The organism is Rhizobium halophilum (assembly GCF_021648825.1).
In the GTDB taxonomy this organism is placed as follows: Bacteria; Pseudomonadota; Alphaproteobacteria; order Rhizobiales; family Rhizobiaceae; genus Neorhizobium; species Neorhizobium halophilum.
This window is the reverse complement of record NZ_JAKJHS010000001.1, coordinates 55,166-110,455: the sequence shown is the minus strand read 5'-3', so window position 1 is coordinate 110,455 and position 55,290 is coordinate 55,166. Positions and strand designations below refer to the sequence as shown.

The 55,290-nt window shown below is 60.7% G+C and carries 58 protein-coding genes, 1 tRNA gene and 2 pseudogenes (2 of these 61 only partly in view); 26 read left to right on the top strand and 35 right to left on the bottom strand.

The features are described 5' to 3' along the window. Positions 1–142 carry the 3' end of a DNA primase gene (dnaG, locus tag LXM96_RS00600; protein WP_239996289.1) on the top strand. It extends 1,847 nt beyond the left edge of the window, so 142 of the gene's 1,989 nt are visible here — the last part of the coding sequence; the start codon falls outside the window, past its left edge; its stop codon occupies positions 140–142. A 441-nt stretch (positions 143–583) separates the two neighbouring features. Beyond that, complete coding sequence (gene rpoD / locus LXM96_RS00595) at positions 584–2,638, top strand: RNA polymerase sigma factor RpoD (protein WP_239996288.1); 2,055 nt, start codon at positions 584–586, stop codon at positions 2,636–2,638. Positions 2,639–2,689: 51 nt separating this feature from the next. On the opposite strand, the gene LXM96_RS00590 is transcribed toward rpoD, so the two are convergent. Beyond that, positions 2,690–3,079 (bottom strand): DMT family transporter, encoded by a 390-nt coding sequence (locus LXM96_RS00590; protein WP_262913471.1) that lies wholly within the window; start codon positions 3,077–3,079, stop codon positions 2,690–2,692. A 56-nt stretch (positions 3,080–3,135) separates the two neighbouring features. On the opposite strand from LXM96_RS00590, the gene LXM96_RS00585 reads away from it, so the two are divergent. Further along, on the top strand, positions 3,136–4,053 hold the full coding sequence (locus LXM96_RS00585) for a DUF930 domain-containing protein (RefSeq protein WP_239996286.1): 918 nt from the start codon (positions 3,136–3,138) through the stop codon (positions 4,051–4,053). Between the two features lie 2 nt (positions 4,054–4,055). Here LXM96_RS00585 and uvsE read toward each other — a convergent pair whose 3' ends face one another. Further along, on the bottom strand, positions 4,056–5,099 hold the full coding sequence (gene uvsE / locus LXM96_RS00580; protein ID WP_239996285.1) for a UV DNA damage repair endonuclease UvsE: 1,044 nt from the start codon (positions 5,097–5,099) through the stop codon (positions 4,056–4,058). 145 nt (positions 5,100–5,244) lie between these two features. On the opposite strand from uvsE, the gene LXM96_RS00575 reads away from it, so the two are divergent. The 4 genes from LXM96_RS00575 (at position 5,245) to LXM96_RS00560 (ending at position 7,686) form a co-directional block, all read left to right on the top strand. Beyond that, complete coding sequence (locus LXM96_RS00575) at positions 5,245–6,285, top strand: zinc-dependent alcohol dehydrogenase family protein (protein WP_239996284.1); 1,041 nt, start codon at positions 5,245–5,247, stop codon at positions 6,283–6,285. Positions 6,286–6,374: 89 nt separating this feature from the next. Continuing rightward, entirely contained in the window at positions 6,375–6,728 is a 354-nt protein-coding gene (locus LXM96_RS00570; protein ID WP_239996283.1) for a DUF1428 domain-containing protein, read from the top strand. 56 nt (positions 6,729–6,784) lie between these two features. Further along, positions 6,785–7,207 carry a secondary thiamine-phosphate synthase enzyme YjbQ gene (locus LXM96_RS00565; RefSeq protein ID WP_239996282.1) on the top strand — a complete coding sequence of 141 codons (423 nt, stop codon included), beginning with the start codon at positions 6,785–6,787 and terminating at the stop codon, positions 7,205–7,207. A 128-nt stretch (positions 7,208–7,335) separates the two neighbouring features. After that, a complete protein-coding gene (locus LXM96_RS00560) occupies positions 7,336–7,686 on the top strand; it encodes a hypothetical protein (RefSeq protein WP_239996281.1) in 351 nt (116 codons plus the stop codon). Between the two features lie 75 nt (positions 7,687–7,761). Here the strand turns inward: LXM96_RS00560 and LXM96_RS00555 are convergent, their stop codons facing one another. After that, the gene (locus LXM96_RS00555; RefSeq protein ID WP_239996280.1) at positions 7,762–8,517 is read right to left on the bottom strand and encodes an SIMPL domain-containing protein; all 756 of its coding nucleotides are present in this window, start codon (positions 8,515–8,517) and stop codon (positions 7,762–7,764) included. Between the two features lie 148 nt (positions 8,518–8,665). Here LXM96_RS00555 and LXM96_RS00550 point away from each other — a divergent pair. Beyond that, positions 8,666–8,741, top strand: a tRNA-Ile gene (locus LXM96_RS00550). A 228-nt stretch (positions 8,742–8,969) separates the two neighbouring features. Here LXM96_RS00550 and LXM96_RS00545 read toward each other — a convergent pair. From LXM96_RS00545 to LXM96_RS00510, 8 genes are all read right to left on the bottom strand, one after another. Then, the gene (locus LXM96_RS00545; protein WP_239996279.1) at positions 8,970–9,884 is read right to left on the bottom strand and encodes a TIM barrel protein; all 915 of its coding nucleotides are present in this window, start codon (positions 9,882–9,884) and stop codon (positions 8,970–8,972) included. A gap of 35 nt (positions 9,885–9,919) precedes the next feature. Then, positions 9,920–10,669: a glycerophosphodiester phosphodiesterase family protein gene (locus LXM96_RS00540; RefSeq protein ID WP_239996278.1), complete on the bottom strand. Its 750-nt coding sequence runs from the start codon at positions 10,667–10,669 to the stop codon at positions 9,920–9,922. Between the two features lie 28 nt (positions 10,670–10,697). Then, positions 10,698–11,579 (bottom strand): ABC transporter permease, encoded by an 882-nt coding sequence (locus LXM96_RS00535; RefSeq protein ID WP_239996277.1) that lies wholly within the window; start codon positions 11,577–11,579, stop codon positions 10,698–10,700. Positions 11,580–11,589: 10 nt separating this feature from the next. After that, positions 11,590–12,516, bottom strand: coding sequence for an ABC transporter permease (locus LXM96_RS00530; RefSeq protein ID WP_239996276.1), 927 nt, complete (start codon positions 12,514–12,516; stop codon positions 11,590–11,592). 10 nt (positions 12,517–12,526) lie between these two features. Continuing rightward, a complete protein-coding gene (locus LXM96_RS00525; RefSeq protein WP_239997163.1) occupies positions 12,527–13,465 on the bottom strand; it encodes an ABC transporter ATP-binding protein in 939 nt (312 codons plus the stop codon). 48 nt (positions 13,466–13,513) lie between these two features. Then, on the bottom strand, positions 13,514–14,512 hold the full coding sequence (locus LXM96_RS00520) for an ABC transporter ATP-binding protein (RefSeq protein ID WP_239996275.1): 999 nt from the start codon (positions 14,510–14,512) through the stop codon (positions 13,514–13,516). A gap of 106 nt (positions 14,513–14,618) precedes the next feature. After that, positions 14,619–16,253, bottom strand: coding sequence for an ABC transporter substrate-binding protein (locus LXM96_RS00515; RefSeq protein WP_239996274.1), 1,635 nt, complete (start codon positions 16,251–16,253; stop codon positions 14,619–14,621). A gap of 122 nt (positions 16,254–16,375) precedes the next feature. After that, positions 16,376–17,092, bottom strand: a complete 717-nt coding sequence (locus LXM96_RS00510) for an HAD family hydrolase (protein WP_239996273.1) — start codon at positions 17,090–17,092, stop codon at positions 16,376–16,378. A 157-nt stretch (positions 17,093–17,249) separates the two neighbouring features. Here LXM96_RS00510 and LXM96_RS00505 point away from each other — a divergent pair, with 157 nt between their 5' ends. Continuing rightward, positions 17,250–18,182 carry a sugar-binding transcriptional regulator gene (locus LXM96_RS00505; RefSeq protein ID WP_239996272.1) on the top strand — a complete coding sequence of 311 codons (933 nt, stop codon included), beginning with the start codon at positions 17,250–17,252 and terminating at the stop codon, positions 18,180–18,182. A 16-nt stretch (positions 18,183–18,198) separates the two neighbouring features. On the opposite strand, the gene LXM96_RS00500 is transcribed toward LXM96_RS00505, so the two are convergent. Then, positions 18,199–19,278, bottom strand: a complete 1,080-nt coding sequence (locus LXM96_RS00500; RefSeq protein ID WP_239996271.1) for an ABC transporter ATP-binding protein — start codon at positions 19,276–19,278, stop codon at positions 18,199–18,201. Between the two features lie 187 nt (positions 19,279–19,465). Between LXM96_RS00500 and LXM96_RS00495 the strand changes: the two genes are divergently transcribed. The 7 genes from LXM96_RS00495 (at position 19,466) to LXM96_RS00465 (ending at position 26,021) form a co-directional block, all read left to right on the top strand. Then, positions 19,466–20,062, top strand: coding sequence for a GntR family transcriptional regulator (locus LXM96_RS00495; protein ID WP_239996270.1), 597 nt, complete (start codon positions 19,466–19,468; stop codon positions 20,060–20,062). After that, the gene (locus tag LXM96_RS00490) at positions 20,059–21,033 is read left to right on the top strand and encodes an alpha/beta hydrolase fold domain-containing protein (RefSeq protein WP_239996269.1); all 975 of its coding nucleotides are present in this window, start codon (positions 20,059–20,061) and stop codon (positions 21,031–21,033) included. Before LXM96_RS00495 ends, LXM96_RS00490 begins: the two co-directional genes overlap by 4 nt. Before the next feature lie 30 nt (positions 21,034–21,063). Beyond that, a complete protein-coding gene (locus tag LXM96_RS00485) occupies positions 21,064–22,266 on the top strand; it encodes an ABC transporter substrate-binding protein (protein WP_239996268.1) in 1,203 nt (400 codons plus the stop codon). A gap of 105 nt (positions 22,267–22,371) precedes the next feature. After that, a complete protein-coding gene (locus LXM96_RS00480) occupies positions 22,372–23,295 on the top strand; it encodes a carbohydrate ABC transporter permease (protein ID WP_239996267.1) in 924 nt (307 codons plus the stop codon). Next, the gene (locus LXM96_RS00475) at positions 23,292–24,125 is read left to right on the top strand and encodes a carbohydrate ABC transporter permease (protein ID WP_239996266.1); all 834 of its coding nucleotides are present in this window, start codon (positions 23,292–23,294) and stop codon (positions 24,123–24,125) included. Before LXM96_RS00480 ends, LXM96_RS00475 begins: the two co-directional genes overlap by 4 nt. Before the next feature lie 22 nt (positions 24,126–24,147). Continuing rightward, on the top strand, positions 24,148–25,029 hold the full coding sequence (locus LXM96_RS00470) for a sugar phosphate isomerase/epimerase family protein (RefSeq protein ID WP_239996265.1): 882 nt from the start codon (positions 24,148–24,150) through the stop codon (positions 25,027–25,029). Next, complete coding sequence (locus LXM96_RS00465; RefSeq protein WP_239996264.1) at positions 25,026–26,021, top strand: Gfo/Idh/MocA family protein; 996 nt, start codon at positions 25,026–25,028, stop codon at positions 26,019–26,021. The genes LXM96_RS00470 and LXM96_RS00465 overlap by 4 nt, the downstream gene beginning before the upstream one ends. A gap of 341 nt (positions 26,022–26,362) precedes the next feature. Here LXM96_RS00465 and LXM96_RS00460 read toward each other — a convergent pair whose 3' ends face one another. Both LXM96_RS00460 and LXM96_RS00455 read right to left on the bottom strand, forming a co-directional pair. Further along, positions 26,363–26,692, bottom strand: coding sequence for a hypothetical protein (locus LXM96_RS00460; RefSeq protein ID WP_239996263.1), 330 nt, complete (start codon positions 26,690–26,692; stop codon positions 26,363–26,365). Continuing rightward, on the bottom strand, positions 26,689–27,228 hold the full coding sequence (locus tag LXM96_RS00455) for a GXWXG domain-containing protein (protein WP_239996262.1): 540 nt from the start codon (positions 27,226–27,228) through the stop codon (positions 26,689–26,691). The genes LXM96_RS00460 and LXM96_RS00455 overlap by 4 nt, the downstream gene beginning before the upstream one ends. A gap of 197 nt (positions 27,229–27,425) precedes the next feature. Between LXM96_RS00455 and LXM96_RS00450 the strand changes: the two genes are divergently transcribed. Together LXM96_RS00450 and LXM96_RS00445 are read left to right on the top strand one after the other, a co-directional pair. Beyond that, a complete protein-coding gene (locus LXM96_RS00450) occupies positions 27,426–27,605 on the top strand; it encodes a DUF3606 domain-containing protein (protein ID WP_239996261.1) in 180 nt (59 codons plus the stop codon). Beyond that, the gene (locus tag LXM96_RS00445; RefSeq protein ID WP_239996260.1) at positions 27,602–27,898 is read left to right on the top strand and encodes a hypothetical protein; all 297 of its coding nucleotides are present in this window, start codon (positions 27,602–27,604) and stop codon (positions 27,896–27,898) included. The genes LXM96_RS00450 and LXM96_RS00445 overlap by 4 nt, the downstream gene beginning before the upstream one ends. 150 nt (positions 27,899–28,048) lie before the next feature. Here LXM96_RS00445 and LXM96_RS00440 read toward each other — a convergent pair whose 3' ends face one another. The 3 genes and pseudogenes from LXM96_RS00440 to LXM96_RS00430 form a co-directional block, all read right to left on the bottom strand. After that, on the bottom strand, positions 28,049–28,237 hold the full coding sequence (locus tag LXM96_RS00440; RefSeq protein ID WP_239996259.1) for a hypothetical protein: 189 nt from the start codon (positions 28,235–28,237) through the stop codon (positions 28,049–28,051). Positions 28,238–28,428: 191 nt separating this feature from the next. Beyond that, positions 28,429–29,237 (bottom strand): annotated as a pseudogene (ku, locus tag LXM96_RS00435) (non-homologous end joining protein Ku). Positions 29,238–29,247: 10 nt separating this feature from the next. Continuing rightward, positions 29,248–29,806: pseudogene (locus tag LXM96_RS00430) on the bottom strand (Ku protein); the annotation flags it as partial. Between the two features lie 350 nt (positions 29,807–30,156). Between LXM96_RS00430 and LXM96_RS00425 the strand changes: the two are divergent. The 6 genes from LXM96_RS00425 to LXM96_RS00400 all read left to right on the top strand — a co-directional run bounded on the left by LXM96_RS00425 (position 30,157) and on the right by LXM96_RS00400 (position 36,397). Further along, positions 30,157–30,786, top strand: coding sequence for an alpha/beta hydrolase (locus LXM96_RS00425; RefSeq protein ID WP_239996258.1), 630 nt, complete (start codon positions 30,157–30,159; stop codon positions 30,784–30,786). Next, entirely contained in the window at positions 30,783–31,679 is an 897-nt protein-coding gene (locus LXM96_RS00420) for a hypothetical protein (protein WP_239996257.1), read from the top strand. Before LXM96_RS00425 ends, LXM96_RS00420 begins: the two co-directional genes overlap by 4 nt. A gap of 781 nt (positions 31,680–32,460) precedes the next feature. Further along, on the top strand, positions 32,461–33,876 hold the full coding sequence (gene argH, locus LXM96_RS00415) for an argininosuccinate lyase (RefSeq protein ID WP_239996256.1): 1,416 nt from the start codon (positions 32,461–32,463) through the stop codon (positions 33,874–33,876). Further along, the gene (locus LXM96_RS00410; RefSeq protein WP_239996255.1) at positions 33,873–34,745 is read left to right on the top strand and encodes an amino acid ABC transporter permease; all 873 of its coding nucleotides are present in this window, start codon (positions 33,873–33,875) and stop codon (positions 34,743–34,745) included. Before argH ends, LXM96_RS00410 begins: the two co-directional genes overlap by 4 nt. Beyond that, positions 34,742–35,530: an amino acid ABC transporter ATP-binding protein gene (locus LXM96_RS00405; RefSeq protein ID WP_239996254.1), complete on the top strand. Its 789-nt coding sequence runs from the start codon at positions 34,742–34,744 to the stop codon at positions 35,528–35,530. The genes LXM96_RS00410 and LXM96_RS00405 overlap by 4 nt, the downstream gene beginning before the upstream one ends. A gap of 30 nt (positions 35,531–35,560) precedes the next feature. Then, entirely contained in the window at positions 35,561–36,397 is an 837-nt protein-coding gene (locus tag LXM96_RS00400; protein WP_239996253.1) for an ABC transporter substrate-binding protein, read from the top strand. A gap of 56 nt (positions 36,398–36,453) precedes the next feature. Here the strand turns inward: LXM96_RS00400 and LXM96_RS00395 are convergent, their stop codons facing one another. Then, positions 36,454–37,347: a LysR substrate-binding domain-containing protein gene (locus LXM96_RS00395; protein ID WP_239996252.1), complete on the bottom strand. Its 894-nt coding sequence runs from the start codon at positions 37,345–37,347 to the stop codon at positions 36,454–36,456. A gap of 334 nt (positions 37,348–37,681) precedes the next feature. Between LXM96_RS00395 and LXM96_RS00390 the strand changes: the two genes are divergently transcribed. Further along, entirely contained in the window at positions 37,682–37,831 is a 150-nt protein-coding gene (locus LXM96_RS00390) for a hypothetical protein (protein WP_239996251.1), read from the top strand. Between the two features lie 27 nt (positions 37,832–37,858). On the opposite strand, the gene LXM96_RS00385 is transcribed toward LXM96_RS00390, so the two are convergent. Both LXM96_RS00385 and LXM96_RS00380 read right to left on the bottom strand, forming a co-directional pair. Then, positions 37,859–39,178 (bottom strand): MFS transporter, encoded by a 1,320-nt coding sequence (locus LXM96_RS00385; protein ID WP_239996250.1) that lies wholly within the window; start codon positions 39,176–39,178, stop codon positions 37,859–37,861. A gap of 10 nt (positions 39,179–39,188) precedes the next feature. Continuing rightward, positions 39,189–39,464 (bottom strand): metal-sensing transcriptional repressor, encoded by a 276-nt coding sequence (locus LXM96_RS00380; protein ID WP_239996249.1) that lies wholly within the window; start codon positions 39,462–39,464, stop codon positions 39,189–39,191. A 429-nt stretch (positions 39,465–39,893) separates the two neighbouring features. On the opposite strand from LXM96_RS00380, the gene LXM96_RS00375 reads away from it, so the two are divergent. After that, on the top strand, positions 39,894–41,135 hold the full coding sequence (locus LXM96_RS00375; RefSeq protein ID WP_239996248.1) for an alpha-hydroxy acid oxidase: 1,242 nt from the start codon (positions 39,894–39,896) through the stop codon (positions 41,133–41,135). Positions 41,136–41,184: 49 nt separating this feature from the next. Here LXM96_RS00375 and argE read toward each other — a convergent pair whose 3' ends face one another. From argE to LXM96_RS00300, 15 genes are all read right to left on the bottom strand, one after another. Then, positions 41,185–42,354: an acetylornithine deacetylase gene (gene argE / locus LXM96_RS00370; RefSeq protein ID WP_239996247.1), complete on the bottom strand. Its 1,170-nt coding sequence runs from the start codon at positions 42,352–42,354 to the stop codon at positions 41,185–41,187. Between the two features lie 72 nt (positions 42,355–42,426). Further along, positions 42,427–43,365: a LysR family transcriptional regulator gene (locus LXM96_RS00365; RefSeq protein ID WP_239996246.1), complete on the bottom strand. Its 939-nt coding sequence runs from the start codon at positions 43,363–43,365 to the stop codon at positions 42,427–42,429. 42 nt (positions 43,366–43,407) lie between these two features. Next, positions 43,408–44,082: a DUF1028 domain-containing protein gene (locus tag LXM96_RS00360; protein ID WP_239996245.1), complete on the bottom strand. Its 675-nt coding sequence runs from the start codon at positions 44,080–44,082 to the stop codon at positions 43,408–43,410. A 37-nt stretch (positions 44,083–44,119) separates the two neighbouring features. Further along, on the bottom strand, positions 44,120–44,533 hold the full coding sequence (locus tag LXM96_RS00355; RefSeq protein WP_239996244.1) for a RidA family protein: 414 nt from the start codon (positions 44,531–44,533) through the stop codon (positions 44,120–44,122). Positions 44,534–44,633: 100 nt separating this feature from the next. Continuing rightward, positions 44,634–45,260, bottom strand: a complete 627-nt coding sequence (locus tag LXM96_RS00350; RefSeq protein WP_394801878.1) for a glutathione S-transferase family protein — start codon at positions 45,258–45,260, stop codon at positions 44,634–44,636. 11 nt (positions 45,261–45,271) lie between these two features. Further along, the gene (locus tag LXM96_RS00345; RefSeq protein ID WP_239996242.1) at positions 45,272–46,291 is read right to left on the bottom strand and encodes an NAD(P)H-quinone oxidoreductase; all 1,020 of its coding nucleotides are present in this window, start codon (positions 46,289–46,291) and stop codon (positions 45,272–45,274) included. A 78-nt stretch (positions 46,292–46,369) separates the two neighbouring features. Further along, entirely contained in the window at positions 46,370–47,620 is a 1,251-nt protein-coding gene (locus LXM96_RS00340) for a flavin-containing monooxygenase (RefSeq protein WP_239996241.1), read from the bottom strand. Positions 47,621–47,923: 303 nt separating this feature from the next. Next, positions 47,924–49,204 (bottom strand): TRAP transporter large permease, encoded by a 1,281-nt coding sequence (locus tag LXM96_RS00335; RefSeq protein WP_239996240.1) that lies wholly within the window; start codon positions 49,202–49,204, stop codon positions 47,924–47,926. After that, positions 49,204–49,722 carry a TRAP transporter small permease gene (locus LXM96_RS00330; RefSeq protein ID WP_239996239.1) on the bottom strand — a complete coding sequence of 173 codons (519 nt, stop codon included), beginning with the start codon at positions 49,720–49,722 and terminating at the stop codon, positions 49,204–49,206. Before LXM96_RS00330 ends, LXM96_RS00335 begins: the two co-directional genes overlap by 1 nt. Next, the gene (locus LXM96_RS00325) at positions 49,722–50,525 is read right to left on the bottom strand and encodes a maleate cis-trans isomerase family protein (protein WP_239996238.1); all 804 of its coding nucleotides are present in this window, start codon (positions 50,523–50,525) and stop codon (positions 49,722–49,724) included. The genes LXM96_RS00330 and LXM96_RS00325 overlap by 1 nt, the downstream gene beginning before the upstream one ends. After that, positions 50,522–51,505: a TRAP transporter substrate-binding protein gene (locus LXM96_RS00320; RefSeq protein ID WP_239996237.1), complete on the bottom strand. Its 984-nt coding sequence runs from the start codon at positions 51,503–51,505 to the stop codon at positions 50,522–50,524. The genes LXM96_RS00325 and LXM96_RS00320 overlap by 4 nt, the downstream gene beginning before the upstream one ends. 578 nt (positions 51,506–52,083) lie before the next feature. Next, the gene (locus LXM96_RS00315) at positions 52,084–53,232 is read right to left on the bottom strand and encodes an ABC transporter ATP-binding protein (protein ID WP_239996236.1); all 1,149 of its coding nucleotides are present in this window, start codon (positions 53,230–53,232) and stop codon (positions 52,084–52,086) included. Beyond that, complete coding sequence (locus tag LXM96_RS00310) at positions 53,216–54,034, bottom strand: ABC transporter permease (protein WP_239996235.1); 819 nt, start codon at positions 54,032–54,034, stop codon at positions 53,216–53,218. Before LXM96_RS00310 ends, LXM96_RS00315 begins: the two co-directional genes overlap by 17 nt. A 1-nt stretch (position 54,035) precedes the next feature. Continuing rightward, positions 54,036–54,887, bottom strand: a complete 852-nt coding sequence (locus tag LXM96_RS00305) for an ABC transporter permease (RefSeq protein WP_239996234.1) — start codon at positions 54,885–54,887, stop codon at positions 54,036–54,038. A 67-nt stretch (positions 54,888–54,954) separates the two neighbouring features. After that, positions 54,955–55,290 carry the end of an ABC transporter substrate-binding protein gene (locus LXM96_RS00300; RefSeq protein WP_239996233.1) on the bottom strand. It continues 708 nt past the right edge of the window, so only the last 336 of its 1,044 coding nucleotides appear in the window; its start codon lies off the right edge, out of view; its stop codon occupies positions 54,955–54,957.

The following is a 55,290-nucleotide window of genomic DNA, read 5'->3' as shown; positions in this document are numbered from 1 at the left end:
GGAGGAGCGCGCTATTGCGCTGATGCGGGCCTTGGCGGAAGTGCAGCTTGAGATAGGCCGACTGGAAAATCAGGAGGCCATCATCGACGGCTTTGGCGTGATGTCTGGCAGGGTGAAGGGTGCTGCTGTTAGCCATGGCTAAAGTTCGCCGAATCGCCTTAGACTACTGACTCTCTCAGAAGAGGCCGAGCTTCATGTTCAGCAAAAATTTCATTTAAATGAGCAGGCACTTGTCACAAGGAAGCGACTGCCTACATATCCGGCAACCGTGTACATGTTTGACCCGCTGGCCTCATAACAACGGCTTTTTCCACTTTTCTCATGGCCATTGCCTCAGAAAAGCTTGACGGAGCGTTAATTTGTGGGAATCACCACATCAGGCAGAAAAGGTGGAGTGGGCCAAGCACGCCGGGCCACGATCGGCGACCTGCAATGCAGGGGCGTTAGCTATAAGCGACTGCCGTAGTGGTAATCCGGAATTAAAGATCATTCCGTACGTGTTGGACAGTGATTCGCGGCTGGAGCTTTGAGCTCGAGCCGACGGCCACCGCCGCGAGGTGGCGTTCAAGGAAAGCGAAGTTAGATGGCAACGAAAGTCAAAGAGAACGAAGAAGCCGAGACCGAGCGCGAAGGCACGCCGGACGGTCCGCTTCTCGATCTTTCCGATGACGCGGTCAAGAAGATGATCAAGGCTGCCAAGAAGCGCGGCTACGTCACAATGGATGAATTGAACTCGGTCCTGCCGTCGGAGGAAGTTACCTCGGAGCAGATCGAGGACACGATGTCGATGCTCTCCGATATGGGTATCAACGTCGTAGAGGACGAGGAGGCCGATGAAGCCTCCAACGACGACGACAGCTCCGACGATGGCGAGAGCGAGGGCGAGGGCGGTGAGATTGCGCCAAGCTCGGGTACCGCTTTGGCCACTGCCAAGAAGAAAGAGCCTACAGATCGTACCGATGATCCGGTACGAATGTACCTACGCGAGATGGGTTCGGTAGAGCTTCTGTCGCGCGAGGGCGAGATCGCGATAGCGAAGCGTATCGAAGCCGGCCGCGAGACAATGATCGCTGGTCTCTGCGAAAGTCCGCTGACCTTCCAGGCACTGATCATCTGGCGTGACGAGCTGAACGAAGGCACAACGCTGTTGCGCGAGATCATCGATCTCGAAACGACCTATTCCGGTCCCGAGGCAAAGGCTGCGCCGCAGTTCCAGAGCCCGGAGAAGATTGAAGCCGACCGCAAGGCTGCCGAGGAAAAGGAGAAGGCTCGCAAGATGCGGGTCGCGGCCAACGATGATGACGTTACGGCCGTTGGCGGCGAAGGCCTGCCTCCCGAGGAAGAAGAGGAAGACGACGACGAGTCGAGCTTGTCTCTTGCCGCCATGGAAGCTGAACTTCGCCCGCAGGTCATGGAGACCCTCGACACCATTGCGGACACCTATAAGAAGCTGCGCAAGCTTCAGGATCAGCAGGTCGAGGCACGTCTCTCCTGCACCGGCACCCTGTCGTCGGGCCAAGAGCGCCGTTACAAGGAGCTCAAGGACCAGCTAATCACGGCCGTCAAGTCTCTGTCGCTGAACCAAAACCGCATCGAGAGCCTCGTTGAGCAACTCTACGATATCTCCAAGCGACTGATGCAGAACGAAGGTCGTCTGCTTCGGCTGGCCGAATCATACGGTGTAAAGCGCGATTCCTTCCTAGAGCAGTACCAGGGTGCCGAACTCGATCCGAACTGGATGAAGTCGATCGCCAACCTGTCCGCTCGTGGCTGGAAGGACTTCGCCCGCGAAGAGAACCAGACTATCCGCGATATCCGCCAGGAGATCCAAAATCTGGCAACCGAAACTGGCATTTCGATCGCCGAGTTCCGTCGCATCGTCTCCATGGTGCAGAAGGGCGAGCGCGAAGCACGCATCGCTAAGAAGGAGATGGTCGAGGCGAACCTGCGTCTCGTTATTTCGATTGCCAAGAAGTACACAAACCGCGGCCTGCAGTTCCTCGACCTCATTCAGGAAGGCAATATCGGCCTGATGAAGGCGGTTGACAAGTTCGAGTATCGCCGCGGCTACAAGTTCTCGACCTATGCCACCTGGTGGATTCGGCAGGCGATCACCCGTTCGATCGCCGACCAGGCCCGCACGATCCGCATTCCGGTACATATGATCGAGACGATCAACAAGATCGTCCGCACCTCGCGCCAGATGCTGCACGAGATCGGCCGCGAGCCAACGCCGGAAGAACTGGCCGAAAAGCTCGCGATGCCGCTCGAGAAGGTCCGCAAGGTCCTGAAGATTGCCAAGGAGCCGATCTCGCTCGAAACCCCCGTGGGTGACGAAGAAGACAGCCACCTTGGCGATTTCATCGAGGACAAGAATGCCCTTCTGCCGATCGACGCGGCCATCCAGGCGAACCTGCGCGAAACGACGACCCGTGTCCTCGCTTCGCTCACGCCGCGCGAAGAGCGTGTCCTGCGCATGCGCTTCGGCATCGGCATGAACACCGACCATACGCTGGAAGAAGTCGGCCAGCAGTTCTCGGTGACGCGCGAGCGTATCCGCCAGATCGAGGCGAAGGCGCTGCGCAAGTTGAAGCATCCGAGCCGGTCGCGGAAACTCCGGAGCTTCCTGGACAGCTGATCGGGCATGTCGAAATATAAGAGCCCCGGTGCGGAAGCGTGCCGGGGCTTTTTAGTGGCTCACGGAAGAAGAGAACACATTCACCACCACGACGCCGACAATGATCAGCCCGATCCCAATGAGGGCAGGAAGGTCTAGCCTCTGGCCGAGGACAAAGAACCCGACGGCCGAGATCAACACGATCCCCAGGCCGCTCCAGATCGCATAAGCAATCCCGACCGGCATCGTCCGTAGCGCGAGCGACAGAAGGTAGAAGGCCGCTCCGTAGCAAAGCGCCATAAGCAGGGTTGGGAGCGGGCGCGTGAACTGCTGACTCTGCTGGAGGAAAGTGGTGCCGACGACCTCCAGGGCGATTGCGGCAGCGAGAGAGATGTAGGTCAGCAGAACGGGGTTCATCAGCGTGCTCTTTTCTTTTGATGCGTCGGGACTCGATCCGAGCATCATTTCATCTTACATCCCCTGCCATGACAGACGAGGTCGAAAAGCGGCGGAGAGACGTGAGGTGGGGGATTCCCGCCTCTATCCTCTTTCATGCTGTTCTCGCCGTCATCCTGATCTTCGGCCTTCCCCTAGAATTGCCGACGCCGCCCGAAGAAGAAGCGGTAACGGTGGAGATTGTCGAGCCGCCACCTGAACCGGCGCCTGAGCCTGAGCCGGAAGAGCCGGCAGAGGAGGAAGCGCTGGCGGAGGAGGAGTCTCCCGAGCCGCCACCGGCCGAGGAACAGCCGCCGGAGCCCCCGCCTTCGCCCGCACCTGAGATGCCTGCCGAAGAGGGGACCGCTGCGGCGCCTCCCATACCGACGCTACGTCCGGTCTTCGAATTCGGCGAAGAAACGACAGGCCCGAGGGTCGCTGTCGAGGGCAACTCCTCCACGGAAGCGGCCGAAACGCAATCTGACGCTGCCGAAAGCGCTCCTCCCGATGCGCCTGAGGCATTGGCTGCTGCAGGCCAGCCTGACGATTGGGCGGTGGACGAGGCAGCGACCGCACCGCCTGAAACGACGGAAAACGCTACCGAGGTTGCGGAACAGCCGAGCGAGGATCCGCTGGAGGAGCTGGCGGAGGCCAAGACGCTCTTTTCCCCCGACCTTACCGAGGACGCTGTTGCGCGCACTGCCATGGAAGACATACCGCGATCCATGCGGGCCACGCAGTTGTGCGAGACGGAGTTGACCGAACAGTTGCGCAACGCTTCGCCGCCACGCGATCCGGATTTCATTCCCCGCTCGCCGCTTTCGGAAGGGACGATCCTCGAACTGCGTCAGACCGCATTCCGCGCCCAAGGACAATGGTACAATCTGAGCTTTCGCTGCGAGATCAATGATGAGGCGACGAAAGTCGTCGGCTTCGGCTTCAATATCGGTGCGCCGGTTCCGCGCAGCCAATGGCGTCAGCGCGGCTTCCCCGGATCCTGAAGTCAGGCTCCTCCGGTTTCGCCACCCTCATCCATCACGGCGTCTGTTTCCTCTTCCAGTGTTTCCGCCTCTTCTGCCTGCAAGCCGAATTGGGCGGCAACGTCCGGTGCGTAACGGAGGAGGTCGGGACGCAGCCGTAGCAGCGCCAGATCCTTCGCCTTGGCCTCCAGCATCACGTCGAAGTTGAGACCGTCGGCCGTTCGCATGAAGGTTGCGAACTCGAAGGGGTTGCAGAAATCCGCATGTCCCGTGAATACCGGTGCCACATGCCTGATTGTCTTCTTGCGAGTCGTCGGGTCGACCCGCACCTGCTCGCGCAGTTCCGTCCTGGGCGAGGAGAAATGGATCTTTGGCTGTTGGTCATCCGGCCAACTGCGAAGGATCTTGGCCAGCGTCTCGCGCAGGTCGGAGCGCTCTGGATTGAGGCACCAAAAGTGCTGGTAATCGAAGATGAGGCGCACGCCGGTGTGCTCGTGGATCCAGAGAACATCGGCTGCCGAAAAGCGAAGATCGTCGTGCTCCAGCACGAGGCGTCGGCGGACCGGCTCCGGAAGGTTTTCCCAGGTGTCGACCCAGCGGGTGCGGCTTTCCTCGATGTTGCCATAGGTGCCACCCACATGAATCACCATCACTGCTTCAGGCCCAAGCTCCATGCGGTCCAGCATCTCTGCCTGACTTTGCAGGTCCCAGATACTTTTGCGAACGAGTTCCGGGTTTGGGCTGTTCAGGACGACGAATTGTGAAGGGTGGAAGGAGAGGCGGATGTCGAGCCGCTTCGCCTTCTCTCCTATCGCCTTCAGCTCCGCATCGCTTTCGGCGACCATCCCATGGAATTGCGGCATGTCAGGATGCGTCGCATAAGGCGCCAGGTCCGAGGATAGTCGGTACATGCGGACATCATGCCGGTCGAGATGATCGAGGATGCGATCGATATATTCCAGCGAGACCTTGAGGTGCGGATTGTTCGCCGACCGGCGGCTGTCATTGCTCTTGAGGTCATCACGCGCCATGACCTTCACGGGGAAGCCAAGCCTTCTTGGGCGCATTCGCTGTCCTATTATCACCTGCTTCTCGTCATGCTGATCCATCCCACACCTCCGATCTTCGGCAACGGGTAAGCCGCCGTTTCGATCCGTCGTTGACCGGTTGAAGCTCCCGACTATGCTGCGCGCGACATCAGAAGGTAGACTCATGAAAGCCATGTTCTACGACGCCTTTGAGAAGGCGCCGGAAATCCTCAATCTTCCCGACCCCACCCCGACGGATGACGGTGTCGTTATCAAGGTCGGCGCCACGGGCCTTTGCCGTAGCGATTGGCACGGTTGGATGGGGCACGACCCGGACATCCACCTGCCGCATGTTCCGGGCCATGAACTGGCCGGCGAAGTCGTCGCGACTGGCAGGGGGGTGATGCGTTTCAAGGTCGGCCACCGGGTGACGGTGCCCTTCGTCTCCGGTTGCGGCCACTGTAGCGAATGCCATTCCGGCAACCAGCAGGTTTGCCCGAACCAGTTCCAGCCGGGTTTCACCCATTGGGGCTCCTTCGCGGAATATGTGGCGATCGGCTATGCCGACACCAATCTCGTGCGTCTGCAGGAAGAGATCGATGATGCAACCGCCGCCAGCCTCGGCTGCCGGTTCGCCACCTCGTTTCGTGCTGTTGCCGATCAGGCCCGGACGGGGCCGGGGGAGTGGATCGCCGTGCATGGCTGCGGCGGCGTCGGGCTTTCCGCCATCATGATCGCCACGGCGCTGGGTGCGAATGCGATCGGGATAGATCTGTCCGAAGAGAAGCTCGAGCTTGCTCGCGCTTGCGGTGCGGTGGCGACCATCAACGCCAGCAGCGTCGCGGATCCTGTCGAGGCGGTGCGGGAGATTACCAAGGGTGGAGCGCATGTTTCAATCGATGCGCTCGGCCATCCGACCACCTGCTTCAACTCGATCAGGAATCTTCGCCGCCGCGGGCGCCATGTGCAGGTCGGACTGATGCTGGGCGAGAACTCCACGCCGCAGATCCCCATGGCGCAGGTGATCGGCCACGAGCTCGAGATCTATGGCAGCCATGGCATGCAGGCCTGGCGCTATGATGCCATGCTGTCAATGATCGCAGCCGGCCGAATGGCGCCGTCGAAGCTGATCTCCTCGCGCATCAGCCTGGAGGAAGCAGTGCCAGCATTGATGGAAATGGACCGCGCGACGGCACCGGGGATCAGCGTCATCACCCGCTTCTGATCTCCGTTTCAGGAAATCGTGCCACCATTGTCGGCTTCGTTGCGGTTGAAACGTCCTCGCGTTGGTCAAGTCAACGAAGGAGGAAGACAATGGTGTATGTCGACGGGTTCATCGTTCCTGTTCCCAAGACTAAACTCGACGCCTACAGGGAAATGGCGCGCGTGGGCGGCGAGGTATGGATGGAGCATGGCGCACTTTCCTACGTGGAGTGCATCGGTGACGATATCCCCTATGGCGAGGTGACGTCCTTCCCGCGCTCGGTCCAGGCAACGGGAGAGGAGACGGTGATCTTCTCCTGGATCACCTACAAGGACCGCGCCAGCCGCGACGAAATCTGCGCGAAGGTGATGGCAGATCCGCGGCTTGCGGGGGAGGAGTGGAAGCAGGTCTTCGACGGCAAGCGGATGATCTATGGCGGCTTTCAGGCGTTTCTGACACTATGACGGGGCACGTCCCTGGGAGGTCCCGTGGGCGCTCCGTGCATAATTGAAGGACATCGATGCCGCAAACGCAACTGACGATCGAGACCCGGGGCCAGGGCCTCTACGAGTTCACGGGCGAGGTTGCGGACTTCGTCCGCCGGCAAGGGGTGGAGGAGGGGCTGTTGACGGTTTTCGTGCGGCATACCTCCTGCTCCCTGCTGGTTCAGGAAAATGCCGATCCCGATGTGCAACGTGACCTGAAGACCTTCTTCTCGCGCCTAGTGCCGCCGTCCGATGCGCCATCGATGAGCTGGGTGACCCATATGAGCGAGGGCCCGGACGACATGCCGGCCCACATCAAGGCGGCGCTGATGGCCGTGTCGCTCGCGATACCGGTGGCCGGTGGCCGCCCGGTGCTCGGCACTTGGCAGGGCATCTATCTCTTCGAGCATCGCGATCGGCCGCAGAGCCGCAGCGTCGTGCTCCACCTTTCCCGCTGATGCCGATGAACCCTTCCTGAACGGCAGATTCTGGGAGCGTTCAGCAGCATCCTCCTAGGGTCTCCTCAATCCCGGCAGGCGGGAGAGATCAACGGCGCCAGCTTCTGGCCCTCCTGGGAGAGACACCAATGACCAATATGCTTGTAAAGACCGGACTTGCCGCTCTCATCGCGCTTGCCGGTTTCACCGCTACCGCGTCCACGGCAGCCGCTGGAGGACCAGAATTTCGGATCTTCGTCCAGCACGGCGGGTGGGATCGCGATCACCGTCGTGGCGATCGATGGGAGCGTCCGCGCCGCGAGCGCGGTGGCCGTTGCGCGCCTTGGCTTGCTGAGGAAAAGGCGCGGCATATGGGGCTGCGCCGCGCCCGTGTGGTGGATGTCGACCGCCGCACCGTGACCGTCATCGGCCGCGACCGCCATGGTCGCGACCGCGTTGTCTTTGCGAACGACCGCGGCTGCCCTGTAATCCGCCGCTAAAAGTATCCGTCTCCTTCGCCCGAAGACGGATGGGGGCGCCCTGCCGACCTGCAGCAAGGTCGGCAGGGCGCCTTTCTATTGCTCCAGGGCGAAGATCACATCCACGGTGACGGCATACGTGTTTTCCCCCGCAGAAATGGCAACGGCGTCGGACGCGGCCTCCTTTGTCATCGCCATCCGATACATTGGCTGGGGTGGCATTGGCGGTTGAACGCTCTCGCCGATCTCGACCACGTCGCCAAGCGTTACTCCCGCTGCTTGCGTCAGCGTGCGAGCCTTCGCCATGGCCTTCTCGACGGCCTGCCGCCGCGCATCGCTTAACGCGCCCTCGGGATCATCATTGGTGAAAACGATCTGCCCGCCTTGGTTGATGCCAAGCTTGACCGAGCGGTCGAGAATGGCGCCGACCTTCGCAAGGTCGCGGATCTTCACCGTCAGTGTGTTGGTGACCTCGTAACCGACGACCTCCGGCGGGTCGACGGTTCCGTCTTCCTTCGGCTGGAAATGGCGGTATTGAGGCTGGATCGAGAAGTTGCTTGTCTGCATGTCCCTGGCCTCGATGCCCTCAGCCTTCAAGGCGGCGGTCACCGCGTTCATCGCCTGGCTGTTGCTGTCGACCGCGACCTGGGCCGTCTGCGAATTGCGCACCACCGACAGGCTGACGATTGCCGTATCGGGCGCGACGCGTGCCTCCCCAACAGCAGAAACGCGAACCACCCGTTCACGCGGGGAGGGCGGTTCCTGTGCAAGGACTGTGCTTGGCCAAGCGATCGCCAGGAGGACGGGAAGCGACAGAGCGGCGAAGGCACTCGCGGCAGCGGATCGGGGCATGGATGATTCCTCTTCAGTTTGTCCCGGACAATAGCTGGAGGGAGATTGTGTAGCTATTGCGGCAACGCCTTGTGGCGGTAACGGAATTGCGTTAGAGCGGGCGTCCGGGGTCGGCGAGCCATTGCGCCCGCCCCATGCCCTTCGGGCAGGGCCTGTAGCTCAATGGTTAGAGCCGGCGGCTCATAACCGCTTGGTTGGGGGTTCGAGTCCCTCCGGGCCCACCAAAGGTCTAAGTTATTGATTTTGATGATGTGGAGTAGGCCCTTTTTGGGCGACGCTCTCCGACCAAGATTATGGCGCTTAGACCAATGAAGCCGGACTGAGCCATTAAGCGGATCATTATTGGACGACGTTGGTCCACCTAGCTAGAAAGTGTTCGCCTGAAAGATCGACGCTTGCGAAGGCGCAGACCTCGCCTCCCGTGGGGGGGCGAGGTCACTTTCTGTGCAGTTTCACTCGGCGGCAATTGCAGAGTTGCTGCCATTCACCGCCAACAGCCTACGCGCGCGCTGAAGGCTCTCCGGCTGCTCTGAACGGTAGCGACGACCGATCTCCATCATCGCGACTGTCCCGGGAAGGAATTTCAGTTCCTTAAAAATATCATCCCAGTCGATGTCGCCCCAGCCGAGTGGCATGTGCAGGTCACCGATGCCCATGGCCGTGTTCTCCTGCGGGTGAAAGCCCTTGTAGAAGCCTTGCGGGCGCCCGAAGCTATCATGCAGGTGCAGGTGTCCGGCGACAGGGGCCATGGCAGCGATCTGCTCGCGGAAGTTCAGGCCGCGGTAGGTGGACTCGATATAGGCATGGCTGAAATCGATGAGGGCGACGACATTTTGATGATTGACCGCCTTCACCGTCTCCGCGACTTCGGCTGGCGTCTGGCGATATTGACCGGGCTCAGTTGTGAAGATGTTCTCCAGTGCGATGCGCACGCCATAGGGCTTTGCGAACTCAGCAAGCTCCAACAGTGCTTCGCGCTCGCGCAGATCGGCTTCGGGACGGTCGAAGATCTGGTCGCCGCGCAGGCAGCCACCGTGCTGAACTAGAATGCGAGCGTCTACACGGTCGCAGAGTTCGACCAGTGCCTTGGCGGCGTCGATATGGTAGCGGCAGGTCGCAGGATCCATGAAATTGGAAGATACCAGGCCGTGGACGGTGTATCGGAAGTCGAACTTGCGGGTCATCTCCACCAGCCGCTCCGCGCGATCCTTGATGATGCGCCCGCCGGCGATCACGTCGAGAGTGGTCAGTCCCAGTTCGACGGTATCGACACCGATCTCGGCGAGCGCACGAAGGTCCTCTTCGAAGCTCTCAATTTCGCCATTGATGGAGCCGGCGTTGAAGCCGGTTGCGATGATATTGCCCATGGTTATCTCCGGGTGTTGGAAAGAGGTGAGGCGGTTCATGCTGCGGATGCGAGACTGCTTCGCAGTTCAAGGGCGAGGTCGGGCCTGTCGGATGTGAGGTGACCGATGCCGCGCTTCAGCCAATCTGTGATTAGCGCCTCGTCGTTGAGCGTCCAGACGCACATACGCTTAAGCGGCAGACGAGATGTGACCAGCGCCCATTCGGCCTCCATCAGTTCGTGATGAATGGCGACGACTTCGACAAGATCCGCGACCTGTGCAATGAAACGGTCGAGCCCGCCCTGTCTCTGCGCCCAGGCGGCATTGACTGAAACAAGGCGCGCTAGCTCGGGCGCGATGCGGCGGCAGTCTTCCAGGACGGAAACGTCGAAAGAAGTCAGGTAGGTGCGCGCGGAAAGGCCGCGTGCGGCAAGTTCGGCGGCAACCTTCTCCACAATGCCGGGATAAGGATTTCCAGCCTCGTCACTCTTTAATTCCACGTGGAGGGGAAGGCCGTCTGCAGAAGTCAGCACATCAAGCACCTCACCCAGCGTTGGAATAATCTCGTCGCTATCCTTGAGCTTGATCCTGTGGCGGGCTTCGGCCGAAAGCCGCTTCACCGGGCCTTCGCCCTCCGTCGTGCGGTCGAGCGTTGCGTCGTGGATAACCAGGAGCTCGCCGGCATCCGTCAGGTGCACGTCGAATTCGACCGCATCGACGCCTAGGTCGAGCACATTGCGGAAGCCTTGGAGCGAGTTCTCGGGCCAGAGATTGCGTGCGCCGCGATGGCCGGTAATCAGGGTCATGGGGATTTCCTGCTAGGTCGAGTGAAGTTCAGCGAACGGTTGGGTCAAGCTTGTCTCGCAGCCAATCGCCGACAAGCGATATGGACAGCGTCGTCAGCATGATGACGAGAGCAGGGGCGAGCATGATCCACGGTGCGCGTGTAAGGTACTCGCGGCCAAAGCCAACCATGTTGCCAAGGCTGGTCTCCGGCGGCTGCACGCCGAGCCCCAGGAAGGACAGCCCGCTTTCCATCAGGATGATCTCGGGAAATGTGAGGGTCATCGAGACGATCAGCGTCGATGCAACGTTGGGCAGGATGTGGCGGAAGTAGACCCTGAGCGGCGACGCGCCGAGCTGCACCACGGCAGACGCATAGCCTTGGGCGCTAGCCGAGATGGCCAGTCCCCGCGCAACGCGGGCGTAGCGTTCCCAGCCGTAGAAGCCCATCAGGCAGACGATGAGCACCATTGAAGAGCCGAAGAAGGCAAGAACGGCAAGCGACATGACGAGGAACGGCAGGGCTGCCTGGAAGTCCGCCAGGACGAGAACGACGTGCTCGACAATGCCGCGAAATTTCGCCGCAGCAAAGCCGAGCGCCGTGCCAAAGACTGCGGAGATGATCGTTGCGCTGAAGGCAATGACGAGCGAGATACGTACCGACTGGATAAGGCGCGCGAGAACATCGCGGCCGAGCTCGTCCGTGCCAAGCCAGTGCTTCGGGTTTCCGGGTGCAGAGAGCCGGTTGGTAAGGTCCATCGCGGTAATGCTGTAGGGGCGTAGGACGTCGGCGAAGATGGCGACGAGAACCATGACCACAAGCCACAGGATGCCGAGCCCGATCGACAGCGGAACGTGGCGGCGGAGCGTCGCAACGAAACAAGGCCTGCGGCTTGCGATGGTGTGGGTGTGGTCAAGATCTGCCGTAGTCATGCTTGTTGTCCTAGTGCGCGGTTTGATGACGTAGACGCGGATCCAGCCAGCCGTAGAAGAGATCGACCATCAGATTGGAGAGCACCATTGTGGCCGCGATCATCAGCAGGATGCACTGGACGACCGCGAGGTCGCGGTTGCTGACCGACACGACCAGCAGACGGCCGATGCCGGGCCAGGAGAAGATCGACTCGACGACCACGGCGCCAGCAATCAACGAGCCGACCATGAAGCCGACAATGGTGATGATCGGCACGGCGGCGTTGGGCAGTGCGTGGTTCCACACCACATTCGACCATTTGAGGCCTTTCGCGGACGCCGTGCGGATATAAGGCTGGCCCATGACCTCTATCATTGCACTGCGCGAGAATCGCGCCAGGATGCCGATCCCGCCGATGCTCATTGTGATCGTCGGAAGCAGGCCGTGAACCCATGTGTCCTGGCCCCCCGAGGGAAGCACCCCGAGGATGACCGAGAAGACAAGGACCAGGAGCAGGCCTAGAACGAAGGAGGGAAGGGTGAAGCCGAGGATGGCGAGCAGGATGACGCCACGGTCGATGGCGCTCTGGCGATGGAGTGCTGCATAGACGCCGGCCGGAACGCCGATCATCAGCTTCAGGAGCAGCGCCGGGATCGTCAGTTGCAGCGTCGCGGGAACGCGCTCCAATACGAGTTGCAAGGCTGAGGCCTTGTCGCGCATCGAAACGCCGAAATCGCCGGTGAAGATCGATTTGATGTAGGCGAGGTACTGGATCCATAACGGCTGGTCGAGCCCCCAGGCATTGCGGAAGGCATCGACCGCGTCCTGCGGCACGTCGGGTCCGAGCATGACCTGGGCCGGATCGCCGGACATGCGCAGCACCACGAACGCAAAGGTGACGACTGCCAGGATGGTGATGAGAGCGCGCAGCAGGCGGGCGAAAACGAAGCGCACCATTCCCGTCTCCTCAGGCAGCGATCGGCGCGTTTGCGCCTTCGACGAGGTGGCAGGCGGCGGCTCGCTGCAAGCCAACCGTGCGAAGCATCGGCACCGTGGTGCGGCAGATATCGGTCGCGAGCGGACAGCGGGGATGGAAGGCGCACCCGGAAGGGCGGCTGGCAGGGTTCGGCGGCTCCCCCTGCAGGATCATGCGACCCTTTAACGGCTGGCCCGGGACAGGCACGCTTGAGACCAGCGCCTGGGTATAGGGATGACGCGGCGAGGCAAAGATCACGTCGGAAGAGGCCTCTTCCACGATCCGCCCCAGATACATGACGACAACCCGATCGGCGATGTTACGCACGACTTTCAGGTCGTGGCTGATGAAGACCATGGCGATCTGGAATTCATCCTGCAGGTCACGCAGCATGTTGACCACCTGTGCCTGGATTGACACGTCGAGTGCCGAAACCGGCTCGTCACAGACGATCAGGCGGGGACGGGAGGCAAGCGCTCTGGCGATCACTGCACGTTGGCGTTGTCCGCCGGACAACTCGTGTGGATAACGGTCAGCCTGGTCCGGCCTCAGGCCGACAGCTGCCATCAGCGCCTGTACGCGCGCATCCCGTTCATCCTTGGTCAGCAGGTTGTGTATGTCCAGCGGCTCGCGAATCTGCGTGGCGATGGTGAGCCGCCGGTCCAGTGCTGCCAGAGGGTCCTGGTAGACAAGCTGCATCCTGACCCGCAACGCACGCCATTCCGCTGTTCCAAATGCCGGCATCGGCTTGTCTTCGAAAGTGACTGTGCCGCTCTCAGCCGGATCGATCCCCAGCAGCATCCGGCCGAGTGTCGATTTCCCGGATCCGGATTCCCCGACAACGCCGAGCGTCTCGCCGGGCAGAACCTTGAGGGACAGGTCATCCACGGCACGCACAGGTGTTACCTTGCCGAAGAGCCCGCGCCGCATTTCGTAGATGCGCGTCAGTCCCTCGGCCTTGATAAGCGCAGCGACCACCTAAACGCCCTCCACCAATTTCTGCCGGACAGGCGCCGTGCCGGCAGAAAGCACCGGATTGAAGCATGCCAGCCGCCGCCCATCTTCAAGCATATCGAGTTGGGGGCGATGAAAATCGCAGGGGGCCGCGGCATGGGCGCAGCGGGGCGCAAAGGCGCAGCCAGCGGTCAGGTGTTTGGGATTGGGCACAGTCCCCGGTATCGGGACAAGGCGAGTGCGCGGTCCGTCGAGGCGGGGAATCGCATCGAACAGGCCGCGGGTATAAGGGTGCTGGGGATTGGAGAACAGCTGCGTGATCGACCCTTGCTCGACAATGCGGCCGGCATACATGACGCATACCCGCTCACAGACCTGAGAGACGGCGCCGAGATCATGGCTGATGAAGACGGTAGCCATGCCGGTCTCTGCGCGAAGCTGGATTAGGAGGTCGAGGATTTGCGCCTGGATGGTGGCATCGAGCGCGGTCGTCGGTTCGTCGGCAATCAGCAGGTCGGGCTCGCCGGCGAGGGCCATGGCAATCATCAGCCGCTGACATTGGCCGCCGGAGAACTCGTGGGGAAATAGATTGAAGCGACGAGGAGCATCTGGAATTCCAACCATGTCCAGGAGCCGCAGTGCCTCCGCCCTTGCCGTCTCTCCTCTAAGATCACGGTGAAGCGTCAACGCCTCTGTGATCTGCTGACCGATGCCAATGACCGGGTTAAGCGAGCTCGACGGGTCTTGGAAGATCATCGCGATGCGTCCGCCGCGCACGGTTTCCAGCGCTTGGCGAGGCGCACCGCAGAGTTCATGACCCTCGATGCAAACCGAGCCCGATATTGTCGCCTTGCCGGGCAGAAGGCCGAGGGCCGCCAACCACGTCACGGATTTGCCGCAGCCGGATTCACCTACCAGCCCGAGCGCTTCACCACGGCCAACGGTCAAATCAATGCCGTGCAGCACCTGAATGCCGTCGAAGGCGACCTTCAAATCGCGCAATTCCACGAGTTCTTGCGACATCGCGTTCTCCTTCTTCAAGGACTGATGGCGCGTCAGCTTGTCCTGGCCGCCATGGTTTCCGGAAGGGGAGTCCGGCGGATCAAACCCGCCGGACAATACGGGACCGCTACATGGTCCAGTTGTTGGAGCGGAAGTCCATGGCGAAGGCGGGCGCTGCCTTCCACTTGAGCGAGGACTTCATGCCAGTGAACACGGCGTTCTGGTGCAGGACCTGATAAGCGGGGTCTTCGCGCTCGCAAATTTCGAGGATCCGGGCATAAGCCTTCTTTCGGGCCGCGCGATCGGTGGAGGTTTCCAGCACGACGGACAGATCGTTCATCTCTGCGTTCGTCCAGTCCTTCTTCTGCTGCATTTCGCCGTTGGGACCGAATTGCGTGACCATCGGCGTCACTGGGTCGTTGATGTTGGCCGAAGCGGACCAGTCACGCACGCCCTTGATGCCTTCCGGATCGTGGATTTGCGCCCAGTTTTCTTTCATCTGGATCTCGACGTTTAGACCCACCTGCTTCCACATCTCGACCATGATCTGTCCGTTGGACGTCTGGTTGGTGTAATAATTGTTGAGCAGTCGATAAGGGATCGCATCGCCTTTATAGTTTGCCTGCTTGAGAAGATCACGGGCCAGCTCCGGATTGAATTCCGGAGCCTGCCAACCCTCGATGAACATGTCTGTCGTCTTGAAGATGTCGAACTGCAGGCCGGGAGGCACCACTGTCTGGCCGCCCCACAAGGCTTCAACGATGGCCTTGCGATCGATCGCGTGCGTCATGGCGCGGCGCACCAGCGGATCGGCGAGAACGGGGTTTTGTGTATTGAACACGGAAATGCGGTGGTTGAGGATTGTCGATCCCTGCACCTCAAAGCCCGATGCGGCCTCCACCGCGCCGATCTGGTCCGGCGGCAGGTCGCAGGCAAAGTCGTACTCGCCCGACAGCAGCCCGTTCACGCGTGAGGCGACTTCCGGAACTTCAACGAAGCGAATTTCCTCCAGCGGCGGACGGCCACCCCAATATTCGTCGAAGGCAACAAGCGTCAGTGAGACGTCCGGCTTGTATTCGCTCACCATGTACGGGCCGGTCGTAACCGGTCTGCGCGCCCATTCGGTGAAGGAGGCAGCTTCATCCCAGGCGCGGCGGTTGGCGATCTGGCTGCCATAGGCGTAGAGGCGCCCTTCAAGGGTAACGTCCGGTGTCGTGTTGTGGAAGCGGACGGTGTATTTGTCGACGGCCTCCACGCCGGCGAGGGCCGGCCACAGACGCCGGCCAATGCCCGGGACGGAGGCAGGCAGTTCCTTGGCCGTGGTGGGTTTATGGTCGTCTTCGAAGATGGTCTTCCCGCCCTTAGGCTCGGTGTCACCAAACACGCGCTCCTTGGAGAAGGAGAAGACAACGTCGTCAGCCGTCAGCTCGTCGCCATTGTGGAACTTCACCCCCTGGCGCAGCTTTAGCTCAAGGGTCTTGTCGTCTATGCGCTTCCATTCTGTAGCCAGGCCTGCGATGGGGCCCTGATTTCCCATCCAGTCACGCAGGATGAGGCCTTCCCACAGGTTGGGGAAGAACACCCGCTCACCGACATTGGACTGCTCATTCCAAACGCAGAGCGTGTTGTTGTTGGTGATCTTCTGGACCGCGATCGTCACCGAAGGGCGCTTGCCCTGTGCAAAGGTCATTCGCGGCAGGATAAGGCTTCCGGTGGCGGCACCGATCAGGCCAAGCGCGCCGCGTCGATTGATGGAAAGCATCGATAACCTCCTGAGGTTCAGACTTCGAAAAGCAAGCTTCTCCTGAGCTCCTCGAATGTCGGTTTGTTAATGAGCTCGTGAATTTTTGATGACGCGCCGCAGAGGACCGCGACGCGGAATGATCAGGCGGGCACGGCACGCTTCTGGGCAGGATGCCCATCCGCATGGCCGCCCGACAAAATACCTTCCAGCGCCGTCTTAAGACCGGTAGCCCCCGTGACCACCGCCTCTGCTCCGGCGTCCTTCAAGACGCCGTATCGATCAGGACGCGGATCGGACGGATCAACAAATCCGATTGTGCGCATGCCGGCTGCCACGCCACCGAGGATGCCGTGGGGGCTGTCGTCGATGACGAGGCAGCGGGCTGGGTCAAGGCCAAATGCGTCGGCGCAATGGAGGAAGAGATCGGGCGCTGGCTTTGGGCGGGCAACCGACTCGCCACTGAACACATAGGGGGAGAACTCGTGCCACAGATCGAATAGGCCGAGGCTGTTCTTTAAGCGCTCGAAACTGCTGTTTGAGGCGACACACTTGCGGATGGAGAGAGAACGAACCAAGTCAGGCATCCCCGGCATGGGCGATAGCGCCCTAGCAAACTCCTCCTGAAGAGCAGTTCGCAAACCCTCGAAGATCTGGTCGGTGTCACGAAGGTCGAAGGCCTCGCGGCATATCTTTTTGGCGTCTGCTTCGGCAAATCCGGTAAATCGTTGCCATACCTCCTGATGCGAGACATCGGCGCCCGCGCCACGCAGGGCCTGCCAAAGAACACGGCTCGCCAAAGGCTCGCTGTCGATCAGAACACCGTCGCAGTCGAAGATAAGCAAGTCAGTCGCGGTCATCTCTCAATCCGTTCTTGGCGCGAGACAATCTTTGGGGGAATGTCGGTACTCGCTGTTTGCACGCCGGAGGAAGATCGGGCCCACTCCCTGGCTGTGCCTACGAAGGTGGTGTAAGTTACATATGTTACGCCACTGTGACATTTGATCGGAGGGGTGAGTGGAGCAACAGGAACTGATGGTGAAAGCAGCGTGGTTCTACCACGTCGAGGGGCTGACACAGGCGCAGATCGGGGAGCGGATGAACCTCACGCGTCGACGCATCAACGAGCTTCTCGCGCTGGCTCTGGAGCAGGGGGTTGTGCGGATTAGCTTTAGCTCTCCCTTTGCCGAAAACGTCGAGCTCGAGGCGAGGCTTTGCGAGCGCTTCGGGCTGGAGCATGCAATAGTCTCGCCAACACCGGGCGATCCCGTGCATATGCATGCGGTGATTGGCAGAGCGTCCGCATCCTTCCTCGACCGGTTCATCCAAGTCCGCAAGCCGAGATCAATCGGCGTTGGTTGGGGGGCGACGCTGTATGAAACGGCCCGCCAGATGAACCAAGCGCAAGAGCCGGACATGCGAATAAGATCGCTTATGGGAGGGTTAACCCGCGGTTCGGAGATCAATACGTTCGAGATCGTGAGGAGCTTCGCCAAGGTCCTCAACGCTAAGTGCCACTATTTTGCCGCACCCATCTACGCTGGTAGCGAGGAGGCGCACGCGGTAATTATGGCTCAGCCGGTCTTCCAGGAGTTTGTCCGAGACGCAGCGAATGTTGATGTGTCGTTTCTCAGCGTGGGCGACGTGACGGGCCAGTCCCTACAGGTTCGCTATGGACTGCCGGCGCAGACGAATGTGAGCGAGTTAGTGGCGGCCGGCGCCGTTGGCGACATCCTCGGGCGCTATCTGGACGCAGAGGGGCGGTCTGTGCACCATTGCGTCAATCGGCAGGTGATATCGCCGGATCTTGAAGCCTATCGCACCATTCCGACCAGGATCATTGCATCTGCGGGGCCGCACAAGCATGCGATCCTTTTCGCGGTCCTGAGAGCTCAGCTAGCAACTGCTGTGGTGACTGACGCTGACAGTGCTCGGGTCCTCTTGATGTGACCACCCACTGTGTTGCTCAGCTCAGGCGTTGACCAGACGAGCCATCGAACACATGAAGAGCGCTCAAGTCGGGGCGCAAGTGCACTGTGTCACCAACGCTGATGGTTGCGTCTCGAGTAAACTCCGCGGTCAGCATGCGCGTGTCGCCCGTTTCCAGATATCCGTACGTCTGGCTCCCCAAGCGTTCGGCGACCGCAAGCTTCCCACTAAACCAAGCGTCCTCTGGAGCGCAGGCGGATAAATCCTCAGGCCGAATGCCAACCGTCACAGTTCCAGCTCTGAACCCGCCTGCAACCACATCGGCAAGTCTAATCGTGTGGCCCTTGATGTGAATTGTCAGCTGATCGTTGTGAGAGACGATGTCGGCTGACATCGTGTTCATGGTCGGGCTGCCGATGAAGCGGGCGACAAAGAGGCTGGCCGGACGGCGGTAAAGCTCCAGCGGAGGACCAATCTGTTCGATGCGCCCGGCATTCAGCACCACAATGCGATCCGCAAGCGTCATTGCCTCGACCTGATCGTGAGTGACGTATACTGTGGTCGCCTTCATGCGATTATGAAGCTTTGCGATCTCAAGGCGCATTTCCACACGCAGCGCCGCATCGAGATTGGAAAGTGGCTCGTCGAAGAGGAACGCGGAAGGCTCCCGCACAATGGCGCGGCCCATGGCGACGCGTTGGCGTTGACCGCCGGAAAGCTGGGCAGGCCGCCGATCAAGAAACGGCTGGATCCGAAGGATATTGGCCGCCTGCGCGACGCGCTGCTGGATGACGGCCTCGTCTGTCCCGCGCATCTTCAGCCCGAATGCCATGTTCTCCAGCACACTCATGTGTGGATAGAGCGCATAGTCTTGAAACACCATCGCGATGTCTCTCTGAGACGGCGGGAGGGCGTTCATCAGCTTCTCGCCAATCTTCAGCTGGCCTCCGGAGATCTCCTCAAGACCCGCGATCATTCGCAGCAGGGTGGATTTTCCGCAGCCAGAGGGACCGACCAGAACGAGAAATTCACCGCTTTCGATATCGATATCGATGTCGTGGATGACCTGCAGCGATCCATAGCATTTCCGGATTTCCCTTAAGCTGATTGCAGTCACGGGTCTACTCCTCGCAAGGTCTTGTTTGGCTCTTGACGTCCGTTATCGATATCAATATCAATAATCGGACGAAAGATAATTGGCAACTCCGCGGAAGCGAATGATGTATTTTTCTGCCCAGTCGAATGCGCGAGACGTCAAGCCGGCAAAGTCGGCGGCCACTTTTAACGCGCTCAAGCGCGATATCATGCTGGGGGTGCTTCCGGCTGGAGCCTCTTTGACTGAGTTGGATCTCGCCGCCTACTTTTCCTGCAGCCAAGGAACAGTACGTGAAGCCCTGCTGCAATTGCAGGAGGAAGGGCTCGTTCGCCGGCAGGGTCATCGCGGTACCCAGGTGTCAGAGTGTACGGAAGCTGAAGCCGTGGAAATGTTTCGGGTGCGACAGCAGGTCGAGTGCAGTGGCATTCTGCGAGCATTGCAGATGCCCTCGCGCACGCTGATTGCCGACTTGAAAACTCTGTTTGAGAAGATGCTGGGGGCGGCAGCGGCGGGCGACGAATTGGAGCTGGCTTCGCTTGATCGCGATTTTCACCGACGCCTCTTTCAGGACGCGCAGCTTCCGGCGCTCGACCCGATCCTGCATCGCTGCCTGGTGCACAATCATCGGTTCAAGATTTCACGCAGCACCAGCCCCCGCGATCTTGTCGCTACAGCACAGCGGCATGCCTCGATCATCGACGCCGTCGAGGCAGGCGATGTGGGAAGGTCGTGCGATGCGCTGCGTCACCACATTGCGACGATCGTCGACCTTGGCCCCGATGTTTTTCCGGATGTGCGTCAATGATCGCAGCGCCCGACATCAGTCTGCTTTCTGGCGAAATGGCGCGGCTGCTTGAGCGCGTCGAACGGGAAGCGGGTCCGCAACCTGATCCGACGCTGCTGCCCCCTTCGGAAGGAAGGGCGCTCACCCTTGAAAGCAATCGCCGCTGGAATGTCGGTCTGCCGGAGATGGCTGCCACTGGTGACGCCTGGGTCAACTCGGACGAAACCCTTGGGTCTGCGCGCGTTCGCCTGAAGGTTCTGGTGCCGCCGGGGCATCGGCCAGGCGCCGTGATCTTCGTGCACGGCGGCGGCTTCGCCTTCTGCAGTCCCGAAACGCACGAGCGATGTGCGCGTGTGCTTGCGATCGAATCCAGCCTGCCGGTCCTGCTGCCGGACTATCGGCTTTCGCCGGAGCATCCCTATCCTGCTGGATTGATGGACGTAGTCGCGACCTTGCGATCGGCCTTCGCCGCAGCAGGTACCCTCGGCGTTGAGGAAGGCCCAGTGGTTATGGCGGGCGACTCCGCAGGCGCAAATCTTGCGCTCGCGGCATTACTGCACGAGCAGCCTCGATCAAGCGCCGCCGTGGCGGGCGCCTTGCTGTTCTACGGAACCTATGCAGCGTCCTTCCACACGCAGTCGTACCGCAATTTCGAGCATGGCCCGGGACTGACGACTGCCAAGATGCAGCGCTACTGGAACTGGTATGTCGGTGGCCGCGATGTTTCGACCGATTCCCTGGCGTGTCCGCTGGTCGCTTCGAAAGAGGCGCTGCTGGCTATGCCACCACTTTATCTGATGGCCGCGAGCGTGGATCCGCTGCTTTCAGACAGCATCCTCTTGCACGAGCGCCTTAAGGGTCTCGGGCGCAGCGACGCGCTGACGGTCGTCCCTGGTGTCACCCATGGCTTCTTGCAGAACACGATCGATCTTGCCGCCGCGCGGGAGGCGCTAGCGGCGGCAGGGAAGGCGGCGAAGGACATGATCGCCTGAAACAAAACTTGATTTTCAGAGGAGGAGAAAATGAGAATGCTGAAGAAACTGGCCATGGGCGCCGCTCTTGCGACCGCGCTGCTTGCAAGCACCGCATCCGCGGAAACCGTTCGGTTCTGGTATCATTTTGATAATCCGGAAAACCCGATGAACGACTTGGTAGCCAAATTCGAGGCTGCCAATCCAGGCATCGAGATCGAAGCGGAAAACGTTCCCTGGAACAGCTATTACGACAATTTATACACCGCGTTGGTTGGTGGGAATGCACCTGATGCCGCCATGGTGAAGCTGTTCGCCCAGCCGCGCCTCATCGAAATGGGAGCGTTGGAGCCGCTTGGCGAGCAGGTCGAGGCCTGGTCAGGAAAGGCAGACCTTCTCGACAACCTGCTGGAGATAAACAAGGGACCAGACGGCCAGCAGTACTATCTGCCGATCCAGTACGTCGTGCTCTATCTCTACTACCGCGCGGACTTGTTCGAACAGGCAGGACTGAAGCCGCCAGCGACGTGCGAGGAGTTTCGGGATGCCGCTATCAAACTGACCAAAGCGCCGGAGACTTACGGATTCGGCCTGCGTGGCGGGAAGGGCGGCTGGGACCAGTGGGGAGCCTTCGTGCTGTCGCAAGGCGCAAAGCTGGAGCCGGGCGGCTTGACGACGCCTGAAGCGATCGCTGCCAATCAATGGTTGATCGACCTCTTCCAGAAGGACAAGGTTATCCCTCCGTCCGCGCCAAACGACGGCTTCCAGGAAATTACCGGCGCCTTCAAGAACGGTACGACGGCCATGACCATTCATCACATTGGCTCGTCCAATGACATGGTGAAGGCACTCGGGGACAAGGTTTCGGCTGTGCCGGTTCCTGAGTGCGGTGGCGGTCGGTGGACGTCCTATGGCGACGAGTCGCTGGCTATCTTCTCCTCTTCGCAGGTCAAGGATGCAGCATGGAAGTGGATCTCCTTCCTGGCTGAGGGCGAAAACAACGTCGCCTTCAACAAGGCGACGGGGCAAATGACTGTCACCAAAAGCGGATCAGAGAACTGGACGCTGCATGAGCGCCGCTTCGTGGACGCGACCGTGCAGTCGCTACCCTTCGCTGAAGTACTGCCGCAGAACACTGCAACGTCGGAATTTGTGAACACAGCCTGGCAGACTGCAATGCAGCAGGCGTTGACCGGCCAGATCACCTCCGAGCAGATGATGCAGCAGCTCGAGGCGCTCTTCGCGCAGCAGTAACCTCCCGCAAGAGGGCGTGCTGCGCCCCCTTCGCCTCTTCCATCCGCCTCGCCCGAACATCAGGGCGGATGGGATTCTTTGATGACAACGGCCGGGAACGACCGAATGACCGCGACGACCGCCTCACCATCGACCGATGTGACCATCGCCACGCCCTGGCGCGTCCGGCTGATGCCCTACATGCTGCTGGCGCCTGCCGTTCTCGTCACGGTGTTCATCGTCTTCTTTCCGATGGTGCAGGCGCTTGCCACCAGCTTCTATGATCTCATCCTCTGGAGGCCCAATGCCAGCCGCTTCGTCGGGTTTGGTAACTATGTGAAGCTCTTTGCCGACCCTGTGTTTTGGACCGCGCTTGGCAATACTGCCATCTGGATCGGCCTGACAGTGCCGTTGCAGATGGGCCTCGGCCTCGTGACCGCGTTGTTGCTGAACCGGGAGTTTCCGTGGCGCGGCCTGGCGCGCGGGCTCATCATCATACCCTGGGCGCTGCCGAGTGTGGTGATCGCGCTGATGTGGCGCTGGATCTATGACCCGAATACGGGCATCTTGAACGACATTCTGATCTATCTCTCGGTCGTGCAGTCTGCCGTGCCATGGCTTGCCGATCCAGACCTGGCTCTCTACGCGATCATCGCGACACTGACCTGGCAAGGCTTCCCCTTCTTCGCGGTCATGATCCTTGCGGGGCTGCAGGGGATTCCGAAGAGCCACTACGAGGCAGCTTCCATCGACGGCGCTTCGACCTGGCGGCAGTTCGTGCACATCACTTTGCCGGGTATTGCTCCGGTTCTGGCGACGGCCGGTCTGCTTCGGGTCATCTGGGTCGCCAATTCCATGGACGTGATATTCGTGATGACGGGCGGCGGGCCGGGTTATGCCACCCATACGCTGCCGCTCTATGCTTTTGTGCGTGCCCGCCAGAACCTCGACTTCGGCTATGGCACGACGATCGCGGTCACCTTTACCATCCTCCTTGGTGCTGTAGTTGCCCTTTATCTGGCCCGTACAATGCGCGAGGTGGAACGATGAACAAGCCCTCCACCTTCCGCCGGATCATCACAACTGATCTGCCGGTGTTGATTATCGTGCTTTTTGCGATGGCGCCATTTGCCTGGATGGTTCTGACGTCGCTGACGCCGACAAAGGCGCTGAATGCAACAGGCGTTTCAATCTCCCCCGCAGGGTGGAGTCTCGACAACTACGTGCGTCTGCTGCAGCAGACTTCCTTCCTCGACAACATGCTCGATAGCCTGATCATTGCTTGCGGTACTATGGCACTTGGGCTCGCTGTGGCTGTGACGGCCGCCTACGCCTTTTCGCGCTTCCGCTTTGGCGGCCGAAAGCTCCTCATGTTGCAGTTTCTGCTGATCAATATGTTCCCGATCGTGCTGCTGATCCTGCCACTCTTTGTCCTTATGCGGAAGGTGGGCCTACTCGACACCCATTTCGGTCTAATCCTTGCCAATGCGACGGTTGCCATTCCCTTCGCGGTCTGGATGCTCACGAGCTATGTCGGCGCTATTCCAAAGAGCCTCGACGAGGCCGCGATGATCGACGGCTGCTCGCGGCTGACGGCGCTCAGGCGGATCGTTCTGCCGCTTATGTTGCCGGGCATCATCTCGACGGGCATTTACATCTTCATCACCGCCTGGAATGAATATCTCTATGCGCTGACGCTTGGCGGACGGAACGTCCGACCGGTCACGGTCGCAATCCAGACCCTCATCGGCGAATACCAGATCGAATGGGGCCTGCTTGCAGCGGGCGCCGTCGTCGGCGCCATGCCGGCTACTATCCTTTTCCTTCTCGTCCAGCGTCGCCTTATCGGTGGAATGACACAAGGTGCGGTGAAGGGCTGAATCAAATGAAAGAGGAAAGACAATGAACCCTGTCGGGTTGATCTCCATGCAATATGCGCGGCCGTTCACGGCAGAGCATTTCCCGCTCTTTTCAGAGATGCGCAGCCTCGGGTACGATTTCGTCGAGCTACTCGTGCCGGAGCCGGGCGAGCTTGATCTGAAGGAGGCCCGCCATGCGCTTGAGGCCGCCGAGCTCGGCGTTGTACTCGCCGCTCGCGTTAACCTGCAGCGAAACCTCGCGGCTGATGATCCGGCCGCCCATCGTGCCGGAATTAATTACCTCAAATATGCAACTGATTGTGCTGCGGCTCTCGGCGCTACGGTCGTCGGCGGTCCGCTCACCGGTAACCCTCTTGTCTTTGCCGGACGGCCGCCGCAGCCCGTCACTGAGCAAGAGCGGCATTCACGAAAAGCCCGCTGCGTCGCCGGTCTGAAGGAAGCGGGAGATCATGCGGCCAGTCTCGGCGTGGTACTGGCGGTCGAGCCGCTCAACCGCTTCGAGAGCGACGTGCTCTGCACGACACAGCAGGCGATCGAGCTGCTCGATGCGGTGGATCACCCAGCCGTTCAGCTCATGCTCGACACGTTCCACATGCACATGGAAGAAGCCTCCATTGCCGAAGCGATCCGTCTGGGCGGAAATCGCGTCGTACACTTCCAGGCCAATGAGAACCACCGCGGCTTTCCCGGTACCGGCGCAACGGATTGGGTCGATGTTTTCCGGGCGCTCCATGAGATCGGCTATGGCGGCCCAATATCGCTCGAACCCTTCCGGCGCGACGACGACCGCTTCGGCGTTCCCTTCGCTCAGTGGCGGGCGCCACACGAAGACGAGAACGAGCGTCTTGCTGCCAGCGCGCAGTTCATCAAGTCCCACATCCTGCTTACGGAATATCGTCGATGACACTCAAGATCGGTTGGATTGGCTGCGGCGTCCACGCTACCCAAATGCTGCTTCCGCAACTGGTTCGCCACGACGTCCAGATTGCTGCGCTTTGCGACATTGACGGCCAACGTCTGGCATCTGCGGGACGGCAGTTCGGTGTGTCGAGCCTGACGAGCGACGCGGAAGAGCTCATTCGCCGTTCGGATATCGACGCTGTCGGCATGGCCGTTGGCCCAGACCAGCATCTCCATTTCGGCAAGAGTGCTCTAGAGCGGGGGCTTCCCGTGTTCATGGAGAAGCCGCCATCCGGAAGCGCCGCAGGTGCGCGCGAACTACTCGCCGCCTCGGAGAAGAGCGGCAAGCCGCTACTTCTCGGCTTCATGAAGCGCTACTCAGCCGGGAACAAGATCGCGGCCAACATTTTGCGCTCCGGTCGGTTCGGAGAAATCTACGGCCTGACCGGCTACTATATGACCGCACCGGGCTATTTTGCTGGCAATGTCGACTATACCGGCTTCTTCCTGCATCATTGCGTGCACTACATGGACCTCGTCTCGTTCCTCGTGTCGCCGGTTTCCAAGCTGACGGCCCGCAGGGTTGAGAAGGGCAGGGGCAAAGTGCTGTTCCATGTGAACTTTGACTTTGAATGCGGTGCCATCGGCACCATCGCCATGGGCACTGCCCAGTCGCGGGGTGCGCCGGTGGAGCGTATCGAGATCATGGGCGACCACCAGCGTATCGAGGTCGATAACGTTGTCGAGGTGCGCTGGAACCGCAATCCGCCGTTCAAAGTGGATGATCCCGCTGCCATGCTCGACGACGCTGCAGACACGCTGATTTGGAAACCGAACTTCACAGCGGCGGCCAACGAGGACCCCAAGGGTTATCACTCGCTGCTGTCGGACGTCGTCCCGGCGCTGATGGGCGATGAAACGCAGGCACCGACGATCAAGGACGGTGTCGTTGCAATGGAGCGTCTCGAGTCCCTGCGAGGCGAACTGGCGTTGTAGAGCTCTGGGTGCATTTGGGGCACTACAGACGCTCCGCCCATTGGGGATACAGGGGGCCAAGCGTGCGCCGATACGGGAGGTGACGCAGAAAGCAAAAGGACTCGCAGGGAAGAAGTACGTCCGCTTAGCGCCCCAAGTTAGTCATTGAGGCCGTGGTTACGTCTACTTGAAAGGAGACACTGCTCCTGGCCGCCTCACGTTGCCTGTGCGCCAACCGCAGTCTCCGCGCACAAGCATTTCCGCTTGCTGGTTGACGGGAGCCGGAGCACCGGCCGGTTGCGTCAACTATAACGCCTCGCCGCAGCGTCCGATGGCGCTGTCAAAAAATGGTCCCAATGGGGTCATTCAGGGCAACTACTGCATAAGGCGCTTATGCGATCTCCGTATGGCGTGTTCTTCGCGAGATGGCGGTTGAAGTCCGGCGCGCCGTCGTTCCACCAAACCGGACCACGTTCCCCCAAGGCAACCTTCGCGGCATCTACGGCTTTCCGCGCTGCACGAAGCTGCTCCGGGTTGCCTGTTGCTTCCTTCACCGCCCGGCGGGCGGCCATCAGTTCGGACACGAGGCGCTTCTGCTCGTGTTCTGGGAGATACGGGTTCGACTTCCTCCACAGACGGCCTCTGACAATGATGTAGCGGCCGTCCGGAGTTTCAAGAATAGGTTCCTTCATGCTCCGGCTCCGGCCTCGGCCCTCGTCAGCCGGAAGTAGTAGCGGCGCGGGTCGTGCTCGACGACCATCATTCCGGCGATCTCGTGCTCGTTTACGCGACGGAAGTAGTCGGTGATCGGCTGCCGGTCGTACGCCATTGCGGCAGTCATCACGCCGTCGTCCGCCAGTGTCCGCAAAGTAGCCGTCGCTCCTTGGGCACGGACGCGCGGCCTGATGTGCGAGAACAGATTGCGTGCGCGGGTGGAGCGGCCGAACGCGGCGAATCTGTTCGCGAGCCTGATCGGGAAGAACTTGGGATCAACCGGAACCAGGCGGCCGGGTTCTCCCTCGAACAGAAGGGCGTCCGCGCGCAGATCGGTGTGAAACCGCTTCCCGAACCAGCGCAGGTTCTCCAGTACCCCGTCGAGCGGATGTCCTGAGGGATGCCCGACACCCTTCCACAGTCCTATGATTTCTTCCGGCCGCACTGGATCAAGTGAACGAAACCATCGGGCGACCTCGGTCTGCAACGTCGCCTGCAGCAAAGTTTGCTTCACGGGCGGCTCTCCATTTCCAATCACTGGGTCCTCGCCAGATACAGATTGTCCAGCAAGCGGGCGTTCCGATGGAATGACGGCGTCCTTCTTAAGTTCCCTATGCTGTCGCATGTTTGGCGGCGCGGAGCCTGCGGCACCGCGGGGTGGAACATACCGATTCCGTGCCCGTTACGCATCGAACCAGACAGGAGGCAACGATGGCTACTACGACACGTGGGCGCGCGCAGGACAGAGCACGGGTTGCAGGCGGGCAGGAGCACGAAGTCCGCTATGAAGCAAAGAAAGAAGGCGTCTCGAAGGAAGCCGTGAGGAAGTCGGTTAAGAAGGTCGGAAACAGCCGCGACAAGGTCGAGGCTGACCTGGAGGCCACAAAGTGATCAGGGGTGTCGTTTCGGCTCAGGATCGTGGGGCGGACATCGAGAACCGCTCCGAAGACCGCCTGCGAGATGGACCCGGTCTGACAGGTACCCATCGGTCGTTCCTTGCGCAACGCCAGCATGCGGAGGTCTCTCTGATGTTCGGTAGGAACGCCGGCTTCAAGGCTCGAGCGGAGATCACGAACGGAGGGCTTCTCTCCATCGCGGCGCTCGTCTCGAGTATCCTGCTGACGACTACTGTTCTCGTCCACGTTGCCGTTCGTGACGGCAAGCGGTCCCGTTGGCCACTCTGAGGGTCAATAGACCTTCATCAAACCGGGCGGAGGTCAGTCGGCCTTTCGCTCGCTAAATGTGCTCCACCGCGAAGGGAGAGGACGTGGCGCTCGAAGATCCATATCTTGCCGTCTTGGTCTTCTCCACGTGATAACGCAGTCTCGGCCATATCAAGATACACGTCTGCGAAGTGGACGAGGCTGCTCAGCGTAGCTTGGCGGGGAGGCGGTCGCGCGCATAGCTTCGCACGTCACGACGGCGATCCAGACGGACGAACCGTCCGTCACACTGAAGTGGCCATTCGCGCCGAACAGAAAGGGTGCCGGCTCGCAGAGCACGAGGTCCACTAGATCCTTCATTTCGCTTCTCCTACCGTGATCGTTGGACTCCTGCGGCCATTCTGGGTGCAGGGCAGGCCTATTGCTGTTGCAGGCGGGGCAGGGCATCCCGGCGCCACCGCATCTGCAGCTTTCGACGGCTCGCCATGGCGTCTTCCGATGATGTTCGCGCACCCACCTGGTGCCGCTGCAGTTGTCGCAGCCGAATGTCATCAGCCCGCCTTCCGGTCGTTCTTGCGCTCGGCGGCAAGGCTCTGCTTGAGGGCAGCCATAATGTCGACGATGTTGGACGTGGGTGCCGCCTCGGCCTTCGCCTTGGCCTTCTTCGCAGGCTTCAGCGCCTTCTTCTTCTCCGCGATAATCGACAGCAGGGCCTCCTGAATCGGGTCGCTCACCATTGTCGGCGACCAATGCGCGGTCTTCTGCTTGATCAACTTCTGCACGAGGGGGACAAGTTCTGGATCGGCGGCGTCCTCGATGTCCTCGAAATAGGCTTCCTCTCTGCGCACCTCATCGCCGAAGCGCAGCGTCCAGAGCACGATACCTTCGCCGCGCGGCTCCAGAACAACCGCCCGTTCGCGCCGTCCAATCACCAGCTTTGAGATGCCGACGACGTCGTCGGCCTTCATGGCGTCGCGGATCACCGCAAAGGCGTCCTGGCCTACGGGATCGTCGGGGGCCAGATAGTGCGGCTTTTCCAGGTAAACCCACTCGATGCTGTCGGCACGAACTTCTCGATGTCGATCGTCTTGACCGTATCGAGCTGGACGGCGTCGAGGTCGTCGTCCGTTAAGATCACATAGTCGTTCTCGCCGCGGTCATAGCCCTTCGCCTCGTCCTCGTTCTGCACAGGCTTGCCCGTGACGGAGTCCACGTACTGCGACACGACGCGATTGCCCGTCTCCTTGTTCAGAGTATGGAAGCGAACCTTCTCGCTCTCGCTGGTCGCCGGAGTCATGGCGACAGGGCATGTCACCAGGGAAAGCTTCAGGCAGCCGCGCCAGTATGGTCTGATTGCCATGACGATCTCCTCAGCCGGCCTTGCGCTGCGGGGCGGTTTTTTGCTGCAGCTTTTCCAGCCGTCCCGCGCGCCGCACGTGGCCGTCCCTCGCCAGCATTGGCATTGGCGGCTGTCCGTTTCGGCTTCTCGTCTGCAGCCTTCATCATGCCCGCGCTCTCGCGTAGCGCCGCGAGCAGGTCGTTCGGTTTTGATGGCTCTATCTTCTTACGCTTCGGCAGGGCCTTGCCATCGATCTTCGCCTTGACGAGTTCGGCAAGTGCCGTCTCGTATCGGTTGTCGAAGGTTGCCGGATCAAATTCGCCCTTCTTCGTCCCGATGATATGCTTGGCGAGGTCGAGCATCTCGCCCTCGATCTTCATCTTGGGCACGCCCTCGAAGGCCTTCACACTCGACCGCAGCTCGTAGTCGAAGTTCAGCGTGGTCGCGATCAGCCCCTTGCCGTGCGGCCGGATCAACACGGTGCGCATCCGGCGGAAGAGAACGGTTCGAGCGATGGCAGCGACCTTAGACCTGTTCATCGCCTCGCGCAGTGCGACGAAGGCGTCGGCGCCGGACCTGTCGGGCACCACTGTGCCCGATGCCCTGCCATTACGCTGTACTCCGAATCACTCGTTTGGCGACTCAATTGGATTCGAAGTGATTCGTTCCGACTCGAAATGAATCTAAATTCAATGGGTTGCGGCTCGAGATTGAGAGTCTGATTCACGTTCCGCACGACAATAGCTGCCGCCCCAGAAGGTCTTTGGGCCGATCTTGCGTTCACAGTGCATCAGCACCATCTAAATCATGCCGCCCCAAAGCAAGCGCGACTTCCGCACTGACCCCCTCGTCGTGCGTAGATGGTTGTGCGCGGGGTGTGAGGGCGCTCCCCGCCAGGGTCGAGCGCCCTCAGCGATCTTCACCTAACCCTTGGATCAACATGCACGACAAGTCTCTCATCATTTTCTTCCACGGCATCGGCGCTTCCTCGGCGCAGCTCATGCCTCTCGCAAACTCATATCAGGACTCCCTACCGGACGCCCGGCTGGTGGTGCCCGACGCGCCATTTCGCCACCAGTACGGGCGCGAATGGTTCAGCATCCAGGGCGATCCGCTCTCGCCGGACAGGATCTGCCGCGCCCGTAAGGCCTTCGACGCCACTGTAAGCGAGATCATCATGAGGGAAGGGTTCGAGAAGTCGTTGAACCGGGTAGCCTTTGTCGGCGTTTCGCAGGGGGCCATTGTGTCCCTGGACGCGGTCGCCTCTGGCCGCTGGCAGGTGGGATCTCTCGTGTCATTTGCTGGGTTGCTTCCCCCCGTCACGGTTTCCACCGAGAGCAAAAGGACGCCTGTTTTGCTCGTGCATGGTGAGGATGATCGGACCATACCTGCATTTGCATCAAGCATTGCCGCTCGGCAATTCAGCGCCGCCGGCTTCCAGGTCGAGCTGGAACTCCAGCCGACTGTCGGTCACACAATCTCGCCCAAGGGTGCCGACCGCGCGCTTACCTTCCTGCAGAAGACGCTCTCGCCGAAACCTGCGACCTCGCCAAACGTTTCGGTGGCATGACAGACGACGAGCCACAGGACGAACATGAACCGATGCCGGAAACTGTGTCCTTCCGCTTCGACAGAATGACCGTAGCTCGGTTCCGCGAAACCTTCCCTCGTGCCCGATGGAGCGACGAACTTCAGGCGTGGACGGTTCCCGGCACCACTGCCCGCCGCCGCGTCGATCGATGGCTGGCCTCGGAATCGAACCGAAATAGGCCGTTCGAAGAGGAGCGTGGCCGCGACGCCTTCGAGTTCGAACCCATCCTCAGTCCATACCTATCCGTCTACGACCACGGCTTTCGCATCAAGACGCCGTACTCAAGGACGGTTGTCGAGGAGCTGCGGCAGATACCCTTCGCCCGGTGGAACGGCGAGGAGAAGGTGTGGGAGGTGCCGTACGCCTCCTACGACGACCTGCAGCACCGATGGGAGACGATCGAAGAAGCCGCGAAGCATTGCGAGCCGGAGGAGCGCAGGAAGCGGGCCGAAGCTCGGAAGGGAACGGAGGAGGAGGCGAAGGCGAGGCGTCGCGATCTGGAGCGCCGGAAGAGACGCCTTCCGGTGCCGAGCGACGATCTGCCGCCATTGGGCAGACCTATCGCCACGGTCCGCTACGGGATGGTCGTCTTCACGCAGGTCACGGGCGAACTCGTCGTTCCGGAAGAGGTTGCCGAGGCCTATTCTCTTCGCGAACAAGAGCATGTCTGGGCCCTCTGGCGGTCGCCGACCTTAGAGGAACTTGTTCAAACTTGGCCGGCACGGGTGGAAGCTGCCGAAGAGGAGCGGCGTCGCGGTTGGTGGCAGCCCACCATCGACGAACTTCGCGCCGCCCGGCGGAGAGCACGTTCGACTGAAAGGCGGCTTGAACGGATCAACGAAAGCAGACACGCGACTTCGCAGGGGACATGAATTCGCCTTGGTGGTTTTATGGATAACTCTCCACTTTGGTGGAGAGTTCGCAGATTTTCTAAAGAGAATGGTGAGTTCATCCTTCCCGTGCGCCGAAAGCTGCCCGTCTGCTGTCGGCCCCAAATCAGCCGTGTCAAGTGACTAAGCTTCGGTATAAGCCAAGGATCTTGTGGAGTTCGCATAGTCGAACTGATCCCAGACGATGGAACTGAAGAAGGTCAGCCAGACGGAACGGCTCAGCCGGGGGCAGTCGGTGCCGCCTTCCGCTAGGGCGTCGCTATGCTAAGGTTCCTGCGGCTGCCCTTTTTCCGACCGACCCGTGTCGAGAATTCCCGCTTTCCCGTCCTGCGGCCGGCGCTATGCTGAAAGCTCCGATACTCTTCATTGTCTTGTGTGTGGGCTGACGGCCGCACTGCTCGTGGCCCGTTGGATGGCCCACCGGATGACGTGGTTGTCTTGCTCTCCTCAAAGCGGCAGCCGTCATGACAGGCTCAAGGCGCCCGCCTCCGCTGTTCGGCTAACAAAGGGCTTCCCGCCCTGGACTACGCAATGGCAGCGCCCGGCCTTCAGCGTCTGCTCGTCCAGCATTGGGATCACTTATTCTGCGCTCGGCGTCACCAAGAACGTTCAAAGAACATACGAGTCTCGTCGGCATCTCGTTCGGGGATCTAAATTGAAGTAATTATGGCATCTTCCAAAATGGAATACCTGATGGAATTCTTTTCATTTTGCTGAGCCGCTTGCCGAGGTGACTATGGCGAATGGAATGCGGAGAGATGTCATGAGCCAGAGCAAGGCCCTGTGGGGTGGTCGTTTCCGGGCGCAGCCTGATCCCTCGCTTACCCGATATTCACGCTCGGATGCGAGCCACCTTCGCCTTGTCTCCTTCGACGTTGCAGGGTCGCGCGCCCATGCACGCGAGCTGGTGCGGACCGGTATTCTCAATGATGAGGAGTGCCGCAGGATCCTGACGACACTAGACGCGATTGCCGCGGAGTCGGCAAGCGGGGAGATCGAACCAGCCGCCAGCGACGAAGATATCCATACCTTCATTGAACGCCACCTGATCGAGCGCCTTGGGGACGTGGGAGGCAAACTTCGTGCGGGCCGCTCGCGCAATGACCAGGCCGCCAATGACCTCAAGCTATATCTGCGGGAGGAGGCGAAGGTTGTTTCGCAGGAGCTTCTGACGCTGATCGAAGCCCTGATGGGACAGGCGTCGTCCCACTTGAACACTCCAGCGCCGGGGTTCACGCACCTCCAGGCGGCGCAGCCAATCGTCTTCGGCCACCAGTTGATGGCTCATGCACAGGCGCTTTCTCGCAATCTCGACCGGTTGCGGGATTGGTATCGCCGGAGCGGCCGTTCCCCGTTGGGCGCCGCGGCGCTCGCGGGAAGCGCGATCGCCCGCCACCCGCAAGAAATGGCGCGGGAGCTCGGCTACGAAGGCTCCTTCGAAAACTCCATCGATGCTGTTGGTAGCCGCGACCACGTCGCAGAGTTCCTCTTCGTCACCGCCATGATTGGCGTCGACCTGTCTCGGCTTTCCGAAGAGATTATCTTGTGGTGCTCACAGTCATTTGCTTGGGCAAAGCTCGATGACGCCTTCTCGACCGGCTCTTCCATCATGCCACAGAAGAAGAACCCGGACATTGCCGAACTGACCCGAGGCCGAAGCGCCCGGCTGATCGGTTGCCTTTCAAGCATCATGGCGACGCTCAAGGGGCTGCCGTTCGCCTACAACCGTGACCTCATCGAGGACAAGAAGGCAGCATTCGAGGCCGTGGACACTCTGCACATAGCGCTTCCTGCCATGAGTGGTCTTGTGCGGACGCTTCAGTTTGACGTGGGGCGGATGCGACAAGCGGCAACGCAGGGGTTTACGCTTGCTACAGAGATGGCCGATTGGCTGGCACTTCGTGGGGTGCCTTTTTCCCACGCCCATGAAATCACCGGCAGGGCTGTGCGCTATTGCGAAGATCATGGCATCACGCTCGAAGATCTCAGCCCTGAGATGCTGACCGACATCGATCCGGCACTGCAGCCTTCGATCATGGAGCACATAAGCTTAGATGCCGCGCTCGCAGCGCGCTCTGCGCAAGGTGGTACGGCCCCCGAAGCCGTTGAACGGCAAATCGGCCGATTGAGCCTCACGCTGGCTCCGCTTCGCGTTTGGGCGGAGGAGGACGCACAATGAGCACGGCCTCCGGGTCTCGAATAGGCACACCGGCTAAACCGGACCCGAGTTCGTTCACCATAAAACCGCGTCGTCATTACGGCCGATGGCTGGCAACTGCACTCATTCTTTTGGCCCTTTCCGGTATTGTCAGAGCCTTCGCGCTCGGCCAGATCGAATGGGCAGTTGTTGCGCAGTTTCTCACCGCGCCGGCCATCCTCTTTGGCTTGGTCAACACTATCATCATGGCGATTGCCGCCATGGCGCTCGGCATCACCCTCGGCGTCCTCTTCGCCGTCATGGTCATGTCCCCGAACCCGGTGCTGCATTACTCAGCCAAGGGTTATATCTGGTTCTTCCGCGGTACGCCGCTGATCCTGCAACTCCTGCTCTGGTTCAACCTGGCACTGGTGTTCCCCACGCTCGGGGTTCCGGGTCTCTTCGCGTTTCGGACGGTCGATGTCATCACCCCCTTCATGGCAACACTCCTGGGACTGGGGATAAATCAGGGGGCCTACACGGCTGAAGTCGTTCGCGCAGGCATCCTTTCGGTGGACCAGGGCCAGACTGAAGCCGCCCAGTCGATCGGCATGGCACGCCCGGTGATCATGCGCCGCATCGTGTTGCCGCAGGCCATGCGTGTCATCATCCCCCCGGTGGGTAATGAGTTCATCAGCATGGTCAAGCTGACTTCGCTCGCGTCGGTCATCCAGTTCTCCGAGATCTTGCGCAATGCGCAGACGATCTACTTCGCCAATGGCCGCGTCATTGAGCTTTTGATCGTCGCAGCCGTCTGGTACATCGCGGTGGTCTCGGTCCTGTCGATCGGACAGCACTTCCTGGAGCGCCGCTTTTCGCGCGGACAGGCCAACAGGGGGCGCGGGCGATGAGCTTGGACCCGAGGAAATCTTCGCAGCCGCAGCTTACAGCGCGAAAGGTCACCAAGACCTTCGGGAGCCTCACGGCGCTCGACGCGGTTGATCTTGATGTCATGCGTGGTGAAGTCCTGTGCATCATCGGCCCCTCGGGCTCGGGCAAGTCGACTTTGCTACGCTGCCTGAACCAGATCGAGCGCTTCGATTGTGGCGCGATCTGGATAGACGAGGAGATGATCGGCTATCGCCAAGACGGAGACACGCTCTACGAACTCGACGATCGCGCCATTGCGCGCCAGCGCCTTGCCTGCGGCATGGTCTTCCAGCGCTTCAATCTGTTCAACCACATGACTGCCTTGCAGAACGTCATGGAAGGCCCTGCCACTGTCCTGAAACGACCACGCCAGGAGGTGCGCCAGGAGGCCATCGCGTTGCTGCAAAGGGTCGGCCTGTCGGACAAGCACGAAGCCTACCCCGCGCAACTGTCGGGTGGCCAGCAGCAGCGCGTGGCGATCGCTCGTGCGCTGGCGATGAAGCCGAAGCTGATGCTGTTCGACGAGCCGACCTCCGCGCTCGATCCCGAACTGGTCGGCGAAGTGCTAACCGTCATGCGCGACCTCGCCGCCAGTGGCATGACAATGATTGTCGTGACCCATGAACTCGGCTTTGCGCGCGAAGTGGCCGATCGCGTTATCTTCATGGACTGCGGACGGATCGTCGAGACCGGCGCTCCTGACCAAGTGCTAGGGGAGCCCTTGGAACAGCGTACAAGAGACTTCATAGCGGCCGTGCTGTCGTAAGGTACAGTTATAACAAGAGAGGAACTGACAATGTCATTGAGAACACTTCTAATCGCTGGTACTGCGCTTGCGGCCACGGCCACCTTCGTCGGCGCCCAGGAGTTGCCTCAGCGCATCCGCGACGCGGGCACCATTGTTGCGGCGACGAACCCGAACTACGCGCCCATCGTCTACAAAGATCCTGCGACTAACACCCTCCAGGGCCTCGATATCGCGCTTGGTGAAGCCATCGCCGAAGAACTCGGCGTCAAAATTGAATGGCAGGAAACCGAGTTCGTTCAGATGTTGCCCTCGCTGCAAACGGGCCGCGTCGACATGGCAATGGCTGGGATGTCGGACCTTCCGTCTCGGCGGGACACCGTCGACTTCGTCGACTACATGGTCTCTGGCGCCCAATTTTATACCTTAAAGGCGCTTTCAGAAAGCATCACCAGCACCGAGGACCTGTGCGGCAAGCGCGTCGGCGCGTCCCGCAACACAAACTGGCCCAAGCAGATCGGTGATTGGAGCAAGGATAATTGTGAGGCGAAGGGGCTGGAGCCGGTTGAGGTCATCGGCACCGAGGGATCGGTCGATGCACGCACGCAGTTGAAGAGCCAGCGCCTGGACGCTGCAGTCCAAGGCAGTGAAACCCTTCCTTATTTCCAGAAGCTCGAGCCGGATACCTATGTGCTGCTCGGAGAACCCTTCACCCGTTCTCTCGCCGGCATTCCCTTCTTGAAATCGGATGAGGGAAAGCAGATCCGCGAGGCGGTAAAGGGCGCGCTTGAAAGATTGAAGGAGAGCGGCCGTTACTCGGAGATCTTCAAGGAGTACGGCCTGACAGGAAACGAAATCGGCGCGATTGGTCTCAACCAGGGAGAATAAGCTTGTTTGGCCACATCAGCCGCGCAACCAGCTACCGCTGATGTGGTCATTCGCCTTTAACCTTGCCGTGCGACCTCTTCCATCAACCAGTCATAGAACAGGTTGAGTGCGCGCCGGGGCGTGCGGTCCATGGGGCGAGTAAACCAGTAACAGTTGGGGCTGTCGAAGCCGAGGCCGTTAGGGTTGATCAGGTCACCTGAAGCAAGTTCCTGAACGATCAACCTCCGTGGGATGAGTGCTAGTCCTTGCCCGGCAATTGCAGCGCGGATGACGAGCGTATAAAAACCGAAGCGGATATAGTGGCGAGGCTCTGGGGCATCGACAGGAAGGGCCACGACTTTCCGGAGGTTTTGCCAGCAGTTGGGGGTTTGCGGATGCTCCAGAAGTGTGAAGCGATCAATGTCGGCCAAGGCTTGCAGACCACCTGCTCTCTTGATGTAATGGGGCGCCCCGACTAGAGCAATGTCACGGCCGAAGAGATAGTCTGCCTGTTGCCCGCGCCATGGCGGAGCGCCGTAACGAAATGCGGCATCGGGCTCGGCCTGGCCGGGAGTCTCAAAACTTGTGAACTGAACGTCGACGTGTGGATAGCGTTCAGCAAATCCCGCAAATCGCGGCAGCAGCCACCGGTCTCCTAGAATAGGCAACGTGTGGAGACGCAACACGTCTGGATCACTTGAAAGGCGCGCCACGCGAAGGGCAGCATCCTCAAGCGCCTTCAGGGCAATCTTTGCCTGCTCGACATAGACCTTCCCAGCGTCGCTCAGTTGCAGACCCGACGCATGCCGTGCAAAGAGCTGATGTCCGATCGAACTCTCAAGCTTTGCCAGTTGCTTGCTTACCGCACTTTGGGAGAGGTTGACCGCGTCGGCCGCTGCGACGGTCGAGCCTCGTTCAGCGAGCGCGATTAGCACCCTCAGCCCTGCCGTCGACGGTATTCGCGAGCTCACGTCTGCCTGCTTTCAGTTGGCTCATTCATCAGTCTGCCCGGTCTTTGCCTTTCAGCACTTGTCACTAAGCAGAAACGTGATGTCATCATAATACGATTCTGAGCGTGCGCCAGTGAATGTCTTGGCAGTGGCTCGACCAGAAAGCTCGGGGGAAAGAACGGGATCACATAGGCAATTCCGCCAGCATGTGGCGCCGCTGGAGATCCCGCGCCTGACCTCGAACAAGCTATCAAGCTCAGGGATCCAGGAAGCTTTGCGATTCTCCTGTTCGGGGAACCTTCCGGCAAGAGCTAACGGCAGCCTTGGCCTTGCCATCGCCTGTTATGCCCAGCTAATGCAGACGACCAAAGTGATGGTGTCTATCGTGATTATTGTCGTCGTCGGCGCGGTGCTCACCCTCGGAATGCTGCAGCCCTTCCTCGGATCGCTCATAGCGACAGCGGCGATGTCACCAGAATCACCGACGATCGGCAGGCCCTTCTGAGGAACCTAGCGGACGAAATCGCCGAGGTCAGTGCGCACGTGGCCACTGCGGATGCAGATGATCGATCATGAAGGCGTGACTATGTCGATGTCCACGCCGGTGATGCCCCTCCATCAGATGGGGATCATTTGCCGCCAGGTCGTAATGGCTGTGTTCGATTTCTGCCTCGTCAGATGGTCGCCAGACCCAGATCGCACCGATCAATCCAACGCCTGCCACGAGGGCCAGTATGGTCGCCGTCATGGACAAGCCGATGGTAGCCCCAAGCCATCCCGCCAGTGGATAGGTCAACAACCAGGCCGCATGCGACAGGGCGAAGTGGGCGGCGAATAAGGCGGGGCGATCCTGCGCATGGGCAGACCGGCGCAACAATCTGCCGGACGGTGTCTGCACGATCGAATAGCCCAGCCCCATCAGCAGCCAGACCGCCAGCAATATGGCATAGTCCCTGACGAAAATTGCCGATACTAAGCCGATGATGAGGATCGCTGCTCCAGACAGCATCATAGGCCGGTCGGTGTTCCTTTCCAACAGCTTGGGCAAGGAAAGAGCCGCCAGCATCGAGCCGCATCCGAAGGCCGCCAGCGCCACTGCCGTCTCGGTCTGGGAGAGGCCGAGATTTGCCTGGACGAAGACGACCGTGTTGACAATCACCATGGCACCTGCCGCAGATACTGTCATGCAGAGTGCCAGAAGACCACGGAGGCGTGGTGTCGTCAGATAGAGGCGGATGCCGCGTGTGGTGCGGTCATAGATGCTTCTGCGCTGCCTGGCAGGATGGTTTGGCAGCGCCACAGACATGACCATGGCCGCAGACACCAAGAAGCCCAAAACAGTGCCGGCAAATAGAGAATGGAAGGAAATGACCGTCAGCAAGGCTGCCGCCAGCATCGGGCTGACTAGGCTTTCGAGATCGTAGGCCAGCCTGGAAAGCGACAGAGCGTGCGTGTAGTTCTGCTCGTCCGGCAGGACGTCGGGGATCGTCGCCTGAAATGCCGGCGTGAAGGCGGCAGATGCGGATTGAAGGATGAAGATCAAGCAGTAGACCTGCCAGATCTCCGTAACGAACGGCAGGCAGACCGCCACAGCCGCCCGCACCAGATCAAGGCTGACCAGCATGGCGCGCCGGGGCAGGATTTCCGCGAAAGCCCCGGCAATCGGAGCGAGCGCGACATAGGCGATCATCTTGATGGCAAGTGCGGTTCCGAGCACAGCGCCCGCCCGGTCTTCGGCCAATTTATAGGCCAGCAGTCCCAGTGCCACGGTCGCGAGCCCTGTTCCAAGCAGAGCGATCACCTGGGCCAGAAACAGGTGCCGGTAAGTTCGATTTTGCAGAACGCCCAGCATGGCGGCTCCTTCAGAGATATTTGGTGATTGCCTTGAATTCGTTGATCGACTTGCGCTGCTCAAGATCAAGCGCGCCGACCGTTTCGTCGAGGCAATGATCGAGATGATCCTGGATCAGCGTCCGTTTGGCGTTTTCGACCGCCTTCTCCACAGCATGAAGCTGTTGGGCGATGTCGAGGCACGGCTTGCCCGCCTCGATCATGGCAATCACACTTTTCAGGTGTCCCTCGGCGCGCTTGAGGCGCTTGACGATGTCGGGATGGGATTCGTGTCGATGCTCGGCCATCCCATTATGCTATCCCCCTGGAGAGGATCACTCAAGGTGTTTCTTGTCTCTGTCGGCAGCGGCTCCCATAACCCTGGCACGCCGGGCCGGTCGCCACTTGTGAACGCGGCTGACGATCGGCCTTGCCAACGCTAAACGCGTGAGCCGCTGGAGAGGACTGCATAGGTTCGACCTATCCCGGCTGTAAGATTTATGTATTTCACTTCGATCCGCGGTCTGTGCTCAAGGTGATCGCAAGATCCTGGAACGCTGGCTGGACGAAAACGCCGTCACCAAAGACCGGCGGGTGTGACCCGTCATCGCCTCCGTTTTGACAGCAGACATCATCATTGCGGAGTATCACTTGTCGATTCCCCGTTCTGGTGCAACCGCCGAGCCCTGCGCCTTCAAGGGTGCCGGCTCTCTTTTTCCCAATCCGTGGAGAGCGACATGAGTGCAAACGCCGGCAGCGCAGGTTGGGGAGTGGGCGCTTCGAACACCACCGAAGCCAGGCTGCTACGGCGCCATCCTGGTGTCGGGTCCCTCATGACGGCGGCAAAACGCAGGATCCCGGGATTTGCCTTCGACTACCTGGAAGGCGGCGTCGGCGACGAGCTTTGCATTTCGCGAAACAGAAGGGCTCTCGACGAGATCGAGATCGTGCCACGCTACGGGGACGATGTTTCGCAGATCCAGACCGCGGTCCGGCTCTTTGGTCAAGACTACGACCTTCCCCTTGGGGTCGCCCCCATGGGGCTTTCTGGACTTGTCTGGCCAGACGCGGACCTTTTCATCGCCAAGGCGGCCGAGGAGGCGAATATACCGTTCATTCTGTCCATGGTTTCGAATGTCGATGTCGAAACCGTCTGCTCGGTTGCTCCGAACACGACGTGGCAGCAACTCTATGCGGTTCCGCAGTCCGATTATCGGGTGGTTTTCGATATGGTCGACAGGGCAGAACGCGCTGGTGTGCGAGCTCTCGTTCTGACGATGGATACGCCCATGCGCCAGAAGCGACTGCGCGATACCCGAAATGGCCTGACGGTTCCCTTCCGTGCCACCATGCGCACTGTCTATCAGGTTGCCACGTCGCCACGATGGGCCTTGCAGGTCCTGCGATCCGGTCAGCCGCGCTTTGCCAACTTCGTGCCCTATGTCGAGGGTGAGGCGACGCCAAACAAGGTCGCCAACTATGTCAACGAGTACATGGTCGGTCCCACGACCTGGGACCTGATCGAGCGGGTCCGTGCCCGCTGGAAAAAGCCGCTCGTCCTAAAAGGGCATCAGCATGTCGAAGACGCCGTCAGAGCCATAGAGCTCGGTGTTGATGGCCTGATCGTATCCAACCACGGTGGTCGCCAGTTCGATGCAGCACCCGCGGCGATCGATGTGCTGCAGGATTTGCGCGACCGGCTGGGCCATGGGGTGCCGATCATGATCGACGGATCGATCTGCTCGGGGCTCGATGTACTCAAGAGCCGGATATGCGGCGCCGATTTCGTTTTCGCGGGGCGTCCGTTTCTGGCCGCAACCGCAGCACTGGGGAAACATGGGCCGGCGCATATGGCGGCGATGTATCGCTCGGAATTGCGCGGAGCGATGGGGCAAAGCGGTCTGAGCGATATTTCCAACGTGGAGTCGGCCACGTTTCGCATGCACCGCGCACAACCCTTCGGCAACAGGCGCGCGTAGTAGCAGCGCGGCCTGTCGCCGGGTGAGGCACTCGGGAATGGGGAGGACCTCAGCCGGGCAGAGAGCCGTCCAAAATGTCGACCAGACGGGCGAGAAAGCGCTCGCATTTCTCAAGCTGGGAGATCTCGACGTACTCGTCCGGCTTGTGTCCCTGCGCCATCTCGCCAGGCCCGCAGATCAGGACCGGGATGTCGAGGCCGGCAGTAAACAGACCGCCCTCCGTGCCATAGGCCACCTTGATTGTCGGCAGGTTGGTGTCCAGAAGCGCCGCGATGAGTGTCACGGTCGGGCTGTCTGCTGGCGTATCAAGACCGGGATAGCTGGACAGGGTCTCGATCGTGATCGCTGCACCCTCAAAGCGATCTCGATAGGGGGCAACGATGTCTTCCGCATCGACACGGAGATCCGAGAGGATCCTCTCGGGATCATCTGCAGCGATATGGCGAATCTCGAAGTCGATCTGGCAGGATCCGGGCACGATGTTCAAGGCCTCGCCGCCATGCATGATGCCGGCATGGACCGTGGTGTAAGGAACGGCATAGGCAGGGTCGCGCGCGCCGCTTGATGCAAGCTCTTCCTGCCGCATCTGCAAGCGCTGCAGAAAAGCTGCTCCGAGGTGGAGGGCATTTAGTGCCTCTGGAGCCAGTGCCGAGTGTCCCGCCTGTCCGTGACAGCAGGCCCTCAGCGCCGTCTTGCCCTTGTGGCCCGTGGCGATGCGCATTCCGGTTGGTTCTCCAATCAGGCAGAACGCAGGGCGCAACGGTTCCTGTGCGAGGCTTTCAATCATGCCGCGCACGCCCAGGCATCCCACTTCCTCGTCATAGGAGAGCGCTAGGTGCAGCGGTCGCTGGAGATCGCGCGTCGCTGCCTTCAACATCGTGTGGACCGCAACTGCGACGAAGCCCTTCATATCGACGGTGCCGCGGCCATACCAGCGTTCGCCGTTCTGTCGCAGGACGAAAGGATCGGACCGCCAGTCCTGGCCGGCAACCGGGACCACGTCGCTGTGCCCGGAAAGAACAATGCCGCCATCGATCTCAGGTCCGGCCGTGGCCCAGAGATTGGCGCGGCTGCCATCGGGATGGGAAAACCGGCGCACCGTGATGCCGGCCGGCACGAGGAGGCTTTCGACATAGTCCAGGAGTGCGAGATTTGACTGCAGCGAGATGGTGCGAAAGCCGATCAGGCGCGACAGTATTTCAAAAGCGTCAGGTGCCATTGGCATCGATCCGGTTCTTGGCTGCTGTGCAGGGCCTGGGAGCCCAGGCTTTTGAGAGGGTGGTGCCTGGCGTCACGTGCTGGAAGTGGTCACGATGCCCGGCAGGCCGCCGCTATCTGCCGCTTCATGGCAGTGATCGATGAACGCCTGTATCGTTCTCGACACATGCGAGACCCTCGACATGGCAAGCCCCAGCTGCAGCGGCTGGACGTCGCTTTGGAGGGGAATGAACTTGACCGGCTTGCCGTCGAGGGATTCGGTCGAAATCGTGCGCAGGTTGGTGATACCAAAACCATATCCGGACGCAACGAGGCTACGCTGAACGGCCACTTCGACCGTGCGCTCCGAGATGCGCGGTCGCTGTCCCAGATGGCGAAAGTGGGACATGAAATACTCCGCACTGTGCGGCAGATCCAGAAGCACCATCGGATGATCGAGAAGATCTTCCGGCCGAAGACGGTCCATACCAGCAAGCGGGTTGTCGGGGGAGATCAGGACGAAGGGCGGCAGCTCCTGAAGCGCCTTGAAGGTGACGTCGCTGGGCAGGGCAAGATCATACGTCAGGGCGACGTCTATGCGACCTTGCCCCAGCGCATCGAAGATCTGCGCCTGGTCAAGCTCCTGTTGCGAGAAGTCGACATCCGCATATTTGTCTTCGAAGCTGCGTCGCAGCTGCGGAATGATGATCTGGACGAAGGTCCGCAGGCAGCCGACGCGCAACGATCCGCGAACCGTTCCGGTGAAGACTTTCGCCAGTTCGTTCAGTCGGGCGGCTTCTTCCAGAACCGCACGCGCCGTTTCCATGAAGCGCTCGCCCGTCGGTGTCAGCACGGAGCCCTGGGCGTGGCGGCGGGTAAACAGCTGGACCCCGAACCCCGACTCAAGTTGGGCGATGGCGGAGGACATCGAAGGCGCGGAGACATTCTTCCTGTCAGCGGCCGTGGCGATGCTGCCCGCTTCGCCGACGGCAATGAAATACTCCAGCTGTCGAAGCGTAAATCGGAGCGGCATCTCTTTTCCATGTCCTCTCGCTGTGGGGCTCTTCAGAGGCCGTCACTCGTCGCCGGGTACGCCGTAGGAGGGCGCGCTGCGCGGGTCGAGCGCGCGGGTCACATAGGCGTCCATCTGCGGCTCGAACACCGTCCATGCCTCCGCGAGGGCGGCGATGGGGCATTGCGTGGTCCAGTCGATGCGCAGTTCGGCCAAAGGCCAGCTTTGCTGGTCCACCAGCAAAAGACCAGATGAATGCACGGGGCCGGCCTCGCCGCCTGCGGCAAGGCCCGCCACGAGCGCCTCCATCAACCGATGGCCAAGCTTGCCCGAGGTCTTGCGAAAGGTAGTGACCATTGCCTCCGGCACGCCGGTATCGGCCAGAAGATTGCCGGCCGCAGCCACATCGACGTCCTGCGCCTCACTCCACAGACCGAGGACATGCGTGCCGGAATAGATCGCGCTTTCACCGCTGCGTCCAACCGCCAGTACCTGACGCCATGCCATGTGCTCGCCCGTCCGCTCCAGGATCGCCAATGCCTCGCCGGGTGTCGCGCCTTGCTCCATCAGATTCAGCGTGCGGGGTCCAAGCCGCGGATCGGTGACATTCTGGGTGGAAACGGCACCGACGCCCGCGCGTGCAAAGGCGCAGCGCGCCGCCACGGCAGGAGAGGATGAGGAGATGGCGAGACCGAACATCCCGGTTTCGGGGCAGTGGCCAACGATTGAAAAGGTCATGGTGATCCTCGATGAAGGTTTGGTTGGGACGCCGTGGTCAGTCCGGAATGACGGCCGTGGCGTCGATTTCCACCAGCCACTCGGGCCGTGCGAGTGCCACCACGACCAGGCCGGTGCAGACGGGATGGACGCCGCGGATGTAGTCGCCCATGGTGCGATAGACGGCTTCGCGGTGACGCACGTCGGTCAGATAGACCACGAGCTTGGTGACATGCTCGATCTTGCCACCGCATTCCTCCACCAGCTGCCGGATGTTCTGCATCACCTTATGGGTTTGCTCGACCGGGTCATGGCTCTCAAGGTTCTTTGCGGTATCCAGATCCTGCGGGCACTGGCCGCGCAGGAAGATCGTGGTCCCGCGGGCCACCACCGCCTGCGCCAGATCGTTGTCGAGCTTCTGCTCGGGGTAGGTGTCGCGGGTGTTGAACTTGCGGTGACGGATATGTGCCATTGGGTGAGATGCCTTTTGCAGTTTGCCGGAACCGCAATCTGTGCGGCTTCCAGGTCCTGTTGATGATCGCCCGACAGCGGGTAGGGCGAAGGTTAAGCGGTCATGCGCTTGGTCGCGTTGCGGTCATGGCGGGGCGATTGTCATAAGCGGCATGCCACTCGGCAAGCGGCTGCCGCTCCCTGCGCCAATCGAGCTCGGGAAAGCGGAAATCGAGCCATCCAAGTGCGCAGGCATAGGAAATACTGCCGATATTGACGGCGTCCGGTTCGGGAACATCCTCAAGCATCGCATCGAGCGCGTCCCCGACCTTCTCGCCCTGTTTGTCGATCCACTGTGACCACCGCAATGGTTCCGGCCGCAGCAGGGTTTCGTAGCGCACCAGCAGTGCCGCATCCAGCAGGCCGTCGGCCAGCGCCTGGCGGCGCAGCGCTGACCAGCGATCACGGCCGGTCAACGGAAACAAGCGCAGCGCAGCGGCTCCGCTTTCTTCCGCCGCCAGGGTGTCCAGGTATTCGCAGATCACCCGGCTGTCATAAAGCGTCGCCCCGTCCGATGTCTTTGCGGCAGGAACCTTCGCCAGGGGATTGAAGGCCTGAATGCGGCTATCGCGGTCCACAGGGTTTGCTGCACTGTCGCGGATCTCGATGCGATCGGCAAGACCGAGCTCGTGGGCGCAAACCATGACCTTGCGGACAAAAGGCGAGGCCGAGCCCCAGTACAGGGATATGGACGAATTTGTCATGCTGCCTCCGGCATCTGCAAAACGATCTTGCCAAAATTCGCACCACCCTCGAGCAGGCGATGCGCGTCGGCGACCTGGCTCAGTGGCAAGACGCAGGAGACCACGGGACGCACACCCGTTCCACCGAGGTGCGGCAACAGATGCTGGGCGATATCGCGGGCAATATCGGCTTTCTCCGCATCCGATTTTGGTCGCAGCGTCGAGGACGTCAACCAGAGCCCCTTGCGCATCACCAGTGCCAGCTCGATGCTCGCGATCGCTCCCGTCATGAAGGACAGGCCGACATGACGCCCGCCCGGCGCCATGACCGCGAGGTGGCGATTGACGGCATCTCCGCCGAGGATGTCGAGGACGACATCGATTCCTCGATCCTCGGTCAGTGAAAGGATGCGTGCGTTCTGGCCGGCATCGCGGTAGTCGATGGCGCAAACACCCATTGCCGCAAGACGCGCGCATTTCTCAGGGCCGCCCGCGGTCGCGATGACGCTGGCTCCGAAAACCTGTGCGAGCTGTACCGCCAATGTGCCTATTCCCGACGCGCCGCCCTCGATCAGAAGCGTTTCGCCCGGGCGAAGTGCACCGCGGTCGAAGAGATTGTGCCAGATGGTGAAGAGCCCTTCCGGAAGGGCTGCAGCCTCGATCAGGGACAGTCCTTCAGGGATCGGCAAGCAATGATCGGCGCGCGCGCAGGCATGGGTCGCATAGCCACCCGCCTTGACGAGCGCCATGACCTCCGTCCCGATCAGACCGGGGTCGACGGCTTCGCCACACGCCACGACACGTCCTGCCACTTCCAGGCCGAGGATGTCCGAAAGACCTGCCGGTGCCGGCAGAGCCCCGGATCGCTGCATGATGTCGGGCCGGTTCAGGCCGGCGGCGGCAACCGCAATCAGCACTTCGCCAGGGCCGGGGTGTGGAACATCGCGTTGGACCGACTTTAGGACGTCGGGCCCCCCTGCCGTTTCGGCGATGACGGCAGTCATGGTAGCGGGGATCGAAGTGGATACGGCGGTCATAGGCGGTACTTCCGAAGTCAGTGGGCATTAAGGCGTCGGGCTGCGCGGTTTGGCTGCCCCACGTTCAAGGGGAACAGGCTATTTCTTCTGGTAGGCGACGTAGTTGCGCTGCACCACGATATGGGTGGCGATGTATTTTGCGTCGTACCAGCAACCGTAGATGAAGGATGATGCCCGGTTGGTCAGTTCGGGAAGGCCGAGGAAATAGATGCCCCTTTCGGCCGAGATTCCGCGCTTGTGGAAGGGTGTGCCATCCTCATGGAAAGCATCGACATCCAGCCAGCTGAAGTCGAATTTAAAGCCGGTTGCCCAGACGATCGACGTGATCCCGGCCTCGGCCAGGTTCAGCGTCAGGATCGGATCGGCGATACAGTCCGGGTTCGGCAAGATGTCCCAGGCGTCCGGCTCAGGCGGCAGCTCGATGCCATTGCGCTCGACGTAGGCGTCGGCCTCGCGCAGCACGTCCAGATAGGCTCGGTCCCCCTCGGCGATGTTGACGGCGAGGTCATCGGCAACATGGATCACACCGTCGTCATAGCTGCTGGTCGTGCCGAGAACTGTAACACCCATGCCGGCCAGGCGACGAAAGTCGATCGTCTTGCCGCCGTCATAGCCGCTGACGGCGAAGGCAACGTGTTTCTTCTTGGCGGTCGTCTTAATCTCGTCCCACTTGCCAAGAACGCCGAGCCACCAGACATAGTCGCGCTGGCGGTAGGAGCGGGGCGGGCGGTAGTGCTCACCAATGGACAGATAGACCCTGCGGCCAGCCCGCTGCAGTTCCTCGGCGATCTGCGAACCTGAGGCTCCGCCGCCGACGATGAGGACGGCGCCCTCTGCCAGCTGTGCGGGGTTCTTGTAGGCGGATGAGTGGATCTGTGCGACGCCGGCTTCGGCCGGGACGATCTTGGGATACTGTGGCACCTGAAACGGGCCGGTTGCCGCCACCACACGCTGTGCTTCGATCAGGCCCTGCGAGGTCGTGACCAGAAAGCCCGGGCGTCCCTCGTTGCGCTGGACGCGCTTGACCTCCACGCCCGTGCGGATCGGGGCGTCGATCATCTTGGCGTAGTCTTCGAAGTAGCGCGCCATTCTTTCCTTGGGCGGAAAGGTGTCGGGGGAGATGTCGTCAAACTCGAGATTGGGGAAGCGATCGTGCCATGCCGGACCATTGGCAACGAGGGAATCCCAGCGCCCGGACCGCCACTGTTCGGCCACCCGGTTTCGTTCCAGAACGATGTGGGGGACACCGCATTCCTTCAAATGCTCGCTCATCGCAATTCCGGACTGGCCGGCGCCAACGACGAGCGTGTCGATTTCTTCGATTGTCATTTCAACTTCCTAGATTTTGGCAACGCGCTCAGACATGGGCTCCGCCTCACGTGAGCCGGACTGGCTGATCGACGATATCTTCGGCGGAAAACTGCGCGGGACCGGGCGAGGTGGAAAGAAGTATCTTCCTTGTCAGAAGCTCAGGAAAACCTCTGCGGCCGACTGAGCGCGTTTGTGGGACTGTGGTGCTGGCCCGGCGGCAACTCCCGGCTGGGGCTTGCGTTTTGGACGTGGGTAACCGGCCGGCGAGCGTGCAGGCCACGGCCTTCCAACGGCCTGCGATGGCTTCCTCATACCTCTTGATCAATTCAGGAGGTTCGGAAGAGCCGTCGACAGGACGGGGAAGAGTGTCAACAGGATCAGGAACAGAAACAGCGCGATGAGGAAGGGCATGTTTGCCTTCGTCACCTGCACGACGTCCTCATTGCCGATCTTTGCCGCCACGAGAAGTGCAATCGCCACGGGTGGGGTCACCTGCCCAATGACCACAGTCGTGACGATCAGCACGCCGAAGTGGACCAGATCGACATCCAGAACCATCAGCGACGGGAGAAGCACGGGCATGATCATTGGTATCAGCGGATCCAGCACCATGCCGGCCACCAGCGCGATGGCGAGAAGCGCGAAGATCTTCAAGGTGGTGTTCTCGAAGGGGAAAACGGTTTCCAGCCCGCTGGCAAGCGCTGCGGGAACGCCTGCCTGCGACAAGGCCCAACCCAGCGCCGTCGAAAAGCCGACGACCATCAAGACTTCTCCCGTGAGGATACAGGAATCGACAAGCGCGCGGCGCAGGTTGGTGAGCGTCAGCGTACGGTAGACGACAGAGGCCAGAACCAGCGCGTATGCGACTGCAAAAGCACCTGCCTCAGTCGCCGTGAATATCCCGAACATCAGGCCGAACAGGATCAGGCCCGGCATGCCGAGCGGCAGTATCGCGTGCTTGCCTGTGCGAAGGACCTCGTCCCACTGAAACGTGCCGATGGCTTTCCATCCATTGCGGCGGGCAAGGATGGAAATCGTGATCATCATCGCGGAGGCCATCAAAAGCCCTGGAACGACGCCAGCCAGGAACAGCGCTCCAAGCGAGGTTCCGGTGACGGCGGAGTAGAGGATCATCGGCGAGCTGGGCGGAATGAGGACGCCGATCCCCGACGAGGTCGCCGTGACCGCCGCTGCGAACGGCCCAGGATAGCCGTGCGCCTTGAGCTTGGGAATCGTCACCGATCCGCTGCCGGCGAGGTCGGCAACCGAGGTTCCGATCATGCCTCCGAACATGACGCTGGCCACGACATCGACATGGGCAAGACCACCGCGCAGCCAACCCACCAGAGCGACACCGAAGTCGAAGAGCTTATCGGCAATCCCCGTGGCGTTCATGATGCCGCCGGCGAGGATGAAGAGCGGAAGGGTGATGAGAATATAATCGCCGACACCGCTGAGCGTCTGCTGCGGCAGCGCCAGTTCCCAGCCGCCGCTGAAGGCCAGAAAGAACAGTACCGATGCAGCAAGCGAGACAACGATCGGCAGTCCGATCAGGACGAAGGCGCAAAGGACGAAGAGGGTGATGGCCGCCAGACCCAGCATTATTCTTTCCTTCCTTCGACGATGTTAAGGAGGAAGGCGACGCCCAGTCCGACGCAGGTGGCAAAAATGCCGGAGATGGCGACCGCCTTCGATATGCCAAGGATCGGCGTCCGGTCGGATCCGAAGGTTCCAAGGTAGCGCCAGGCAAGGACGCCGACGACCGCCATCACCGCGATGGAGAACACGGCCTGTAAGGTCGCAAGGCCATGCTGGGAGACACCGGTAAGGCGTCGCGTCCAGATCGAACAGCTGATGAGCTCGTTGTTGAGCGCGCCAATGGTGATGCCCAGCGCACCGAGCCACATCAGCAAGGCGGTCACGACTTCCTCCGTCCACGGCAGGGGCGCCGCGAACAGATAACGCCCGAGCGAATTGGCCAGCACGAGAGCGACGAGAAAGACGAGCAGGACGATGGCTGAGGTTTCGACAAGCCACTGCAGCCCACCGCGCAGCTTCGAGCGGCGGGTGACGTCGTCACTGAGGATCTCGCTTGGGGTCGGAGCCACGGCTTTCGTCATCACTCGCTTCCTTCGTGGACGTTGCCTTCAAAGAGGCAGCCATAGCCGGGGCGGGCGCCGGCAACGCCAGCAAGCGCTAGGCAGTGCCAGAACGACGCCTGATTGGCGGAAATGACCGGCTTTCCAAGACGCTCTTCCAGGGCTTCGATCGCGCCAACGGTCCGGAAGTTGGTGCAGGAGACGAATATCGCGCTGGCTTCAGGATGATCGACCGACAGCACATGGTCGTAGACCTCTTCCAGCGAGACTTCCGCCAGCGCATGGTCGTCGGAGATGCCAAGATAGCCGCTCTTGACGACGGGATGACCGTTCTCTTCAAGGAAGCGAATGGCCCGTTCATGGATTTCCGGCAGGTATGGTGTGGCAAGCGCCACTTTCCCGGCCTTCACTTTCGCCAGCGCTGCCAGCGTCGCTGTCGAGGCCGTGGTCACCTTGGGACCTGGCACCCATTGCCTGATCTTTTCGATGAGGGCCTTGTCGTAGGCCGCGCCATGCAGAAAGGATGCACTTGTCCCACCAAACAGCAGGACATCGATCGGGGCCGCGCCAGCCATGCGGGCGGCCGTTTCGAGTTCCGGCGCGCCCATCATTTCTTCGATGCCCTGTACCGTCACTTTCGGCAGCTTGATCCGGGCCGTATGGGTCGATACGCCGTGGGCCGACATCGCCCACATCTCCTCCTCCATCACCACGCTGGACGCGATGTAGATGAGGCCGATGCGCGCAAGGTTTCCTGAGCCGTCGTAGCGGAAGCGAGGGTAGGCTCCAGCTTTCGCCGGAGCCTGAGAGGTTACGATGGTCAACGCAGCGTCTCCTCGACCTTGCTCATGAACTCAGGCGTCACCACTTCCGCGATCTTCGTACGCACCGGGACCGCGGCGGTCTGGAAGGCGGCAATATCCGGCTTGGTGACCGTCACCCCCGCCTGTTGGAACTCGGCAACGAGGCCTGCGTCACTTTCGTCCGAAAGCGTGCGGGTCTTTTCGACACCGACCATGGCGGCGGCCTTGACCTTGGCCTTGAGCTCGTCGGAAAGGGCGTCGAAGGCGGTGCCATTCATGACCAGCGTGATCGGCGTGTAGATGTGGTTGGTCAGGGAAATGTGCGGCTGCGTCTCGAACAGGGAGAACTCCTTGATCACCGACAGTGGGTTTTCCTGCCCGTCGATCACACCCTGCTTCAAGCCCATATAGACTTCGCCGAGAGCCAGCGTCGTTGGCGCGGCACCAAGCGTCTGGAAGGCCATGATGCGCGTCGGGCTGTTCGGTGTGCGGATCTTGAGGCCGCTCAGGTCTGCCGGTGTGTTGATCGCGCGCTTGGAGTTGCTGATGACGCGCACGCCGAGCTCACCGAACGCCAGAACCTCGAGATTGGCGTTCTCCTTGAGGGACGACGCCATGATCTGTCCCAGCTCGCCGTCAAGCGCGGCACGGGCCTGCTCCTTGCCGGAGAAGAGGAAGGGCGTGTCGAAGATCGAGAATTTCGGGTCGAGCGCGGCCACGCCGTCCGATCCCAGCGGAATGACTTCCACCACGCCGGCGCGGATCAGTTCCGCAAGTGCGTTCTCGTCTCCAAGCGAACCGCCGTCGGAAAACTCGATGGAGAAGGCATCACCTGCCGTCTTCGCGAGCTCGTCCCGGAAGGCGACCAGCATGACATTCGTGGGATCGCCGCTGGTGGTTTCCACCGCCAGGCGCATCTTGGTCTGAGCTGCCGCAAGATCTGCGGAAACCACGCTGGCGAGAACGCCGAACGCAAAACCTATCTTTTTCATCACAAACATCTGATCACCCTCGTTGAACGTTGATGATCAATGTTCCTGATAATAATCAAATTACACAAGAGGTTGCCTGATCGTTAAAGAGGCAATGTCGCACATTTGAGTGGTAATCTTTTGTTCAATTGTTGAAAGATTGGGACCTATATTGCACGTCAATTCATCACATAGTCTTTGGCTATCCCGAATGCCCTGTTCAATAGTTTGCCGCTCTCGCCTGGACAGTCTCAGGCTATTTCACGAGGTCCATCCGAGAAAAACGGATTGGCTGATCTAGGGGGCTTTGAGATCCCGTTTCGGGGCGCGGTGAGGCCATTGGCTGGGGCTCCATTTGGCAACGCGCACGGGTGCGCGCGGAGGCACCCGCGCGTAAGCGGTCGCGCAGACCGAAAAAGGCCGGCGGGGTACGTTATAAATGGGCAGGTGTCATTCCACGAGTGCCACACCATCGAGCGGGTGGAACGACGCGTTGACGACGCGACGGGCTTTGCCGGGCAAAACCACCAATCATTTGGGGAGATGTTTGCGAGAAAACGGCCTTTGGCGTCCGAGCGCTTGGGCGCCCCGACGCCAGATCTACGCCATCAGCCGTCCTGCTTCGGAAATGCGATCAGGTCCATGGAAGCCGGGCGGACATGAACGATGTCTCCGGACCTGAACTTCGACGACGAATGGGCGCCAGAGGAGCGAAGAAGAACCGGCTCGGCGGCGTGATCTGCCAGTTCGAGATAAAGATCCACATGACCGCCCTGGAAAACCTGGTTTTTGACAATGCCATTCAAGGCAGGTCCCGTCGCATCCTGATCGACCAGCACGAGGTGTTCAGGTCTGACGAACAGGTCGACATCCGCACCAGCGGCAAGTCCGGCGAGGGGGGCGCCCGGCACCTCAACGGTCAATGGTCCGACCGCGACCTGAGCGGCCGTTTCAGTCACTGCCACGAGTCTTCCCGACAGGACGCTTGCGTCGCCTATGAAAGAGGCTACGAAACGGTCCTGCGGTCGCCGGTAAACGTCCTGCGGCCCGGCAATTTGGTGAATGCGCCCGGCAGACATGACGGCAATCCGCTCTGACATCGAGAGCGCTTCCGCCTGGTCGTGGGTTACAAAAATGGTCGTGACGCCAAGGCGTTGCTGGATTTCCTTCAACTCGAGTTGCATCGAGGCGCGCAGGTTCTTGTCGAGCGCCGAAAAGGGTTCGTCGAGCAGCAGGACCTTTGGGCGGATCACCAGCGCGCGTGCCAGCGCCACCCGCTGCTGCTGTCCGCCTGAGAGCTGGCGCGGCTTGCGATCGTCAAAGCCGGTAAGCTTGACCAGGGCTAGTGCCTCCTCCACGCGTCTCCTGATCTCGCCTGCCTCGATGCCGCGCGTCTTCAGGCCATAGGCGATGTTATTGGCGACCGTCATATGCGGGAACAGGGCATAGTTCTGGAAGACGATGCCGATCTCCCGCTGATGGGCTGGCGTTTCCGTCACCAAGGTGCCGTCGATGAAGATCTCGCCGCCATCGGCGTCCAGGAAGCCGGCAATCAGGTTGAGGAGAGTGGTCTTTCCACAGCCGGACGGGCCGAGCAGGGTCATGAATTCGCCCGGCACGATTTTCAGCCAGGCCTCGTGCAAGGCAGTCGCATTGCCGAACCGCTTGGTGACGCCGTCGAGCTGAACGGCAGGCCTGGCCGTGGAGAGCGATTGGGAGGCCGGCTCCACAAGGCCGGTATCAGTGAGCGTCAACATTGAGGATCTTTCCAAGGCCAAAGAACAGATTTGCAAGGGTCAAGAGCAGGGCCGTCACGACGATGTAGATGACCGAGAGGGCGGCAAGCGTCGGGTCGGCATACTCGCGGACGTAGTTGTACATGGCGACTGGCAGGGTCTGGGCCGCCTGGTTGGAGACGAACAGGGTGGCGGTAAACTCGTTGAAGGACAGGATCGCGGCAAACAGCCAGCCGCTGACGAGCCCCGGGACCAGCAGCGGCAGGGTTACGGTGAAGAGAACGCGCCCAGGGGAGGCGCCGAGACTGCTGGCGGCCATTTCGAGCCGTCCATCGAGGTTCTGCAGCGAGATGAAGACACTGCGCAGCACGAACGGCAAGACGAGGATGACATGGGCGAGGATCACGAGCGGAAAGCCGCGGCCGACCGTCAATTGCGCCGAGAGGATCAGCAGTCCAAGCCCGATGGTGAAATGCGGGATCACCAGCGGCGACAAAAGCAGGCCTTCCAGCGTCGATTTGAGCGAGAAGCTATAGCGATGGAGGGCAAGCGCGAAACCGGTGCCGATGGCCAATGCAAGCGTAGAGGCCCAGGCCGTGACGATGAGGCCGTTCCAAAACCCCTTGCGGAAATCGTCATACGCGAGCGAGCGCGCAAACCAGCGCAGGGAATAGGATTGCGGTGGAAACGCCAGGATCGCCTTGTCGTTGAAGGCCGTAATGGTGACGACGACCGCCGGCAGCATGACGAAGCCGAGAATGACTGTTACCAGCAGGATCCCGACGAGCTTGAGCGGATGTTTTCGCATAGGAAACGACGACATCTCATTGTTCTCCCAGGCGTTCGATGGGGCGCATTGCCCGCTTCATAAGGGCCAGCACGGCAAAGGTCATGACGAGCCCGGCAAAGGAGAGGCTTGCGGCAAACGGAAAGTTGAAGGACGCGAAGCCCAACTGATAGACCAGCGTCGAGACGGTGTTGACCTTGCCGCCGCCGATCAGCTGCGGTGTCGCAAACGCGCTGAAAGTCCAGGCAAAAGCTGTCGAGAAACCAGCCACGACGCCCGGCATGGATAGCGGCAGGGTGACCGTCATGAAGCAACGGATCGGTCCGGCACCGAGGCTTTCAGCCGCCTTTTCGTAGTTGCGATCGATATGGGACAGGCCGGCCGTCAGCATGATGACCATGATCGGCATCGTCACATGCACCAGGGCGGCGACGACCCCCGACGTGGTGAACATCATCTGCAGGGGGCTATCGATGATCCCAAGCGACATCAGGACGCTGTTGATAAAGCCGTTGTTGCCGAGCACGATCATCCAGGAATAGGTCCGCACCACCTCGCCGAGGAAGAGCGGTGTGATCGAGGCAATGAGGATGAATGACTTCAGCGCCTTGTTGTTCACACGCACCAGCGCGTAGGCGACAGGATAGGCGAGGATCAATGTGAAGGTGGCCGTCATCAGGCACAGAAGGATCGTGTTCCAGAAGGCCCAGAGATAGAAGGGGCGTAGCAGTGTCGTGAAGTTCTCAAATGTCAGGCCACCGACATCGAGCGAACCCGGCACATAGGCGCGCACGCTATACTGTAGGATCGCTGCCATGGCGGCGGCCAGCCCGAGCGCCAGGAGAACGGCAGGCGAAACGAGCCAGCCGAGAAATGGACGTTGCGTCATGTAATATCCTTCGCTCGCAGGATCGCCCGCCGGTTTGAAGCGGCGGGCGACACCTCATCGCGATGCGTTACTGGCCGATCATGTTTTCTGCGAACCACTTGCGCCATTCGGCGGTCTTTTCCGCGCGCAGCTTGTGGTCGATGATCAGCGTCTGGCTGGCCCATTGGTCGGCGGTGGTAAAGATACCGGGCAGGGCGGCGGTCTCGGCGCTCAACGTGGCATTGTCGATCACCGGGCTGCCCTTCTTGAGCTCAGCAATCTTCGCCTGCACTCCGGGATCGAGCGCGATGTTCATGAACTGGTAGGCAAGGTCGCTTTTGGCCGTACCCTTCATGATCGCCATCGTATCGATGCCGAGCACTCCACCTTCCTTGGGGATGACGATTTCCACCGGCACACCCTG

Coding starts and splice junctions, on each gene's coding strand:
- LXM96_RS00520 (WP_239996275.1), bottom strand. CDS start 14,512: ATGTCGCAAGAACTCGTGGAATTGCGCGATTTGAAGGTCGCCTTCGAC.
- LXM96_RS00335 (WP_239996240.1), bottom strand. CDS start 49,204: ATGCTGGGTCTGGCGGCCATCACCCTCTTCGTCCTTTGCGCCTTCGTC.
- LXM96_RS00420 (WP_239996257.1), top strand. CDS start 30,783: ATGACAGACGACGAGCCACAGGACGAACATGAACCGATGCCGGAAACT.
- LXM96_RS00410 (WP_239996255.1), top strand. CDS start 33,873: ATGAGCACGGCCTCCGGGTCTCGAATAGGCACACCGGCTAAACCGGAC.
- LXM96_RS00400 (WP_239996253.1), top strand. CDS start 35,561: ATGTCATTGAGAACACTTCTAATCGCTGGTACTGCGCTTGCGGCCACG.
- LXM96_RS00465 (WP_239996264.1), top strand. CDS start 25,026: ATGACACTCAAGATCGGTTGGATTGGCTGCGGCGTCCACGCTACCCAA.
- argE (WP_239996247.1), bottom strand. CDS start 42,354: ATGGCACCTGACGCTTTTGAAATACTGTCGCGCCTGATCGGCTTTCGC.
- LXM96_RS00405 (WP_239996254.1), top strand. CDS start 34,742: ATGAGCTTGGACCCGAGGAAATCTTCGCAGCCGCAGCTTACAGCGCGA.
- LXM96_RS00565 (WP_239996282.1), top strand. CDS start 6,785: ATGCCGCAAACGCAACTGACGATCGAGACCCGGGGCCAGGGCCTCTAC.
- LXM96_RS00390 (WP_239996251.1), top strand. CDS start 37,682: ATGCAGACGACCAAAGTGATGGTGTCTATCGTGATTATTGTCGTCGTC.
- LXM96_RS00535 (WP_239996277.1), bottom strand. CDS start 11,579: ATGACTACGGCAGATCTTGACCACACCCACACCATCGCAAGCCGCAGG.
- LXM96_RS00495 (WP_239996270.1), top strand. CDS start 19,466: ATGCTGGGGGTGCTTCCGGCTGGAGCCTCTTTGACTGAGTTGGATCTC.
- LXM96_RS00345 (WP_239996242.1), bottom strand. CDS start 46,291: ATGACCGCCGTATCCACTTCGATCCCCGCTACCATGACTGCCGTCATC.
- argH (WP_239996256.1), top strand. CDS start 32,461: ATGAGCCAGAGCAAGGCCCTGTGGGGTGGTCGTTTCCGGGCGCAGCCT.
- LXM96_RS00530 (WP_239996276.1), bottom strand. CDS start 12,516: ATGGTGCGCTTCGTTTTCGCCCGCCTGCTGCGCGCTCTCATCACCATC.
- LXM96_RS00480 (WP_239996267.1), top strand. CDS start 22,372: ATGACCGCGACGACCGCCTCACCATCGACCGATGTGACCATCGCCACG.
- LXM96_RS00355 (WP_239996244.1), bottom strand. CDS start 44,533: ATGGCACATATCCGTCACCGCAAGTTCAACACCCGCGACACCTACCCC.
- LXM96_RS00460 (WP_239996263.1), bottom strand. CDS start 26,692: ATGAAGGAACCTATTCTTGAAACTCCGGACGGCCGCTACATCATTGTC.
- LXM96_RS00555 (WP_239996280.1), bottom strand. CDS start 8,517: ATGCCCCGATCCGCTGCCGCGAGTGCCTTCGCCGCTCTGTCGCTTCCC.
- rpoD (WP_239996288.1), top strand. CDS start 584: ATGGCAACGAAAGTCAAAGAGAACGAAGAAGCCGAGACCGAGCGCGAA.
- LXM96_RS00385 (WP_239996250.1), bottom strand. CDS start 39,178: ATGCTGGGCGTTCTGCAAAATCGAACTTACCGGCACCTGTTTCTGGCC.
- LXM96_RS00590 (WP_262913471.1), bottom strand. CDS start 3,079: ATGCTCGGATCGAGTCCCGACGCATCAAAAGAAAAGAGCACGCTGATG.
- LXM96_RS00575 (WP_239996284.1), top strand. CDS start 5,245: ATGAAAGCCATGTTCTACGACGCCTTTGAGAAGGCGCCGGAAATCCTC.
- LXM96_RS00475 (WP_239996266.1), top strand. CDS start 23,292: ATGAACAAGCCCTCCACCTTCCGCCGGATCATCACAACTGATCTGCCG.
- LXM96_RS00570 (WP_239996283.1), top strand. CDS start 6,375: ATGGTGTATGTCGACGGGTTCATCGTTCCTGTTCCCAAGACTAAACTC.
- LXM96_RS00340 (WP_239996241.1), bottom strand. CDS start 47,620: ATGACAATCGAAGAAATCGACACGCTCGTCGTTGGCGCCGGCCAGTCC.
- LXM96_RS00320 (WP_239996237.1), bottom strand. CDS start 51,505: ATGTTTGTGATGAAAAAGATAGGTTTTGCGTTCGGCGTTCTCGCCAGC.
- LXM96_RS00360 (WP_239996245.1), bottom strand. CDS start 44,082: ATGACCTTTTCAATCGTTGGCCACTGCCCCGAAACCGGGATGTTCGGT.
- LXM96_RS00330 (WP_239996239.1), bottom strand. CDS start 49,722: ATGACGAAAGCCGTGGCTCCGACCCCAAGCGAGATCCTCAGTGACGAC.
- LXM96_RS00440 (WP_239996259.1), bottom strand. CDS start 28,237: ATGAAGGATCTAGTGGACCTCGTGCTCTGCGAGCCGGCACCCTTTCTG.
- uvsE (WP_239996285.1), bottom strand. CDS start 5,099: ATGCGCCCAAGAAGGCTTGGCTTCCCCGTGAAGGTCATGGCGCGTGAT.
- LXM96_RS00305 (WP_239996234.1), bottom strand. CDS start 54,887: ATGACGCAACGTCCATTTCTCGGCTGGCTCGTTTCGCCTGCCGTTCTC.
- LXM96_RS00560 (WP_239996281.1), top strand. CDS start 7,336: ATGACCAATATGCTTGTAAAGACCGGACTTGCCGCTCTCATCGCGCTT.
- LXM96_RS00525 (WP_239997163.1), bottom strand. CDS start 13,465: ATGCGGCGCGGGCTCTTCGGCAAGGTAACACCTGTGCGTGCCGTGGAT.
- LXM96_RS00510 (WP_239996273.1), bottom strand. CDS start 17,092: ATGACCGCGACTGACTTGCTTATCTTCGACTGCGACGGTGTTCTGATC.
- LXM96_RS00485 (WP_239996268.1), top strand. CDS start 21,064: ATGAGAATGCTGAAGAAACTGGCCATGGGCGCCGCTCTTGCGACCGCG.
- LXM96_RS00545 (WP_239996279.1), bottom strand. CDS start 9,884: ATGGGCAATATCATCGCAACCGGCTTCAACGCCGGCTCCATCAATGGC.
- LXM96_RS00380 (WP_239996249.1), bottom strand. CDS start 39,464: ATGGCCGAGCATCGACACGAATCCCATCCCGACATCGTCAAGCGCCTC.
- LXM96_RS00375 (WP_239996248.1), top strand. CDS start 39,894: ATGAGTGCAAACGCCGGCAGCGCAGGTTGGGGAGTGGGCGCTTCGAAC.
- LXM96_RS00470 (WP_239996265.1), top strand. CDS start 24,148: ATGAACCCTGTCGGGTTGATCTCCATGCAATATGCGCGGCCGTTCACG.
- LXM96_RS00425 (WP_239996258.1), top strand. CDS start 30,157: ATGCACGACAAGTCTCTCATCATTTTCTTCCACGGCATCGGCGCTTCC.
- LXM96_RS00315 (WP_239996236.1), bottom strand. CDS start 53,232: ATGTTGACGCTCACTGATACCGGCCTTGTGGAGCCGGCCTCCCAATCG.
- LXM96_RS00515 (WP_239996274.1), bottom strand. CDS start 16,253: ATGCTTTCCATCAATCGACGCGGCGCGCTTGGCCTGATCGGTGCCGCC.
- LXM96_RS00490 (WP_239996269.1), top strand. CDS start 20,059: ATGATCGCAGCGCCCGACATCAGTCTGCTTTCTGGCGAAATGGCGCGG.
- LXM96_RS00450 (WP_239996261.1), top strand. CDS start 27,426: ATGGCTACTACGACACGTGGGCGCGCGCAGGACAGAGCACGGGTTGCA.
- LXM96_RS00365 (WP_239996246.1), bottom strand. CDS start 43,365: ATGCCGCTCCGATTTACGCTTCGACAGCTGGAGTATTTCATTGCCGTC.
- LXM96_RS00540 (WP_239996278.1), bottom strand. CDS start 10,669: ATGACCCTGATTACCGGCCATCGCGGCGCACGCAATCTCTGGCCCGAG.
- LXM96_RS00310 (WP_239996235.1), bottom strand. CDS start 54,034: ATGTCGTCGTTTCCTATGCGAAAACATCCGCTCAAGCTCGTCGGGATC.